A 56687-nucleotide genomic window follows, 5' to 3' on the forward strand; every position below is an offset into this window, starting at 1 on the left:
GGGGCTGGACCGACGAGTTCGCGCCCGTGTACCAGGCGCTGGCCGCGATCGCCCTGGTGCTGCTGGTCGTCCCACTGATGTCGCTCGGCGGAGCGGCGGCGCGTCTCTCCGCCCGTCGCCGCGACGAACGGCTCTCCACCCTGCGCCTCCTCGGCGTCTCCCCCGCCGGCGTCACCGTCGCGACGGTCGCCGAATCCGTCCTCGTGGCCGGAGCGGGCGCTCTCGTCGGCGTCGTCGGGCACCTCGCGATCAGCCCGCTGATCGGCCTGATCCCGTTCCGAGGGGAGCCGCTCGGCTTCGCGGCCGTGGTCCTGTCGCCCCTGCACATCGTCGCGGTGTTCGGCGGCGTGCTCCTCCTCGCCGCAGCCAGCGCCGTCATCGGGCTGCGCCGCGTCGTGATCTCCCCCCTCGGCGTACGGACGCGCACGTCCGTCTCGAACGTGCACGGGATACGGGCGGTCATCGCCGCGGGTGTCATCGCGATCGCGTTCGTCGTCATCAAGGTGTTCCCCTCGGTCGGCGGTCTCGTCGGCACGATCGTGGTGCTCGCGGGACTGTTCGCCGGAGTGCTCGCCATCCTGAACGTCGTCGGCCCCTGGGTGCTCAAGGTGTCGGCATCGCGTCAGCTGCGACGGGCCGACAAGCCCGAGCGACTCCTCGCGGCCCGGATCGTGCTGGACTCCCCCAAGTCGGCATGGCGACAGGTGGGTGGCATCGCCATTGCCAGCTTCATGGCGGTCTTCGCCGGCACCGGTGTCGCGCTCCTGGACGTCATGAGCACGGAAGACGCCGCCGCGTCGGATCTCGCCCTGGCGGCCGACATCCGCACAGGGCTCATCATCACCCTCGTCGGATCGTTCCTGATGGTGGCGGCATCCGTCGGCGTCAATCAGGCGTCCGACGTTCTCGATCAACGGGAGCTGCATCGCAGTCTTCATCATCTGGGGATGCCGCTGGAGACCGTCGATCGTGCCCGACGACGCGCCATCATGTCGCCGCTGCTCATCACGGCCATCGGTTCGGCCCTCTGCGGCGGCATCCTCGTGTTCCCCCTGGTCGGGATCGCGCTGATCACCGCGCCCGTCTCCCTGCTCACGATCGCCGCCGTGGTCGCCGTCGGGATCGGCATCGTGTGGGCGAGCACGTGGGCCACCCGCCCGCTGCTCACCGGCGCGTTCCGGGCGGCATGACCTGCCGCCCGGTCAGCGGCGGCGCTGGCAGCGGGGGCAGTAGTGCGAGGAGCGGTTCATGAACGACTCGCGGCGGATCGGTGTCCCGCACCGCGGGCACGGCCGGCCTCCGCGACCGTAGACGTTCAGAGAGTGCGCGAAGTAGCCGGCCTGGCCGTTCACATTCACGTACTGGGCGTCGAAACTGGTCCCGCCCTCGGCGAGGGCCTTGGCGAGGACGGCGCGAACTTCGGCGAGGAGGCGCTGCACCGCGGCGGTGGAGAGGCGGTTCGCGGGTGTCTCGGGGTGGATCTTCGCGGCCCAGAGCGCCTCGTCGGCGTAGATGTTGCCGATGCCGCTCACGACGCTCTGATCGAGGAGCACCCTCTTGATCGCGCTGTTCTTCCGCCCGAGGGCCTGCCCGAACCGGATGTCGTCGAACGCCCCGTCGACGGGATCGCGGGCGATGTGGCCCACCTGGGTGGGGATGAGTGTCGGCCCGTCGTGGATCAGGCTGTCGACGGCGAGAGAGCCGAACGTCCGCTGATCGGCGAACACGATGGCGAGTTCGCCGTGCGTCGGGTGCTCCAGATTGATCCGCACGCGTTCGTGGCGTTCGGCCGCGGCGTCCGGGGACCGCAGCAGCATCTGGCCGCTCATGCCGAGGTGCGCGATCAGCGCAGTCTCGGCGTCGTCGAGCGGAAGCCACAGGAACTTGCCCCGGCGGGAGGCGGCCGTGAAGCGGCGGCCTTCGAGCCGGGCGACGAAATCCACGACGCCCGCCGGATGCCGAGTGAGCGCCCGTTCGTCGAAGACGCTCACCGCGGTGATCAGCGATCCGATGGCCGCCGGGGCGAGACCTGCGCGGACGACCTCGACCTCGGGAAGCTCAGGCACGCTCGTTCAGGGTGCGCCAGGCGCTCAACGCGGCCGCCATCTCCGCGGTCTTCTTGCTGCTTCCGGTGCCGGTCATGCGGATATCTCCCACGGCCACGGTCGCAGTGAAGCGCCGGTCGTGGTCCGGTCCGCTGGCCTCCACCGAGTACTGCGGCGGGGTGGCGCCGGACCGCGCAGCGAGCTCCTGGAGACTGGTCTTCGGATCCATCGCCGCGCCGTACCGCTCCGGGTCGGCGAGCAGCGGCTCGGTGAGCCGCAGCACGAGCTCCGTCGCTGCTTCGGGGCCGGCCGACAGATACGTGGCGCCGATGACGGCCTCCATCGTGTCGGCGAGGATCGAGTCCTTGTCGCGTCCACCGGTCTGCTCTTCGCCACGACCGAGCAGCAGATGCCTGCCCAGGTCGATGCCCCGAGCGACCTCTGCGAGGGCGACGGTCGAGACGACGCTCGCGCGCCGCTTCGCCAGCTCACCCTCGTCGAGATCGGGGTGGGTGGTGAACAGCATCACCGTGACGGCCTGACCGAGCACCGAGTCGCCCAGGAACTCCAGGCGCTCATTGTGCGGGATGCCGCCGTGCTCGTACGCGTACGACCGGTGAGTCAGGGCCAACTCCAGAAGCTCCGCGTCGATGTCGACGCGGAGCTTGGCTGGGAGAGGTCTCGTCCCCCCGGGGACCTCCGTCACGATGGGTTCGCGACTCAGACGTCTGCGACCTTGCGGCCCTTGTACTCGAGGAAGAGCTCGGTGCCCTGCGAGTCGGTGACGACCTTCGCCTGGTGAGGGCGGCTGTAGACGACCTGACCGTTCTCGACGGTCTTCACGAGGGCGACGGGAGCCGCCTTCCACTGCGCACGGCGCGAGCGGGTGTTCGAACGGGAAACCTTGCGCTTCGGGGGGTTACCAGCCATGACTAGCTCTCTTCTTTCTCGGCGGCGCGGCTCGATGCCTTGCCGTCTTGGTCTGTGATCTGTTGGAGCGCACTCCATCGAGGATCGATGGGAGCGGCCTGCTCCGTTCCGGTGCTCACGGTCAGCCGCTCACCCGTTTTCGGGTCGAGACCCGGGCAATCCGGCTGACACACCGGCTGAAATGGAAGCGACAATACGGCCGCATCCCTGACGAGAGTTTCAAGATCCACGTGGTCGTCTTGAACCTCGAAGTCAGTTTCTTCCTCACCAGGATACGCGAAAAGCTCCTGGAACTCGACTTCGACGGGCTGGGCGATGTCGATGAGGCATCTTCCGCACACGCCGGCGTACTCGGCATCCGCTGTTCCGGACACGAGAATGCCCTCGTGAACCGACTCCAGGCGCACGTCGAGGTCCATCTCCGAGCCTGCTTCGAAGGAGACGATTCCCTCACCCCAGGATTCGGCGAGAGTCACCGTGAACTCGTGTTCACGCATCTCCCCCGGTCGTCGGACGATGTCGCGGACGGGAAGGACGAAAGGGCCGTTCAGTCGAGATCGCACCACGCCATGTTACCCGCCTCCGTCTGCGAGCGGGCCGGGCGTCGCCTCGGGAGAGGGCTCAGATACCGCGCGCGCCGGTGTCGAGGAACGCGGCCACGGCGGGCGGCACGAAGGGGGTGACGTCGCCGCCGAGCGACGCGACCTGGCGCACCAGCGAACTCGAGACGAGGGCGTGCGACGGGTCGGGCAGCAGGAAGACTGTCTCGATGTCGGCCAGATGCCGGTTGACGATCGCCATCGGGGATTCGTAGGCCACGTCGATCTGGGAGCGGATGCCCTTCACGAGCACCCCGGCGCCCACATCGCGCGCGTAGTCGACGAGGAGGCCCATGCTCCAGGAGCCGATGACGATGGTGCCCTCCATGCCGTCCTCGGCGATGGATCGCTCGAGCAGCGTCAGACGCTGAGCGATCGGCAGCATGGCCTCTTTGCCCGGGTTGTGCACGACGAGAACATGCAGCTCGTCGTACAGCTTCGCGGCACGGCGGATCACATCGAGGTGACCCAGTGTCGGCGGATCGAAGGACCCCGGGACGACGGCGATCCGACTGCTCACTGGGACTCCAACCGTCGCTCCGTGGCTCGCATGGCTCCAGCCTAGGGCACGAGCGAAACCATCAGTTCTTCGCGAGCGCTGCGCGATCCTCGTCGCTCACGCGCCGGCCGATGACCTCGCGCAGGCCCTCGTGCCGCTCCAGGTCGGGGTCTGCCGACAGGATCTCCTCCGCGACTTCGCGGGCCCGCGTGATGAGCCCCGCATCCTTGACCACGCGCAGGAGCTTCAGCGACGACCGGACACCGGCCTGCGCAGCGCCGAGCACATCCCCTTCGCCGCGGAGCTCGAGATCGACCTCGGCCAGCGCGAAGCCGTCGAGGGTCGCGGCGACCGCTTCGACGCGCTCCCGTGCGACGGATCCTGCTTCCGCCTCGGTGACGAGCAGACAGAGACCCGGCACCCCACCTCGGCCCACCCGGCCACGAAGCTGGTGCAGCTGCGATACGCCGAAGCGATCCGCATCGAGCACGATCATCGTGGACGCGTTGGGCACGTCGACGCCGACTTCGATGACCGTGGTGGCCACCAGCAGATCGATCTCGCCGCGCGCGAAGGCCTGCATCACGGCATCCTTCTCGTCAGACGGCATCTTGCCGTGCAGCACGGCACGCCGGACAGCACCGAGCTTCGGATGCGTCGCGAGCGCCTCGTCGAGCTGCACGACGCCCCATCGCGGACCCGCTGCACCCTCCGGAGCGATCGCGAGCTGCTCCCCCGGCTCGGCCGTCTTCTTCGCGGTGTCGATCGCCGCACAGACCGCGAAGACCTGACGACCCTGGCTGATCTCCTCGGCAGCACGGTCCCACACGCGGTTGAACCACGCCGGGTGCTCCGCGAGCGGCGCCACGAACGACTCGATACCGGCACGTCCCGCGGGCATCGTGCGGATCACCGACGTGTCGAGGTCGCCGAAGACGGTCATCGCCACTGTTCTCGGGATCGGGGTCGCCGTCAGGACGAGTGCGTGCGGACTAGAGCCCTTTGCGCGCAGCGCCTCACGCTGCTCGACCCCGAAGCGATGCTGCTCGTCGACGACGACGAGGCCGAGATCGGCGAAGGTCGTCTTCTCTCCCAGCAGGGCGTGCGTGCCGACGACGATGAGCGCCTGCCCGGAGGCGACGCGCAGCGCAGCCTTCCGGCGCTCCGCCGCGGGCATCTGCCCGGTGAGCAGCGTGGGCATGACGAGGGGAGCCAAGGCCGGACCGAGCATCTTCGCGATGGATCGCAGATGCTGGCCGGCGAGCACCTCGGTCGGGGCGATCAGCGCCGCCTGCCCACCGCTCTCCGCGACCTGCAACATCGCCCGCAGCGCGACCAGCGTCTTTCCCGACCCGACCTCGCCCTGCACCAGGCGGTTCATCGGCCACGCGCCGACGAGGTCCTGAGCCACTTGATCGCCGACCGTCTGCTGGTCGGGGGTCAGCTCGTACGGCAGCGCGGCATCGAAACGCTCGAGCAGACCACCGGCCTGGGCGGGGCGAGCCGTCGCCGAGAGCGCCCTGACCGCATCGCGCTGCTGGAGGAGTGCTGTCTGCAGCGTGAGAGCCTCGTGCATGCGGAGTGTGCGCACGGCCGGATCGATGTCGCTGCGCGTGCGAGGCCGATGGATGAGTTCGAGTGCCTCGCGTGCCGTCAGGAGCTCGTCACCCGTGCGCACGGCATCCGGGAGCGGATCGGGCACGATGGGCAGGTCGTCGAGGACGCGCCCGACGAACTTCGCGATCTGCCAGGTCTGCAGCGTCGAGGTCGCGGGATAGATCGGGATGAGCACGGCCGCACGCGCGTCGGCCCGGCGCCGGGCCGCGTCTTCGTCGTCGAAGAGCTCGTACTCGGGGTGCGCGAACTGCGTGACGTCGTTGAACATGCCGACCTTGCCGGAGAACACGCCGCGCCGACCGACCGCGAGGTCTTTCGAGCGCCACTCCGCCGCGCCGAGGTTCTTGGCGAAGAAGGTGAGCGACATGCGGCCGATCCCGTCGCCGATCACGACATCGACCATCGCCCCCTGACGATTGCGCATGCGGCGGAAGCTCGAGGACAGGACCTCGGCCACGATGGTGACGGTCTCGCCGATCGGAAGGTCGCGGATCGGGGTGAGCTCCCCCGGATCGGCGTACCGCCGCGGGTAGTGCGACACCAGGTCGCCGACCGTGAGCATGCCGAACGCCCGGTTCAGGGTCTTCGCGGGGACGGCGCCGAGCGCGTCTTCCAGCGACGAATCGAGCGTGAGCGGCATGCTCCGAGTCTAGGGAACGCCACGGACGCACCGGACGCCGCGACTGTCGTATCGTGAACGGGTGACGAGGATCATCGCCGGACGCGCGCGCGGAGCACGGCTCGACGTTCCGGGCACGGGGACGCGTCCGACCAGCGACCGGGTGCGCGAGTCGCTCTTCGGAGCTCTGGAAGCCGCGGATGCCCTCGAGGGCGCCCGCGTGCTCGACCTGTATGCGGGATCCGGGGCTCTCGGCCTCGAGGCGCTCAGTCGGGGCGCGGCCAGTGCCGACCTGGTCGAGCGCGGACGCCAGGCGGCGGCGCTCATCCGTCGAAACGCCGCGACGGTGGTGAAGGCGGGCGGATCGTCGACGGCACGGGTGCACGAGGCCGCCGTGCACAGCTATCTGCTGCGAGCGGCAGGGCCCTTCGACCTCGTGTTCTCCGATCCGCCCTACGACCTCGACGACGACGCCATGACGGCCGACCTCATCGCGCTCGCGCCGCTCCTGGCGCCGGATGCCCTCGTCATCGTCGAGCGGGCGCGCCGCTCCACTCCGCCCGATTTCGCCTCGGCAGGTCTCGACCTCTTCCGTGAGAAGTCCTACGGCGACACCGCGCTCTGGTGGGCGGAGCCGGCAGCACCCGACACGACGGCTGAGGGCGGCTCTCAGCCCGAGACCGAGTCCCAGTCTCGATAGGGATCCCAGCCGGAGATGTCCACGGGCGCGTCATCGCAGAGCAGCTCCTCCTCACTCCGTTCGCGCACCTCCCCGATGATCCGGAAACCGGGAGGGAGCACGCCTTCCGGGAATGTGGCCAGCAGGCCGTGATCCTCGCCGCCGGCCAGCGCGCGGTGCGGGTTCTCGCCGAGTGACCGGCTGTCGAGGGCGATGGTCACCCCGGATGCCGCCGCCATCCGCCGTGCGTCGAGCGCGAGCCCGTCGGAGATGTCCATCATCGCCGTCGCGCCCACCGTGGCCGCGACCGGACCGAGTCCGATGGGCGGCGACGGACGCAGCTGCGCGGAGACCGCGGCGCTCTCCCCCGCGGCGAGCTGAGCCGGATCGATCGCCACGGGGATGTCGTCGTCGTCGCGGAAGCGACTGAACAGCACCGCGAGGCCGTGCGCGGCGTGTCCGAGTTCTCCGGCGACCGCGACGATGTCGCCCGGTCGGGCGCCGCTGCGCGTCACGGCTGCCCGCCCGTCGAGGTCGCCGAGCGCCGTCACCGCGACCGTCAGGACATCCGAGACGGTCAGATCGCCGCCCACCACCGCGCACCCGGGCGCGAGGGCCGCACAGGCTTCCCGGAACCCGTCGGCCAGACGTTCGACGAACGAGAGGCGGAGGTCCCGCGGCACGGCCAGCGCGACGAGCAGGGCGGTCGGACGCGCGCCCATCGCCGCGATGTCCGAGAGATTCACGGCAGCGGCCTTCCACCCCAGGTCGTAACCGCTGGACCAGGCGAGTCGGAAGTCCGGACCGTGCACCAGGGAGTCTGTCGTCGCCACCACCGTTCCCGACGGAGCAGCGATCACCGCGGCATCGTCGCCCGGGCCGAGAAGCGTGTAGCTCCCCTGTGCGGTGCGGGCGAGGATCGCACGGAGGATCGATCCCTCCGAGAGGTCGCCGAGGGCGGGGTCGTCGGCTTCGGGTGGGGAAGGCATGCTGTCAAAGGTAGCCTGGAAGCATGCTTCGTTCCCGTCGCCTCGCAGCCGTCGCAGGCGCGGTGCTCCTGGCCGGTGTCCTCGCCGGCTGCTCCACGACCGTGCACCTCGAACCGGCCGACGACGCGAACAATCCGGGCTGCGCCGCCATCTCGGTGCTGCTGCCGGAGACGGTCGGCGGATTCGACCGCGTGTGGACCGATGCCCAGGCCACAGGAGCATGGGGTGACCCCACGGTCGTGCTCCGCTGCGGCGTCGAGCCGCCCGCGCCGTCCGAGCTGATCTGCACCACGATCGGCAACGTCGACTGGCTGGTCCTGGATCAGGAGGAGGAGAGGCAGCGGCTCGTCACCTACGGCAGGGAGCCCGCCGTCGAGGTGAACATCCGTCGCGGGGAGCAGATCGACTTCCAGGCGGTCGTCGACACCATCTCGTCCAGCATCCAGCCGGGCCTCGCCCCGGCCACAGCGGAATGCACCGAGCGCGTCGAGTTCCCCGCCGGCTGAACGACGGGCACCTAGACTCGCGGCATGAACCGCAACGCAGCAGGCCGAACGTCCGTCGTCGCAGCGATCATGGTGGGAGTGGGGGCGCTGGCAAGCGGGTTCATCAACTTCCTGTTCCTGCTGGCGGGCGTCGAGAGCCTTCCGCGGCTGCTGATCCTGCAGGATCCGATCGGGTTCGCGCTCCGGCCCCGTGTGCAGCCCATGGCCGTCGTGGCGATGCTCGTCGCCCTCGTGATCCTCGTGGGGCTGACGTGGCTCTTCGTCCGGATGATCGTGCGCTCGGCACTGCCCGGCCGCGCTGCCGCCGTGTTCTTCGGCACCTGGGGCGCCGTCATCCTCGCGTCGTGGATCGCGGGAGTCCTGCGGGCGCCGCTCGTGCTCATGGGGCTGCAGATCCCCGCGGAGCAGTCCGAGATCCTGATGACCCAGTTCTCCCAGATCAGCCTCGCCGGTGCCACCTGGGGTCTGATGTGGGGCTGGCTCACCGCGATCGTGGTCGCGCTCGTCCACCGCGCCGCCGCACCCGCCGCCAGCGAGCCGGCGGCCGTGCCGCCGCACGCCGCCTACCCGCCGGTGCAGACATATCCTCCGGCACCGACCTCTTCGCCGGCGCCACCCACCGCCGGCTGAGTCAGCGGCGGAGGCCTGCCTCGACGAGCTCCGTGATCAGGTCGCCGTAGCTCAGACCGGAGGCGACCCAGCACTTCGGGAACATCGAGATCGGCGTGAAGCCGGGCATCGTGTTCAGCTCGTTGACCACCAGGTCGCCCTCGGGCGTGAGGAACATGTCGACCCGGGCGAGGCCGCGACCGTCGACGGCCTCGAACGCCCGGATGCCGATGTCCTGGATCGCCCGCGCCTCATCGCCTGTGAGCTCCGCGGGGCACACGACATCCACGCCGTCGCCGCCGAGGTACTTGCCCTCGAAGTCGTAGAACCCGCGGGAGGTCAGCACGATCTCGCCGGGGAGTGATGCGCGCACGCCGTCGCCGCTCTCGAGGATGGCGACCTCGATCTCCCGCCCGCCGACACCGGTCTCGATGAGCACCTTGTCGTCTTCCGCGAACGCGATCGCCAGCGCGGCATCCAGTTCGTCGAGGCCCTCGACCTTCGAGACGCCGACGCTGGAACCGGCGCGAGCCGGCTTCACGAACAGCGGCAGGCCGAGTTCGGCTGCCCGCGCACGCGCCGGAGCGGCATCCTCGTCCCACTCCCGACGGCGCACCGTCACCCAGGGAGCCACGGCGATGCCGGCAGCCTGCAGCGCGATCTTCATGAAGTGCTTGTCCATGCAGAGGGCCGAATCCAGGACGCCGCCTCCGGCGTACGGGACCTCCAGGGTGTCGAAGAACCCCTGGATCGTCCCGTCCTCGCCGTGGGTGCCGTGCAGGATGGGCAGGACCACGTCGATCTCGCCGAGCCCCTCGGTCGCGCCGCCCGGGTGCACGACGCGCAGCGTGCGGTCGCCGCCCGGCTCCGGCCAGAGAATACGCGTGCCGTTGTCGACGACCTCGGGGAGGTGCGCCGCATCGAGCGGGAACTTCGCGGGGTCGTCGTCCTCGAGCACGAAGGCGCCTTCACGCGTGATGCCGACCGGGATCACGACGTAGCGGTCGCGATCAATCGCGCCCAGCACGCCCCCCGCCGTTGCGGAACTGATCGAATGCTCGCTGGAGCGCCCGCCGAAGAGCACCACCACCGTCTGCTTGTCCATGGTTGGTCCTCTCACCCTGGGGGGTGTCGTCGTCCGTCGTCAGGTGGGGCGCGATGTCACGGGGATCCATCTTCCCGTCCAGCACCATCTTCACCTGCTCGACGATGGGCATGTGCACCTCGGATTCGCGAGCGAGCTGCAGGATGGGCGCGACGGACGCGAGGCCCTCCGCGGTCTGCTGCATCTGCTTCACGACGTCCTGGAAGCTGTACCCCTGGCCGAGCAGGCGCCCGGCCGTGTTGTTGCGGCTCAGCGGAGACTGGCAGGTCGCGATCAGGTCGCCGAGCCCGGCGAGCCCCTGAAGGGTCTCCGGATGCGCGCCGTTCGCGACCGCGAAATCGGTCATCTCCACGAGTCCGCGGGTGATGATCGACGCCTTCGTGTTCTCGCCGTAGCCGACGCCGTCGACGATGCCGATCGCGACGGCGATGAGGTTCTTGAGAACCCCGCCGAACTCGGTGCCGATGACGTCGGTGTTCACGAAGGTGCGGAAGTAGCTGTTGCGGGCGGCCCGGGCGACGACCTCCGCCGTCTCCTGGCTGCGCGAAGAGATCACGGCGGCGGTCGGCTGCTCGCGAGCGATCTCCAGCGCCAGGTTCGGGCCGGATGCCACGGCGATGCGGTCGGGGTCGCACCGCAGCTCCTGCTGGATCACCTGGCTCATGCGCAGGCCGGTGCCGCGCTCGACGCCCTTCATCAGGCTGACGATCTTGGCGTCGCTGTCGGCGAGCAGTGGTCGCAGGGCCTTCAGGTTCTCGCGCAGCGACTGGCTCGGCACCGAGAGATAGACCTGTTCCGCGCCCTCGAGCGATGTGGAGAGGTCATGCGTGGCGGCCATCGTGCGCGGCAGGTTGATTCCGGGCAGATAGCGCGAGTTGCGCTTGGCCTCGTCGATCTCATGCGCGAGCTCGGCACGGCGCGCCCACATCGTCACGCGTGCCCCGCCGTCGGCGAGGATCTTGCCGAAAGTCGTGCCCCAGCTGCCCGAGCCGATGACGGTCGCGCGCGGGCCGACCGGAGCGGCAGGTCTCTTAGGAGTCAAGGCGACCCGTCTCCTTCTGGCCGTGGCTCGCGGGATTCCAGCGCTCCGCAGGGGCCTTCTCGTCGCGCAGCTGCTCGAGCAGCGCGGTGATCGCGTTCATCAGGCGGGTGGTCGCCTCGTTCAGGGCCGCCGGTTCACCCGCTCGTCCACGGAGGTCCGACACGTCGACCGGGTCGCCGATGAGGACCCGCACCGGCTTGCGCAGCGGCCACAGGCTGAGGCCCTTCTGGTAGCGCCCCATGATCGCCTGCGTGCCCCACTGAGCCATGGGGATGAGGGGGATGCCGTCGGCGAGAGCCAGTCGCACGGCCCCGGACTTCCCGCGCATCGGCCACAGATCGGGGTCGCGGGTGAGCGTGCCCTCCGGATAGACGATGACGCCGCGACCGTGCTCCACGAGCTCGGCCGACTGCCGCAGCGTCTGCTTCGCCGAGGCCGCCGATGAGCTTCGCGCCACCGGCACCATGCCGGTGCGACGCAGCACCCAGCCGAGAACGGGCACCCGGAACAGGCTCTCCTTCGCCATGAAGCGCGGAGCGAGCCCGGCACGCCACACGGCGACCGCCACGATCAGCGGATCGAACTCCGAGTAGTGGTTGGGCGCGAGCACGAACGCCCGGTCGCGCGGCAGCTTCTCCGCACCCACGACGCGGATCTTGGCCAGCAACGCGACGAGCGGCACCACGATGCCCGCAAGCGGCCAGAAGAAGAGCGGCCGAGCGCGCTCCGATGACCCGGAAGTCATCGGCGTCACCGGATGACGTCGAAGTCAGCGCCGAGAGCGTCGAGCTTGGCCAGGAACTTCTCGTAGCCGCGGCTGAGGATGTCGACACCCGAGACCTGCGACTCGCCGGTCGCGGTGAGCGCCGCGATGACGTGGCTGTATCCGCCGCGCAGATCCGGGACGACGATGTCGGCGCCGTGCAGCGGCGTCGGACCGGTGATGACGGCCGCCTGCTCCAGCTCGCGACGCGGCACGCGACGGGGACCGGCCTGCAACCCGTGCGGGTGCACGACGATGTCCGCGCCCATCTTGACGAGCGCATCGGTGAAGCCCATGCGGTTCTCGTAGACGGTCTCGTGCACGACGGAGCGACCGTGCGCCTGCGTCAGAGCCACGACGAGCGGCTGCTGCCAGTCGGTCATGAACCCGGGGTGCACGTCGGTCTCGACGACCACGGGCTGGATGTCGCCGTCGCGACGGAAGAGGATGCCGTCCTCCTTGACGTCGAACCAGCCGCCCGCCTTGCGGAAGACGTTGAGGAAGGTGAGCATCTCCTGCTGCTTCGCTCCGCCGACGAAGATCTCCCCGTCGGTCGCGAGCGCAGCGGACGCCCAGGATGCTGCCTCGTTGCGGTCGAAGATCGACCGGTGGTCGTAGCCGCGCAGCTTCTCGACGCCCTCGATGACGATGACCCGGTTGGGCTCGTAGGAGATGATCGCGCCCATCTTCTGCAGGACGGCGATCAGGTCCATGATCTCGGGCTCGATCGCCGCGTTGCGGAGCTCGGTCGTTCCCTCGGCACGGACCGCGGTCAGAAGCACCTGCTCGGTGGCGCCGACGCTCGGGTACGGGAGGTGGATGTTCGCCCCGTGGAGTCGTCCGTGCGGCGTGGAGAGGCGGATGCCGCTCGGCAGCTTCTCGACGACGGCGCCGAACTTGCGCAGCGCGTCCAGGTGGAAGTCGATGGGGCGGTCGCCGATGCGGCATCCGCCGAGGTCGGGGATGAACGCCTGTCCGAGACGGTGGAGCAGGGGGCCGCAGAACAGGATCGGGATCCTCGAGGCGCCGGCGTGGGCGTCGATCTCCTCGAAGTGCGCGGATTCCACATCGCTCGGGTCGAACACCAGCGCGCCGGGCTCGTCGCCGTCGGACACGCGCACACCGTGCACCTCGAGCAGCGAGCGGACGACGGCCACGTCGCTGATCGCCGGAACGTCGCGCAGCACGCTGACGGTCTCGCCGAGCAGCGAGGCCACCATCGCCTTCGTCGCGAGGTTCTTCGCGCCCTTGACGTCGACACGGCCGCGAAGCGGACGACCCCCTCGAATCGCGAGGACGTCTCCGGTGAGAGCGGGGACTCCGTCCGGGAGAGCGTCGCGCACAGGTGTCGTCATTCGGAGCCTCACTTCATTCCACGGATTTCGGGGGCGGGTTGCCCCTGGCTCCCCCGCCCCCACCGTCTCACTGCACGGGGAGGGTTCGGGGCCGCCACGACTCGCGACGGGCCTCGAACTGCGCGATCTTGTCTTCGTTGCGCAGCGTGAGCCCGATGTCATCGAGCCCTTCAAGGAGCCGCCATCTAGTGTAATCGTCGATCCCGATGTCGGCCTGGACGTCGCCGATCGAGGCCGTGCGCGCCTCGAGATCGACGGTGATCTGCACCCCCGGATCCCGGTCGATCTCGGCCCAGATCCGCTCGAGATCGTCTTCGGAGATCGTGGCGGCGAGGAGTCCCTGCTTGCCGGAGTTCCCGCGGAAGATGTCAGCGAAACGCGGGCTGAGCACGACTTTGAAGCCGAAGTCGCGCAGCGCCCAGACGGCGTGCTCGCGGCTGGAACCCGTGCCGAAATCGGAGCCGGCGACGAGCACCGAGGCGCCCTGGAACGGTGCCTGGTTCAGGACGAACTCGGGGTCCTGTCGCCAGGCGTGGAAGAGGGCGTCCTCGAAACCCGTCTTTGTGACGCGCTTGAGGAAGACGGCGGGGATGATCTGATCGGTGTCGACGTTCGAGCGCTTCAGCGGCGCGGCGATCCCGGTGTGGGTGATGAACTTCTCCATGATCAGGCCTCTTCTCCGACGGTCACGAGCAGATCTGCGGGGCTGGACAGCGTGCCGCGGATCGCGGTCGCGGCCGCGACCAGGGGCGACACCAGGTGCGTGCGTCCGCCCTTGCCCTGACGGCCCTCGAAGTTGCGGTTGGAGGTCGACGCGCAGCGCTCCCCTGGCGCGAGCTGATCGGGATTCATCCCGAGGCACATCGAGCAGCCGGCGAACCGCCATTCCGCTCCGAAGTCCGTGATGATCTTGTCGAGGCCCTCCGCCTCGGCCTCGATCCGCACCCGGGCGGAACCGGGAACGACCATGACCCGCACGCCGTCGGCCTTCTTCTTGCCCTCGATGATCGACGCGAAGGCGCGCAGGTCCTCGATGCGGCTGTTGGTGCAGGAGCCCATGAACACCGCGTCGACCGGAACCTCCTTGAGCGGCGTCCCCGGTGTGAGGTCCATGTACTCGAGCGCGCGTTCTGCGGCCGCCCGCTCGTTCGGGTCGGCGATCTCGGCCGGGTTCGGCACGGATGCCGAGAGCGAGCTGCCCTGGCCGGGGTTCGTGCCCCACGTGACGAAGGGCTCGAGCTCATCGGCGTCGATGAAGACCTCGGCGTCGAACGCCGCGCCCTCGTCGGTCGGGAGCGTGCGCCAGTAGGCGACGGCATCGTCCCAGTCCTGCCCCTTGGGGGCGTGCTGACGCCCTTCCAGGTAGGCGAAGGTCGTCTCGTCGGGGGCGACCATGCCGGCGCGGGCTCCGGCTTCGATCGACATGTTGCAGATCGTCATCCGGCCCTCCATGGAGAGCGCACGGATCGCACTGCCGCGGAACTCCAGGACGTAGCCCTGTCCCCCGCCGGTGCCGATCTTCGCGATGACGGCCAGGATGATGTCCTTCGCGGTCACGCCTGGACGGAGCTCGCCGTCGACCGTGATCGCCATGGTCTTGAACGGCTTCAGCGGCAGCGTCTGCGTCGCCATCACGTGCTCGACCTCGCTGGTGCCGATGCCGAACGCCATGGCGCCGAACGCGCCGTGCGTCGACGTGTGCGAGTCGCCGCAGACGACCGTGATCCCCGGCATCGTCAGGCCGAGCTGCGGTCCGACGACATGCACGATGCCCTGCTCGGCATCGCCGAGCGAGTGCAGACGGACCCCGAACTCGGCGGCGTTGCGCCGGAGGGTCTCGATCTGCGTGCGGCTGGTCAGATCGGCGATGGGCTTGTCGATCTCCCACGTCGGGGTGTTGTGGTCCTCGGTGGCGATCGTGAGGTCGAGCCGGCGCAGCGGGCGTCCTTCACTGCGCAGGCCGTCGAAGGCCTGGGGGCTGGTGACCTCGTGCACGAGGTGCAGGTCGATGTAGATGAGGTCGGGTTCGCCGTTCTCGCCCTTGACGACGAGGTGGTCGTCCCAGACCTTCTCGGCGAGGGTTCGGGGACGTGCGGAATCGGCTGCAGATGCGGGGCTGTTCATGGCTTTTCTCCTGAAGCTGGCGGTCCGGCCCACGATGGACTCCGCGACGAGGAGGGGCTCAGAACGAGGTCTCGTCGCGGCCGCTAAGAAGAAGGAGCACGGTCCGCATGACGTCAGATTACCACCGCTCGGGCGCGCTCCGATCCGCCGTGACACTGTAGTTCCTCACCCGTGAGACCGAGAGGCATCGCATGACCGAAGAGACCGCCCGCTTCGCCACCCGCGCAGTGCACGCGGCGAGGAGTCGCGAGACGGCGGCCCCGCGCGCCACTCCGATCTATCTCACCGCGGGGTTCGAGTTCGACGACTTCGACCACGCGGCCGACCACTTCGGCACCGGCACCGGCTTCGGCTACACCCGCACCGGGAACCCCACGGTGCGCGCCGCGGAGCGTCAACTGGCCGCTCTCGAGTCCGGTGCGGACGCGGTTCTCGTCGCCAGCGGCCAGGCCGCAGTCGTCACCGCCTTGCTCACCGTCGCCGGCGCGGGGGACCACATCGTCACGTCGACGCACATCTACGAGGGAACGCGCGGTCTCCTCCTCGACAACCTCGCCCGGCTCGGCATCGAGACGACGTTCATCGACGACATCCAGGATCCGCAGGCGTGGCGCGCGGCGATCCGGCCCAATACCCGCGCGCTGTTCGCCGAATCGCTCGCGAACGCCCGCAACGACGTGCTCGACATCGCCGCCATCAGCGCCGTCGCCGACGAGGCGGCGATCCCGCTCATCGTCGATAACACGCTGGCGACGCCGTTCCTGCTGCGCCCCATCGAGCACGGCGCCGCGATCGTCGTGCACTCCGCGTCGAAGTTCCTCGCCGGGCACGGCTCGGTCCTCGGCGGCGTGATCATCGACGACGGCCGGTTCGATCCCGAGAAGGCGGGCCACAACGCCCCGCACCTCGTCCTCCCCGGCCGCGGCGGACTGCCGAGTGTCGCCGCCCGACACGGAGGCCGCGCCCGGATCGCCTACGCGCGCGAATCGGTCGCGCCGCGGTTCGGCGCATCCCCCTCTCCCCTCAACGCGTTCCTCATCGGGCAAGGTGCCGAGACCCTCGGGCTGCGCGTCGAGCGCCAGTCCCGCAACGCCCTCGAAGTCGCGCAGTGGCTGCAGGCGCAGGACGCGGTCGAGAGCGTCGACTACGTCGGACTGCCCTCCCACCCCGACCACGCGACAGCGCTGCGCTACCTCGAGGGCGGCTTCGGCTCGATCTTCACCTTCACGCTGCGTGGCGGACTCGATGCCGCCCGTCAGTTCGTCGAGCAGGTGCAGGTGTTCACGCACATGACCCACATCGGCGACGTGCGGTCCCTGGTCCTGCATCCCGGCACCACCAGTCACGCGCAGCGCTCGGAACAGGAACGCGAACTCCTCGGCGTACGTCCCGGCACGCTGCGCCTGTCCATCGGGATCGAAGACATCGAAGACCTCATCTCCGACCTGGCCCGGGTGCTCGACGCCGCCAGGGAGGCCGTGGCATGACACGCCCACAGCACTTCGGCTGGTTCCTCGCCCGCGGATTCGGACCGCAGGGATGGGGCTACCCCGCGCTCGACTGGGACTACGACTGGACCAGGCCGGAGATCTATCAGGAGGCGGCGCGCACTCTCGAGCAGGCGGGCTTCGATCTCGTCATCATCGAGGATGCGCCGTCGATGGGTTCTCCGGAGACGCTCGACATCCGCGTACGCCACGCCTTCGGCGGTCCGAAGCACGACCCGCTGCTCCTCGCGCCCTACCTCTTCCAGGCGACGACGCACCTCGGCGTCGTGCCGACGGTGAATCCCGCCGCTTCACTCCCCTACACCTCGGCGCGGCAGTTCGCGACGCTGCAGCACCTCAGCGCGAACCGCCTCGGGCTGAACGTCGTCACCGACACGGGGAGCGCACGGCACTTCTCCGATGCGGCCCAGCTCGGGCACGACGAGGCCTACGACCGCGCCGAGGAGTGGCTCGACGGGATCCGCGCGCTGTGGCGGAGCTGGGACGAGGGCGCGCTGGTCCGGGATCGCGCCACCGACGTGTACGCGGACGGCTCGAAGATGCGTCGCGTGCAGCATCGCGGCACGCACTTCTCCTTCGACGGCCCCCTCAACGCCCTGCCCTTCAGCGAAGGCGAGCCGGCGATCATCTCCCCGGGCGGTTCGGGACGCGGGCTCGGGTTCGCCGGGGCGAACTCCGACGTGCAGCTCGCACTCGCCCCGCTCCACGAGGCGTCCGTCCGTGCCTACCGCACGAAGATCCACGATGCCGCCGTCGCCGCGGGGCGACGACCGGACGACATCAAGATCCTGTTCGCGATCCAGCCGGTTATCACGTCATCCGCTGAAGAGGCGGATCGGATCGTCGCGGCATCCGCTCACCCCGATGAGGCCGCACTGATCCAGATCGCGCGCAAGCAGTCCAGCGACCTGGAGACCGACCTCACCTCGCTCGATCTCGACAAGCCCCTCGACCTCTCGATCTTCGGGGCACATGTCTCCCGCGGGAGCATCCAGCGGCTCGTCGGCGTTCGCGGCGAGGACGCGCCGCTGCGCGCGCACCTCACGGCCCTCGTGCGCGCCGGACGGTTCTCCGACCGCACCGGCTTCGTCGGGACCGCCGAGGAATTCGCCGACGTGATCGAAGAGCTCGGCGAGTGGGGCAACGACGGCGTGCTCCTCTGGGGCGACTTCCACCCCGTCAGCCTGCACCGCACCCTCGATGAGCTCGTGCCGGTGCTCCGCCGGCGCGGCATCCTTCGTCGCGAGTACGCGGACGGCGGGTTGCAGGCGAATCTTCAGGCGTTCTGACCGGGTCGTACGACCGAAGGGCTACCAGCCCTGGGAGCCCGGAATGCCCTTGAACGGGCCGACGACCGACGACGTGACCCAGCCGCCGTAGAAACCGCCCGGCTGCGGCACGACGATCTCGCCGCCGACGGTGCACTCGTCCATCGGGCCCGCGTACACGGCGACCCGATCGATCAGCGCCTCGAACCCCGGAGACGGGTGAGGGTAGGTCCACGCCGCACCCTCGGTCACGATTCCGCCGCCCCGCACGTCGAAGTAGCGCGCAGCGCCCTTGAACTCGCAGAACGAGGCACCCGGGGCCTCGGCCAGCGCTCCGGGAACGAAGTCGGCCATCGGGAGGTAGTAGACCGGAGGATGGCTCGTCTCCAGCACCCGCAGCGCGTCGCGGGTGTCGGCGATCAGCTCGCCGCCGAGGCGGATGGTGACGCGCTCGGCGACCTGCTCGACGCGTGGCGGTCGCGGATAGTCCCACACGGACTCCTGACCGGGGCGGGGAACGACGGGGCGGGGGCGCTGCATCTGTTCACTGTACGTCCCCCGGTGTTGACTGGTGTCATGACCGCGATAGCGATGTTCCCGCTCGGCTCGGTGCTCTTCCCGTACACCCCGCTGCCGCTGCGCGTTTTCGAACCGCGCTACCTCACGATGATCGGGCAGCTCCTGGACGAGGAGGACCCGCAGTTCGGTGTCGTGCTCATCGAGCGCGGCCGTGAGGTCGGCGGCGGCGACCGGCGCAGCGGAATCGGTGCGATGGCCCGGCTGGTGAGCGTCACGGCCGGCGCCGACGTGCTGCAGATCGTGGCGGTCGGCACCGATCGCTTCACGATCGACCAGTGGCAGGATGACGCGCCCTACCCTCGCGCCGAGGTGACGCCGCTCCCCGGGCTCGCTTGGAACGATGCACTCACTCCGCTGCGGACCGAAGCCGAGGCGATCGTCCGGCGCACGCTCGCCCGCGCACCGGAGACCCGGTGGGACGCCGACACCGAGCTCTCCGACGATCCGCTCGCCGCTGTCTGGCAGCTCGCGGCGATCGCGCCGCTCGGCGAGTACGACAGATACACGCTCCTGCAGTCGACGACGGCCGGGGCGCTGCTCCGTCAGGTCATCGACCTCACGCTGGAGGCAGAGCTGCTGTGGTGACCTGCGAGAGCCGACGTTCGCGCATCGCGAGGAACAACGGGAAGGTGAAGGCCAACGCCGTCACCCCCGCCAGCACGACGTAGAGCCAGCCGAACCTCATTCCGAGCCGTCTGGCCTCCACGACGATGAACACACAGCCCGCGATCGCCACGACGAGCAGATCGACCGAGATCGACGACACCGCAGGACCGCTATTCAGCAGGTCGCCGATGAAGTCCACCGCCTGCGTGATCGCCATGAGGTTGAACGCCCACGTCCCGATGAGGCCTGCCACCGCGAGTACGAGGAAGACGACGGCCAAGGGCGTCCAGTGACGAGTCATGCCGCCATGATCTCACTCGACGGTCGGTGCGACCTTCGCCGCGCGCTTCTCCCGGGAGGAGGCGATCAGGCTGGCGATCGTGGCGACGGTCATCGACACGAGGATGACGCCCAGCGACACCATGTTGTCGATGTCGGGCACCCACTCGACGTGCTGGCCCCCGTTGATGAACGGCAGCTCGTTCTCGTGCAGCGCGTGCAGGATGAGCTTGATGCCGATGAAGCCCAGGATCACCGCGATGCCGTAGTGCAGGTAGCGCAGACGGTCGAGGAGGTCGCCGAGCAGGAAGTACAGCTGACGCAGACCCATCAGGGCGAAGATGTTGGCCGCGAAGACGAGGAAGCCGTTGGTGGTGATCTCGAAGATCGCGGGGATCGAGTCGATCGCGAAGATGAGGTCGGTCACACCGATCGTGATGAACACGATCACCATGGGCGTGAACATGCGCTTGCCGTCGACCGTGGTGCGGAGCTTCGACCCGTCGTACTCCTCGCTGATGTCGATGCGTCGGCGGAGCAGGCGCACGATGAAGTTCTCGCGCTTGACCTCGTCGTCGTGGTCTCCTTCCGGCATCGCCTGCTTGATCGCGGTGTAGATGAGGAAGGCGCCGAAGATGTAGAAGATCGGCGAGAAGTGCTCGATGATCGTGACGCCGACGAGGATGAACGCGCCGCGCAAGACGAGCGCGATGATGATGCCGACCATCAGAACCTGCTGCTGCAGCCGCCGCGGCACTGCGAACTGCGCCATGATCAGCACGAACACGAAGAGGTTGTCGATCGAGAGGCTGTACTCGAGCGCCCAGCCGGTGATGAAGTCGCCCGCGTTCTGCCATCCCCCGACGTTGCCGAGGAGCACGGCGAACAGCAGCGCGAGGGCGACGTAGAACACGACCCAGAGGGTGGATTCCTTCGTCGACGGGATGTGCGGGCGCAAGCGGATGAGCAGGAGGTCGCCGATCAGGATGATCGTGAGGACCACCATCGACGTGATCTCGAACCAGAGCGGGATTACCAAGGGCGCACGGCACCTTTCGGAAGGGTCGGAAGAAGCCGAAAGTCTCTCCCCCGCACTATGACGTGCGTCGCGCGCCCGGAGCAGCGATGACGGTGCTCGTGATGACGTTACGCGCGGATCCGGGATACTCCCTCTCGCGGGAGCAATGCTACCGGAGCGGCGGCGCCGTGGAGCACGACATTGCAGCCGATCTGAGACGATGGGGCATCCGTCGACACTTTCCCCTTGAGAGACACCGAACGGAAACAGGATGCCCGTGCAGACGAGTGATCAGAAGTGGGCCGCACAGGCCGCGGCAGGCGACGAGAGCGCCTTCCGTGAGCTGTACCGAGCCCACGTACGGCCGGTCTACTGGATCGCCAACGGCATCCTCGCGTCGTCCGCCGACGCCGAGGATGTGACACAGGAGACGTTCGTGGTCGCGTGGCGCAAGCTGCCAGGCCTCGAGCTCCAGGGCGAGTCGATCCTGCCTTGGCTGGCGACGATCTGCCGCTTCCAGGCCGCGAACCGGCTGCGTCAGCGGCGCAGGGACCAGGCGCATACGGCCGCGGCCCTCGACGACGACCTACCGGACACCGTGAGCGTCGAGGAGCGGGTCATCACCGCGGATCTCGCCGCGCGGATCGCTGCGGAGGTCGGCACGCTGAGCGAACTCGATCGCGAGATCTTCCGCCTGTGCGCCGCCGAGGGATACGCCTATCAGGCTGCCGCCGAGGAGCTCGGCGTGAGCCACGCCGTCGTCCGGAACCGTCTCTCCCGAGTGCGCACCCAGTTGCGCGGCGCCGTGAAGGAAGCGAGAGACGCATGAACGATCAGAACACCCGTGGAGAGCTTCCCGAGCTGTCCGACGAGACCATCGCGCGGATCGAGGACTCGGTCTTCTCCGCGATCGCGGAGGAGCGCTCGCCCGTGCGAGCCTCCGCCGTCCGTGCCCGCACGCGACGCCGACGCTGGCTGACCGGCGCGGGAGTCGCCGCCGCCTTCGTCGTCGGCGTGCTCGTTACTCCTCCGATCCTCGGCGCGACCGGGGGCGGAACATCGATGTCGACCGCGGACGGCGCGGGTGGGACGGTCGCCGAGTCCGACGCGGCATCGCCGGAGCGGCTGGGCGAGGTCGCCCCCGGCGTGGTCGACGGCGGCACCGACACCTCCGGCCTGGCCGCTTCGGATGTGGCGGACGCGGACCGGGAGATCATCGCCACCGCCCATGCCACCGTGCAGGTGAAGGACATCGCGGATGCCGCGGCCGACATCACCGCCCTGGCCGAGGAGCGCGGCGGGTACGTCGAGAGCACAGAGGTCGGCAAGGCGGTCGCGAACGACGGCACGACGGAACCTGCTCCTGCCGACTCCGGATACGGCTGGATCAGCATCCGCGTACCGTCGGCGGACCTGTCCGAAGTGATCGCCGCACTCGACGAGTCCGGCGAGGTGCTCTCGTCGTCGATCTCGAAGCAGGACGTCACCTCGGTCGCGATCGATCTGCGGGCCCGCGTCGACGCGACGAAGGCGTCCGTGACGCGTCTGACCGAGCTGATGGCCCAGTCGGGCAGCGTGTCGGAGCTCATCGAGGCGGAGGTCGCGCTGACGGACCGTCAGGCGCAGCTCGAGTCGTACGAGCAGCAGCTCGCGTCGATCGAGGATCAGGTGGCGATGTCGACGCTCCAGGTCGAGCTGACGCGCACGGCGGCGCCGACCACGGCCGATCCCGCCGGCTTCGGCGATGGACTGCTGGCGGGATGGAACGGCCTCGTCGTGTCGCTCAACGCCCTGGTGGTCGCCGTCGGCTTCATCCTGCCGTGGATCGCGATCGTCGGAGTCGTCGTGCTGATCGTGTGGCTGATCCGTCGGACGCGGCGCACGCGTCGCGCCGCGGCTGCGACCGCGAAGGTCGCGGGGCCGGACGCCGACTGATCTCGACCGAGAGCCGCTCCCGTCCCTGGTCGGGAGCGGCTCTTTCGCTGATTTTCCGGGGTATACAAGAAGCCTTGTGGGAATTCCGGAACGGTCGTAGCGTTCCTCGCATGGAAGACATCTCCGTGGTCACCGCCGTGCATCATCCGCTCCGCCGGCGCATCTACGACTACCTGCTGCTGTACGGCACGTCGCAGGTCACGGCACTCTCCCGAGCTCTCGACAGCCAGGTGGGCAGCATCAGCCACCATCTGCGGATGCTGGAGCGCGCGGGTGTCGTGGAGCGCGCAGCCGACCCGACAGGCGACAAACGCACCAGCTGGTGGACGGCCACCCGACGCGGTCTCACGTGGTCGGCCGATGACTACGCCGACTCTCCGGCCGATGCGCTCCTGGCTCGAGAGGCCCAGCGCCAGGGCATCCGCCTGCAGTTCGAGCGTCTGCAGCGCTGGCACCGCCGCCGCAACGACCCGGCCTACGCCCGCTACGACGGGTACAGCACCGACTCCAGCGCATGGGCCACGCCCGAGGAGCTGCAGGACCTCTCGACACGCCTCCTGCGCACGATGCGCGAGTGGGAGAGCGCGATCGACCTCGACGACGGGCAGGAGCGCACGCCCGTGTTCATCTTCTCCCACGCGTTTCCGACGGAGCCCTGATGAGCGCGGTCGTCGAACCCGTGCAGCTGATCGCCCCGCCGCCGTTCCGTCGCGATCGCCGCGTCCACGCCTGGATCGTCGTGAAGGCGCTGTCCGACGCGGGCGACGCCCTGTGGACGATCGCTCTGGCCTGGACCGCGGTCCAGATCGCCACCCCGGCGGTCGCCGGACTGATCGTCGCCGCCGGCACGGTGCCGCGCGCGGCGGTGCTGCTGTTCGGCGGCGTCATCGCGGATCGCGCGGACGCCCGCAGAGTGATGCTGCTGTTCAACACGATCCGCGTCGGAGTCCTCGTCGCGGTGGCGCTGTGGGTCCTGGCGACCCCGCCGTCGGCGGCGGTGATGCTGGCCGCCGCGATCGCGTTCGGCGTGTGCGACGCGTTCTACGAGCCGTCCGCGGGAACCATCGCTCGGCAGCTCATCCGCCCCTCCGATCTCCCGGCGTACGGCGCCGCCTCGCAGACCGCGTCGCGTCTGGGCACCATGGGCGGTGCGGCGATCGGAGGCGTGATCGTCGCCCATGCCGGACTCGCCGGCAGCGCCTCGGCGAACGCCCTCACCTTCACGCTCGTCGTGGCCTTCATCGCGATCTGGCTGCGTCCGCGGTTCCTGCTCCCCCGCGCCGAGAAGCAGAGCGCGCTCCGCGGGATCGCGAGCGGTTTCCGTCATCTCGGCGCCCACCCCACGACTCGCACGCTGGTCCTCGCGCTCTCCGGGCTCAACCTCGCCGTCGGACCGGCGGTGGGCATCGGACTCGCGCTGCGCGCGAACGATCAGGGCTGGGGCGCACCCGCCGTCGGCCTCTTCGAAGCGCTCCTCGGCCTGGGTGCCGCGATCGGCGCCGTCTCCGTCGCGAAGTGGCGACCGCGACGCGAGGCCATCGCCGGCTTCTGGGCTCTCATCGTGCAGGGTGCCAGCATCGTCGCCCTCGGCTTCGGGCCGGTCTGGACCGTGGCCGCATCGGCGTTCGTGGTCGGGATCACGGCCGGATACGCCTCGGTGCTGCTGAGCGCGACCTTCTCGGCGACCGTCGACACGGCGTACCTCGGACGCATGGGCTCGATCACGCGACTGGGCGACGACTGCCTGATGCCGGTCGCGATGGCCGGATTCGGTGCTCTCGCCTCGGCGACGTCGATCTGGCTGCCCTTCGTGCTGTTCGGTACCGCGATGATGATCCTGATGATCGTGCCGCTCCGCACCGGCCTGTTCCGCGAGATGTCGCTGAGGACAGCGGAGTAGGAGCTCTCCACCGATCGGCTCGTCCTGGCGGAGCGGCGCCTCCGCCGACGCTAGAGTCATCGCCATGAGCAGCGCCGCCATCGATACGACGCCCCGCACCGCACCGGCGGGCCGCGACCTCACACTCGACCTCGCCCGGGTCGTCTGCGTGCTGCTCGTGGTGTTCGTGCACATCCTCTTCACCGGGGTCGGTCGCAACCCCGACGGATCTCTGCTGATCGAGAAGACCGTGGAGGCGCAGTCGTGGTTCACGGCCGCGTCGTGGATCGCGAACATCATGCCGCTGTTCTTCGTCGTCGGAGGCTACGCGGCGAGAGCCGGATGGCGATCGGCCCTCGCCCGCGGCGACACGGCCGACACCTTCGTGCGCGTGCGGCTGGCCCGTCTGGCACGCCCGGCGCTCCCCCTCCTCCTGTTCCTGACGATCGCTCTCGGTGCGACGCGTATGCTCGGGGTCGACCGGGCTCTCGTCGACACGGTCGCGATCGGCGTGGGCTCTCCGCTCTGGTTCCTCGCGGCGTACATGATCGCCCAGGCGTTCGCGCCGTGGATGATGCGGCTGCACGAGCGTCACGGCGCGTGGGTGCTGCTGGTGCTCTTCGCGGCTGCCCTCGCCGTCGACGCCCTGCGATTCCTCTTCTTCGGAGGGGTCCTCGGAATAGAGCCGGTGCGCCAGGGCGGCGGCTACGGTCTCGGGCAGGAGCTCTTCGGCATCCCGAACATTGTGTTCGTCTGGCTGTTCGCGCAGCAGGTCGGCTTCTTCCTCTACGACGGATGGTTCGCGCGGAGGTCCTGGTGGCAGCTGGTGCTCCTCATGGCGGGCGGCTACGCGCTCCTCGGCGGCCTCGTGTCGCTCGGCGGGTACACGCAGAGCATGCTCGGCAACCAGTGGCCGCCGACGGCGACGATGGCCGTGCTCGCGGTCATCCAGGCCGCCGCTCTCACGCTCCTGCATGTGCCTCTGACCGCGCTGATGCGGACTCGCGCGGCGCAGGGGGTGGTGTTCCTGATCGGCTCCCGGCTCATGACGATCTACCTGTGGCATCTGCCCGTGATCATGGTGCTCATCGGCATCGAGCTCCTGCTGCCCGTTCCGCTCCCCGCGCCGGGGAGCCCGGTGTGGTGGTGGACGCGGCCGGTCTTCCTCGTGGTGGTGCTCGCCGTCGTCTGGCTGCTCTCGCTGTGGCTGATCCGCTTCGAGAAGGCGCCGGCTCCCGGCATCCCCCGCGTTCCGTCACGGGCGGCCACCGTGGGCGCGGTATCGCTCTTCGTGGTTCCCGTCATCGCGATCACGGCATACGGTCTCGACTTCCCGCTCGCCGCAGCGGCGGTCGTCAGCGCAGCCGCGGCGCTGTGGCTGACGAGGAGCACGCGCGGCTGAATCGCGGCCGGGAACGAAGAAAGCCCCCGGTGAACCGGGGGCTTTCTCGTGTCGTGTGACCCCAGCGGGATTCGAACCCGCGTTACCGCCGTGAGAGGGCAGCGTACTAGGCCGCTATACGATGGGGCCGTCTGGCGGGGCGTTTCCGTCCCGCGACAACCGTTCAAGTATGCCATGCAGATTCTTCCTCCGCAAAATCGGCCCCGCCGTGACGGACGCTCGGGCGTGGCGCGCGAAGAATGCGTTTGCCGCCGGGCCTCGGAAGGAGTTGACTCGTCTCATGCGCGTCACGAAGTTCGAACATGCCACTCTCCGCATCGACCAGAGCGATGAGACGCTCCTGATCGACCCTGGTTCCTTCACCGCTCCCCTGAACGACCTCGGGAAGCTCGTCGGCGTGGTGATCACGCACGAGCATCCTGACCACTGGACCTCGGATCACCTCGATCGCATCCTCCGCGACGCGCCGGGAACGCCGATCTACGCACCGTCGGGAGTGGCGAACGCCGCCGAGGGATACGAGATCACCGTCGTCGCCCCGGGAGACACGATCGAGGTCGGTGGATTCCGCCTGCAGTTCTTCGGCGGCACGCACGAGGTCATCCACTCGTCCCTGCCGACCGTCGAGAACGTCGGGGTCCTCGTGAACGACGAGCTCTACTACCCGGGCGATTCCTACGCCGTTCCCGAAGGCATCGAGGTCGACACTCTCGCGGCGCCGCTCGGCGCTCCGTGGCTCAAGATCGGCGAGGCCATGGACTACGTGCTCGCGGTGAAGCCGCGCCGCGCCTTCGGCACCCACGACATGACTCTCTCGGTCATCGGCAGGAACATGCACCGTCAGCGCCTGCAGTGGGCGACCGAGCAAGGCGGCGGCGAGTTCTTCGCGCTCGAGCCCGGCGAGTCCCTCGACCTCTGACGTGCCCGACTCTCCCGCCGCGGAGCGGACCCTCGATGAGTCCGGCGTTCGCGCATTGGTGCGTGCCGTCGCGCCGGAGTGGGCGGATCTCCCTCTGACCCGTGTCGCAGAAGGGTGGGACAACGTCACCTGGCGTCTCGGCGACGACGTCGCGGTCCGCGTGCCGCGCCGGGCGCTCGCGGTCCCGCTGATCGAGCACGAACAGCATGCGCTGCCCCTGCTCTCGCCGGCGCTGAGCGCAGTCGGTGTGCGCACCCCCGTGCCGCTCGTCGCCGGAGCACCCACCGCGGAGTTCCCCTGGTCGTGGTCGCTCGTTCCGTGGCTGCCGGGACGCCAGGCGCTCGGACTCCCGAGGGGGGACAACACCGCGTGGGCCGTGGACCTCGCCGCGGCGCTCCGCTCCCTCCATGTTCCGGCTCCGCACGATGCCCCGCACAATCCGATGCGCGGCGTACCGCTTTCTCACCGCGACGACAGCGTGCGCTCGCGGCTCGCCGATCTGCCCTCCTCGCTCGCCGGCCCCCTGGAGCGGATCTGGCGGAGCGGGCTCGCGGCGGCACCGGCGACGGAGTCCGTCTGGCTGCACGGCGACCTGCATCCGGGAAACATCCTCGTCGACGGCGGCCGACTCTCCGCCCTCATCGACTTCGGTGACGTCACCGCGGGCGACCCCGCATACGATCTGGCCGCAGGGTGGCTGGCGTTCGACACCGACGGACGGCGGCGATTCCGCCGCGCAGCAGGTGACCGCTACGACGAGCAGACCTGGGTTCGCGCCCGCGCGTGGGCCGCAGCCCTCGCCGTCATCCTCGCGCATGCGAGCGACGACCGCGACGACCTCCGCGCCCTCGGATTCGAGACTGCGGAGGAGCTGATCAGGGGCGAGTGATCGCGCGCACCCGGAGCGACCGCTCCAGGTGGTCGCGCTGCTCGATCACGAGCCGACGCAGGGCGGCCGGAGCCTCCGTGTTCTCCGCGAGCCAGGAGTCCACCAGGTCGAGGGAGTCGCTCGAAGGGAAGAGACCGAGCACGAGGCGCTTCGCCAACTCGATGCTGCGCGTGCTCCAGACGTCGCCGATCCGCGTGAAGTACTCCGCATCGAACTCCGCGATGAGATCACGGCGCCCACCGGCACGGAACCCCGCGATCTCGGCATCCAGGTGATCGTTGCTCAGCGACGTATCGCTCCATGCGTTCTCCCACGCTGCACGGCGCACGGCGGCGTCCGGTCTCGATGCGAGTGCTCGACGGGCTGCCGTGCGGCCCGAACCCGTGTCGTCGCGGGTCTGCTCGGCCGCGACGTCGTCCGCGCCCGCGCGACCCGTCGTGACGAGTGCGGTGAGGAGCTGCCAGCGCAGATCCGGATCGACGACGAGCCCGTCCGGAACCTGCCCGTCGAGCATCGCCCGCACGTCGGCGTGGCGCACGTCGTCATAGGCGGATGCCGTGGCGAAGGCCCGCGCCCAGGACAGCTGCGCATCGCTCCCCGCGTCCGCCTCCTGCAGCGCACGCCATGCGGACTCGATCCACTGCCGCTGCTCTTCGGCGCTCCGTGCATCGTCGACGAAGTGGCGCAGCGTGTACGCCACGTTGAGAAGGACGCCGGAGAGCAGCCCGATGTTCGCCTCTCCGGGCGCATGCGCGCGGACGATCGCGACGTAGCGCACCGCATCGAGCTCGCCGTCACGGGTGGCGTTCCAGAGCGCCGACCAGACGACCGCTCGTGCCAGGGGGTCCTCGATCGCCGAGAGCGAGTCCTCGACGGTCGCGAGAGACCGCCCGTCGAGACGTGTCTTCGCGTAGGTGAGGTCGTCGTCGTTGACGATGACGAGATCGGCGTCCGCGAGTTCGACCTCCGTCCGCTCGTCTGCGATGTCCAGCTCGACCTGCTCCCGCAGCACGACGCGGCCGTCGACGCGGTCGTAGAGACCGATGCGCAGCCGGTGGGGACGAGGCTCGGTCTGGATCAGCGTGCGCCTGCCCTCGGCATCCGTCTCCAGCCAGAGCGCCGAGACGCCGGAGGTCTGCAGCCAGGCACGCGACCAGTCGCTCATGTCGCGGCCGGAGACGGCGCTCAACTGCACGAGGAAGTCGTCCAGCGTCGTGTTGCCGAACGCGTTCGCGGCGAAGTACCGCCGCGCGCCCTCGAAGAACGCGTCGTCGCCGACGAAGGCGACGAGCTGCTTGAGCACCGCCGCGCCCTTGGCGTAGGTGATGCCGTCGAAGTTCAGCTTCGCGGCCTCGAGGTCGGTGATGTCGGCGACGATCGGATGCGTGGTCGGCAGCTGGTCCTGCTGATAGGCCCACGCCTTGCGCTTGGCGGCGAAGGTGACCCACGCGTCGTGGAACCTCGTGGCCACGGCGGAGGCGTGCGCGCCCATGTAATCGGCGAAGGACTCCTTGAGCCAGAGGTCGTCCCACCACTTCATCGTGACGAGGTCGCCGAACCACATGTGCGCCATCTCGTGCAGGATCGTGTTCGCCCGGCCCGCGCGCTGCGCGTCGGTCGCCGCACCACGCGAGATGTAGCTCTCCGTGAACGTCACAAGACCGGGGTTCTCCATCGCGCCGAGGTTGTACTCCGGGACGAAGATCTGGTCGTATTTGCCCCATGGGTACGGGTAGGCGAAGGCGTCGGTGAAGAAGTCCAGGCCCTGACGCGTGACCTCGAGGATCTCGTCGGACTCGAGGTGCTCCGCGAGCGAGCGGCGCACGAAGACGCCGAGCGGGATGTGCTGCTCACCGCGCTCCCATGCGCCGTCGACCCGCGCATAGGGACCGGCCGCGACGGCCGTGATGTAGCTCGAGATCGGCAGCGTCGGTGCGAACTCGACGCGCTGGATGCCGAGCCCTCGATCCGTGCGCGCCGGGGACTGATTCGAGAGGATCTCCCAGCCGGAGGGCGCGTCCACGACGAAGGTGTACGCCGCCTTCATGTCGGGCTGCTCGAAGCAGGCCATCACGCGCCGCGAGTCGGCCGGCTCATACTGCGTGTAGAGGTAGGTCGCGTCGTCCACGGGATCATGGAAGCGATGCAGTCCCTCACCCGACCGGCTGTACGCACCCACCGCCTCGACGCGCACCACGTTCGACGGGGCCAGACCGGTCAGCACGATCCGTGATCCGTCGAAGTCGACGGCACGATCCTCGCCGTTCACGACGACGCGGCGCACCTCCTCGCCGATGAAGTCGAGCCATGTCGACTCCGCCGTCGCGTCGAACTCGAGGCTCGTCGTCGTCGGGAACCCCGTCCTGGCGCGTTCCGGCGCACCCGTCAGGTCGAGTTCCACACGGATGCTGCGCAGAGTGACCGCCGCGGATCGCGCCGCGGTCTCCTGTCGGCTGAGGTTGGCGGTGTCCATCCCTCCATCCTTCCATTCACGCCACGCGCGGCCGGACAGTGCTCCGCAGCTCAGCGCCGACGCCCGCTCTTCTCGCGACGCTCGGCCTTCCGCGACTTCTCCGGCCCGCCGAGGAGCCGCCGGATGGCGGTCTCGGGCGTCACTGTCAGATCGAGAGTCTTCCCGCGGGCGTAGAGCCGGAAGACACGGGGGTCGATGTAGCTTCCCCGCGCGACGGCCGTCGTGTTGCCGAGCGCCGTCGCCGTCGCCTGGACCGCGAGGCGCTCGGCCCTCGACCGATCTCCGCGGCGGTCCAGCTCGCCGATCCGCGCGAGCGCGTCGGCGGCCGTGATGGTGCCGTGGAGGGTGCGGAAGTCCTTCGCGGAGAACGTGGCCCCCGTGATCTCACGGATGTAGGCGTTGACCTCCGCCGGAGTGATGCGCACGCGCCGGCGCCCCTTCCGATAGGCCAGGAGGAACTCCCGCGGACCTCCGGCGGCGAACTCCGTGAGCGCCTCGGCGAGCGAATCGTCGGTGATCTCGATCGATGCCGTCCGCCCGCTCTTCGCTGGGAACGATAGGGCGACCGCGCTGCCGTCCAGCTTCACATCGCGCCGGCGCAGAGTCGTCAGCCCACGACTGCCGTGCCGCGCGAGATACCGCTCGGACCCGATGCGGAGAGCGGCGTCGTCGAGAAGACGGAACGAGATGGCGAGAGCCTTGTCCTTGGTCTGACCGTCGTCGCCGAGTGCCCGGGTCACCTGTGCCCGCGCGCCCGGCAGCGCGGCGGCGAGCTCGAGCGCACGGATGAACTTGCGCCGATCGCGCGAGACCCGCCAGAGCGGGTGGTAGAGGTACTGCTTGCGTCCGGCCTCGTCGACGCCCACGGCCTGGATGTGGGCCAGCGGATCGGCGGCGATCCAGACGTCGGTCCACGCCGGCGGGATCACCAGATCGTGGACCCTCTCCCGATCTGCCTCCGGAGCGGTCTCACCCGCCGGATCCACATAGCGGAACCCGGACCCCGATCGCACCCGCCGGAATCCGGGGTCCTCCCCCGGAACGACGCGATTCAGTCTCGCCATCCGCTCTTCCTCCCTCGACTCGTTCTCGAATCGAGGATGTCGCGCTTTCCCCGCCCGGTGAAAGGGAGTGGCGCCGCATGCTCCGCCGTGCTATCCACCCCCGGGGCGGGGTGCCGAGAAAGTGCTCCGCATGTGATCGCTCGTGAGGAAGTCGGCGATACCGATCATGATCAGGCTGAAGACGATCTGCTCGGACACCATCCAGAGCGGATAGAGGCCGGGGATCGCCGCCATCACGAGCGTGATGACGGGGAAGATCTGCGCGAACAAGCGCAGTCGGCGATAAGCCCAGCGCCAGCCGCGCTGCGCCCGCCACGCGAAGTAGAACAGTGTGGCCGTCATGGCGAGCACGACGAGGGTCCGCATCCAGACGGCGAACGACACCGCCTCGCCGTCGATGGCCAGCAGCAGTGCGACGACGACCGCCCCGACGCCGATCACGAGCTCGACGACGAGAAGCCAGAGGATCCAGGTGAAGGCTCGCACGGTCTTGGGGTGCGTGCGATCGGCCTCGCTGATGGCGACGCCGGCCTGCCGCCCGCCCGCGATCCGGTCGAGACGGAGGAAGAGCGATTCCAGGGCCATAGCGCGAGCCTATGGGTTTCGACCCCCGACATCCTCGTCCGTTCGATGGATATCGGATACCCCGGCGCCGTCGACCTCCGGTGCGTCGTCGGCTCCGAGGGAAGACACCCCGTTGGCCTCGGGCGAGACCACCCGTTCGAGCACCAGTGCCAGCACGCCGACGGCGAGGGTCCCGGCGATCATCACACCGATGAACCAGCCGCGCCATCCCGCGCCGAGCATCAGACCGGCCACGAGCGGGCCCGTGATCGCGCCTCCTTGAAAGGCCGCGGAATTGATCGCGTTGTACCGCCCCCGCGTGCGGTCCGAGGCGAGGTCGTTGTAGATGGCGGGAACCGTCGGCTGCAGCATCGTCTCGCCGAACGCGAAGACGCCCATGAAGGCGATCACCCCGATCGCGGCCGTCAACGAGCCGGGAAGGAACCCCGTTGCCCCGAGCACCACCCAGGACAGCGCCCAGATGACCGCCATCACCTGCATGACCCTGGTGCGTCGCCTGCCCGAGATGAGTCGGAGGACGGTGAACTGCAGGAGCACGATCACGACCGTGTTCGCCGCGAAGGAGAAGCCGACCACCTGCGTCGACACCTCGGAGACCTGTCGCGCGAAAGCGGGGAACCCCGCCTCCATCTGCCCGTATCCGATGAAGACCACCAGGAAGGTCAGCAGGGTGAGCCACAAGACGGCGGGCCTGCGCAGGATCTCGCGGTAGCCTCCGACCGGCGGCTCGTCGGCCTCGGCCTCGTGCTGCGTGCGCACGCGTCGGAGCGGTCCGAGCAGCAGTGCCAGAGGGATCAGGCTGGTCGCCGCGTCGATGAGGAAGATCACCGTGAACGTGGCGGGGTCGTTCACGTCGACGAAGAATCCACCGATCACGCCGCCGACGCCGATACCCAGGTTGACCAGGGCGAAGTTCACGCCGAAGTACTGCTGACGCACCTCGCCGTCGACGACGGTGGCGATGAGCGCGTTGAATCCCGGCCAGGAGACGCCGAAGTTCACGCCGATGAGGACGACGGCGACCGCCGCGACGGCAGGATGTGTGGCGAAGGCGAGCAGCGTGCAGCCCGCGATCATCGACAACAGTCCGGCGATGAGCACCCGACGCGCGCCGAAGCGGTCGATGAGCGTCCCGCCGGGGCCGGTGACGATCAGTCCGGTGATCGCGATGAGACTCATCAGCGCGCCGGAGACGCCGAGATCGAAGCCTCGCACCTCGTGGAAGTAGATGATCGTGAACGGCAGCGTCATACCGCGCCCGAGGGTCTGAATCGCCACCGTGGACAGCAGCCATCGCCCCTCGACGGGCAGCGCCCTCCAGAACGTCTTCATGCCGGTCACCCGTGCATTCTTCCGGACGCCTCCGACATCGCTCCCCGGCACGTGCCGAATCGCCCTGATCCGGCATGCGGATTGTCCCCGTCGGACCAGTTCTGAGATGATCCTGACCATGGCACTGTCATTCGAGGAGTTCCGCACCGCCCTGCTTCACACGGACGGGCGAGCGTTCCTCGGCATCCAGCTGACGGATGCCGAAGCCCAGCAGGTCCACGACGACCCTGCGTCCGCGCAGAGCTGGTACTCGTACTGGCTGACGACGCCTGCCGCGCAGGCGCCTCCCGCGACGCCGTACGCGACCGCCCCGATCGCTCCGCTCGGCGACCATGACCTGACCCGGATCGCCCCGTCCGCTGCGGGCGCGTACGCCGGCGTCTACCCCTCGGCGCCCGCCCCGACCGACACGGTTCCGCGGAAGAAGAACGTCGGACTATGGGTCACGCTGTCGATCGTCGGGGCACTCGTGCTGATCGCGATCATCGTCGTGGTCGTCGCGTTCACCACCGCGCGGCATTGGACCAAGGTCGATGTGCCGGAGAAGCCGGAGACGTTCCACAGCGAGGAGTACGAGACCGGCCTGTACCTCGTGTCGGATGACGGCGTGAGCCCGTGCGTCGTCGACCAGGACTGGACCGACTGCATCGCCGCCATGGAAGCGCAGTACGCGGGGGCGTGCGCCGGCGTGGAACTGGTCCCGGACGCCATGACCCTCTGTGCGCAGCACCGAGCCGAGATCGATCGCATGATCTCGGAGGACACCGACGGCACGGTCGTCGCCTCCCTCGGTGACTTCGGCCACCTCACGCGCACCCCCGAGATGGCGACACGACAGGTCTCGAACGACGACTACGAGCCCGCGGTCACCCACGAGGCCGTGTGCTACCTCGGCTTCATCGGAGAGTGCGAGTAGTCGCGCTCAGCTCCGCGGCAGGGCGAGGATGCGCTCGTACGCGGCATCCGCCTCGGCATCGACGATCTGGCGCTCCGGATGCGCGTCGTACCAGGCGAGGATCTCGCGCGCCCCCTCGTCGAAGGTGACAGTGGTCCGGAACTCCGGCACGAGAGCCTTCACCTTGCTGTTGTCGAACACCATCGAATGGGACTTGTCGCCGATCAGGCCCGGCCCCCACGCGGGGTGCACGGCCGCGATCGTGTCCGACGCCACGTGCACGAGTTCCGGTTCGACACCGGCCGCGTCGCCGAGCCACCGGTAGATCTGGTCCCAGGTCGGCGAGTGATCTCCGGTGATGTGGAAGACGTCGCCCACCGCCGCGGGATTCCCGAGGAGGCCGACGAAGGCGACCGCGAAATCCCGCGAGTGGGTGATCGTCCACACGCTCGACCCGTCTCCGTGGACGACGACCGGCTTCCCCGCCCGCATCCGCGCGATGTCCGTCCACCCGCCGAGGGTGGGCAGCAGGGTCCTGTCGTACGTGTGCGACGGACGCACGATCGTCGCGGGGAATCCCCGCTCCCGGTATGCGGCCAGGAGCAGGTCCTCGCCGGCGATCTTGTCGCGTGAGTACTGCCAGAACGGGTTGCGCAGAGGCGTGGACTCGACAACGGGGAGGCGCGACGGCGGCGTCTGATACGCCGAGGCCGAGCTGATGAACACATATTGTCCGACACGGCCGTCGAAGCGATCGACGCCCGCCTGGACGTGCTCCGGGGTGAAGGAGAGGAAGTCGGCGACGACGTCGTAGTCGCTGCCGGCGGCGTCCAATGCGGCGCGGGTCGCTTCCGCGTCCCGGACGTCGGCGACGATCGATCGTGCCCCGTTCGGGAGCGGGCGGATGCCCGTCGTCCCCCGGTTCAGCACGCTGACGTCGTGGCCGGCGTCGAGGGCGCGAGACACGCTCTCCGAGCTGATGATGCCGGTACCGCCGATGAACAGGATCCGCTTCGCAGTCATGTCGCCATTCTGACAGCAACACCGGGGAGAAGGGCCGCCGACAACGACAAAACCCCCGCTCACGCGAGGGTTTTCATCGTGCTGGGGTACCTGGACTCGAACCAAGAATAACGGAACCAGAAACCGTCGTGTTGCCAATTACACCATACCCCAAGGGCGAAACCGGAGCCTCGCACCGAGAATCAAGCCTACCCGAGCGGCGGCGGAACACCAAAATGGCCCGTCCCGCTCGGGCGCGTCGAAGCAGGCCTCAGCGAGCGAGGAACTCGGCGAGCCCGCGCAGGCGACGCAGTGACTCGTCCTTGCCGAGCAGCTCCATCGACTCGAACAGCGGCGGCGAGACGCGACGTCCGCTGATCGCGACCCGCGGAGGGCCGTATGCGACACGCGGCTTGAGCTCGAGCGTCTCGACGAGGGCATGCGCGAGCGCCTCCTGGATCCTGTCCGGGGTGAACTCGCTGACCGGCTCGAGGGCGACCACGCACGCCTCGAGCACCTCGGCCGCGTTCGCCGGCAGCCCCTTGAGCGCGTCCGCCTCGTACGAGACCTCGTCGGTGAACAGGAACCCGACCATGCCGGGCACCTCGCCCAGCAGCTGCACGCGCTCCTGCACCAGCGGCGCGACGCGGAACGCGGTCACGAGCTGCTCGCGCGTCGGCTCGTCGAAGAGACCGGCGGCGGCGAGATACGGAACGGTGCGCTCGGCGAAGTCCTTCTCCTCCAGCATCCGGATGTGGTCGCCGTTGATCGACTCCGCCTTCTTCTGATCGAAGCGGGCGGGGTTCGGGTTCACGTTCTCGATGTCGAAGGCGGCGGTGAACTCCTCGAGCGAGAAGACGTCGCGATCGGGACCGATCCCCCACCCGAGCAGCGCCAGGTAGTTGAGCAGCCCCTCGGGGATGAACCCGCGGTCGCGGTGCAGGAACAGGTCGGCCTGCGGGTCGCGCTTCGAGAGCTTCTTGTTGCCGGTCTCCCCCAGCACGAGCGGCATGTGCGCGAAACGCGGCACGAACGACGTGACACCTGCGTCGATCAGCGCGGCGTACAGCGACAGCTGGCGCGCGGTCGACGGCATGAGGTCTTCTCCACGCAGCACGTGGGTGATGCCCATCAGCGCGTCGTCGACCGGGTTCACGAACGTGTACAGCGGGATGCCGTTCGGCCGCACGACCACGAAGTCGGGGAACGATCCGGCGGGGAAGGTGACCTCGCCGCGGATGAGGTCGACGTAGGTGAGGTCCTCGTCGGGCACGCGCAGGCGCAGCGCGGGCTGGCGGCCCTCGGCGCGGAACGCCGCCTTCTGCTCGTCGGTCAGGTCGCGATCGAAGTTGTCGTAGCCGAGCTGCTTGGCACGGCCGTTCGCCTCGTTGCGGGCATCGATCTCGTCCGCGTTCGAGAAGCTCTCGTACAGGGCCCCCGTCGCGAGGAGCGTGTCGATCACGCCACGGTAGATGTCGTGCCGCTCGGACTGCCGGTAGGGCGCGTGGGGTCCGCCGACTTCCACACCCTCATCCCAGTCGATGGTGAGCCAGGTCAGAGCATCCAGCAGCTGCCGGTAGCTCTCCTCGCTGTCGCGGGCCGCATCGGTGTCTTCGATGCGGAACACCATCTTGCCGCCGTTGTGCCGCGCGTACGCCCAGTTGAACAGGGCGGTGCGCACCAGGCCGACGTGCGGCAGGCCGGTCGGTGAGGGGCAGAAGCGGACGCGGACGTCGGCACCACGTGCAGTCGTGGTGAGGGGGTGAGGGGTAGCCATAGCCCTTCGATTCTAGTTGCCGAACCTCGGCCGCCTGTCGGTGATCAGCGAGTCGTCCGGCGACGTCCCGGGTCACTCCGGGTAACACGCGCTCACCTCGGGTAACCCGCCGGTGCCGCCGACCCGCGCCCTCCTATCGTTGCCGCACACGACCACGACCGGAAGGCACATCATGAGCATCACAGACCCCGTTACGACAGGACTCGGCAACCGCTGGGATGACGCTCCCGCACCCCGCGACAGCGAGGAGTGGCTCGACCGAGCGCAGGAGGTGGCCGACATCCTCGCCGTCGACGCCGTCGAACGAGACCGCGCGAATGCGACCCCGCATGCCGAGGTGCAGCTGCTCAAGGACTCGGGGCTCGTCACCCTGCTCGGTCCGCGCGAGCACGGCGGCGCCGGCGAGAGCTGGGAGACCGCGTACAAGGTCATCCGGACCGTCGCCCGCGGCGACGGATCGATCGGACAGGTGCTCGGCTACCACTACCTCTGGGCATGGGCGGCGCGACTGGTGGCGACCGAGGAGCAGATCGCCGCGGTCGAAGAGCTCTACACCGCGAACGCCTTCGTGTTCGGCGGCGCCGTCAACCCGCGCGATTCGGACCTCGTCATCCGCGAGGACGGCGACGAGCTCGTGTTCTCCGGTCGCAAGTCGTTCTCCACCGGGGGCCGGATCTCCGATCTGACGGTTCTCGAGGGCGTCCTGGAGGGCACGGACACCCACATCTTCGCGATCGTCCCGACAGCGCAGGACGGGATCGTCTTCGCCGACGACTGGGACAACCTGGGACAGCGGCTCACCGAGTCGGGGTCCGTCGAGATCCGCGATGTGCGGGTGCCCTGGGCATCCGCCGCCGGTTTCGTGGACAAGGTCTTCCACCCGCTCACGTACAACACCCTCAACGTTCCGACGATCCAGCTCGTGTTCGCGAACTTCTACCTCGGCATCGCCCAGGGGGCACTCGAGACGGCATCCGCCTACACGCGCACCACCACCCGTGCCTGGCCGTACGGCGGAGACGACAAGCAGCGCGCGACGGACGAGTGGTACGTGCTCGAGGGGTACGGAGACCTCGCATCCAAGCTCTGGGCCGACGAGGCACTGCTGGACTCCGTCGGCGCCGAGATCAGCGACGTCCTCCACGCTCCGCGCGAGGAGCTCACGGCGCGGCGGCGCGGCGAGATCGCCGCGCGCATCGCGGCGGGGAAGCTGCGGATCGTCGACGACGGGCTGGAGGTCGCCACCAGGGTCTACGAGCTCACCGGCGCTCGTGCCACGTCGAACTCCGTCGGGCTCGACATCTTCTGGCGGAATCTCCGCACGCACAGCCTGCACGACCCCATCGCCTACAAGAAGCGGGAGGTCGGCCGGTTCGTGCTGCTGGGCGAAGTGCCGGAACCGACCTGGTACACCTGACCCGCTGATGCCCCGCGGTGTCGTGCGCAGGCGATACGCCCGGGCATGGCACCGCGGGGTCACCGAGTGGTGAAGCGTCCGAGCGGGGACAGTACGACGATCGCGAGCACGAGGACGGATGCCGCGACACCCAGCCCCGCGTACTGGAAGTTCGACAGGACCACCCCCGCGAGGATGGACCCGGCCGCCGCAGAGAGGCTCATGAGCGAGTCGCTCCGGCCCTGCCGACGCGTGCGGACATCGGGGGCCGACGCCTCGGTGAGCAGGGCCGCACCGGCGACGGTGGCCGCGCTCCAGCCGAGACCGAGAAGGATGAGCGCCGCGATCACGCCCCATTGCTCGGTCCCGGTGAAGATCGCGAAGGCCAGCGCACCGGCGAGCAGCACCTGGCCGAGCAACACGACGCGGAGCCTCCCCCAGCGGTCGGCCAGCACGCCGAAGACGGGCGACAGCGCGTACATCCCGCCGACATGGAGGGCGATGGTGATGCCGACGAGCGCGGAGACGTCGGCGGGAGTGGGCGCCATGCCATGCGCGCCGTGGGCCATGTGCGACAGGTGCACCGGCGTCATGGCCATGACCGACGCCATCACGACGTGCGATCCGGCGACGGCGAAGATCGCGTACCGCGCGACCACCGGTCGATCGGCGATGAGGGTGCCGGTGGCTGCGGCCGCCGCCTTCGCCAGACGCTGCGCGGCGAGCAGCGGGTCAGGACGCAGAGCGACGAGGTACAGCGCGAGCGCCGCGCACTGCGCGACGAACGAGAAGAGGTACGAACCCGTCTGCGGCGGCATCCCGACCGCCTGTCCGACGATCTCGCCCGGGCCGAGCAGCAGCGGACCCGCGACGCCGCCGATCGTCGTCGACCAGACGACGATCGAGAGATCCCGGCCGCGATGCTGCGGAGCGGCGAGATCGGTCGCCGCGAACCGGGACTGCAGGTTGCCGGCATTGCCGGCGCCGATCATCAGGATGCCGGCGAGCAGCAGCGGGAACACGCGGAGGGAGGCGGCCAGGATCACGACCGCGATGCCCACGAGCGCGAAGAGGTTGCCGAGCGTGAGCGCCCGACGGCGACCGACGCGCGCCGCCAGCCGAGCGAGCGGGATCGCGCAGACCGCTGCACCGAGAGTGACCGACGCCGTGGCGAGGCCGGAGAGCGCGTCGCTGCCGGAGATGTCCGCGGCGAGAAGTGCCCCCAGCGAGACCGTGGCTCCGAAGGCGATGCCGCCGAGGACCTGTCCGAACGACAGCACCAGCACCGTGCGCCGCTGAACCGCAGCCTGCTCAGCCGCCGTCAGGGCGACGACGCTCATGACGCGGGAGCGGCGTTGCGCGCGGGGTTGCGCAGGATCCCCAGTCCGGAGATCTCGACCTCGACGACGTCGCCGGCGCCGAACTCGCCGACGCCCGCCGGAGTGCCCGTCATGATGACGTCGCCGGGAAGCAGCGTGAACACGGCGGAGGCGTACTCGATGATCGCGGGGACCGAGTGGATCATGTCGGTGAGCGGCGCCTTCTGCCGTACCTCGCCGTTGACCCGGGTCTCGATCGTGGCGGATGCCGGATCGAAGTCGGTCTCGATGACCGGTCCCAGCGGGCAGAACGTGTCGAAGCCCTTCGCCCGCGCCCACTGGCCGTCCTTGCGCTGGAGGTCGCGTGCGGTCACGTCGTTGCCGATCGTGTAGCCGAGCACGTAGTCGAGCGCGTTCTCCGCTCTGACGTTCTTCGCGATCTTCCCGATCACGACGACGAGCTCGCCCTCGTACTCCGTCTGCTCCGAGAGCGTCGGACGCACGATCGCATCGCCGGGCCCGATCACCGAGGTGTTCGGCTTGAGGAAGAGCAGCGGCTCCTCGGGAGCCACTCCCCCCATCTCGGCGGCGTGATCGTGATAGTTCTTGCCCACGCAGACGACCTTCGACCGCGGGATCACGGGTGCGAGCAGCGCAGCATCCGCCAGGGGCACGCGTGCGCCGGTCGTCTCGTATCCCGTGAACATCGGGTCTCCGGCGAGCACGACGAGGTCGGTCCCGTCGATGATCCCGTACATGATGGCGTCGTCGTGGCTGAACCGGGCGATCTTCATGGTTCCAGCCTAGCGAGGCCGTCCTTCTTGCCGAGACCCCCGACTATCGCCGAAACCCCGGTGGGTTTGCGCCCATAGAGCAAGGTTTCGATGCGAAGGCGGGGTCTCAGAAGCCTCAACCAGGCGGGCGAATACCGAACGCCGCCAATCGGGAACCCAGGAGCTCCGGGGTGCGGATGTGAGGGCTCCCCCACCGCACGAGGCGCCAACCTGTCATGCCTCGAACATCGTCCTCTCTGCGCTTCTCTTCGAGGACAGCGTCCGATGTCGTCGGCGCTGTGCGCAGCCCGGATTCGAGGTACTTTCCCTCTCCGTCGAATTCTCCGAAAGCGCGGGAGCGACGGAAGCCGCAGATCGACGTCTCGGAACCCGAGTCTGTCGAGCTGGAGTCGGCTCACGCTCTCGCCTGGAAGCTGCGCGCGCCCGTCGGCGAACTCCGAAACCCAGCGAGCACGTCGTACGCCCCGCAATCCCGGCGAGCACAGCGAACGCAGCTCTTCCCTCCATGTCGAATCGGCGTCGGCATCGATTCGGCGCCCTCGCACCGCGACAGTCCGTGCCGAGGCGTCGGCAGCGGAGACCGCTGCCTCGGCGCTGAGTGTGCGCGCGAGATCGAAGACGGTGCGCACCATGGACGTGCAGCGAAGCCCGTGCCGCCACACGATGTCCTTCTCGGCGATCTCCATATCGTGCCTTCTCACGCCGGCTTCCGTACGAGTGTGTCTTCGGCCTTGAGTGACGACGTGGACGAGGTCCGCCGTCCTGCCGAAGAGAGGCAGGTCCCAGAGCACCGCCGCCGAGGTGTGCGAGAACACCGGTCCATCATCGGCGGCCGCCCGGTTCACTGCGAGCAACCGCAGCATCTGCCGGCCCTCCGGCCAGAGATCATCCCACACTGCGCCGTCGACGTAGAAGCCGCGATGGACTCGCCGGAGAGAACCGGAGAGGACACGGGTCCGCAGCTCACGGTCGGTGGCTCCCGAGTACAGCAACTCGTCCCGTGAACGGACGAGGTCGCGAGCTTGTTCGATGGAGATCCGTCGGGGCATCCACCATCATGTGCTCGGCGAGTCTCCCGTGACGACCTTTCCACAGCCCAAGCCACGGCGGACTCGCCCGTGCAGGAGAGGTCATAGCGCCGAAACCCCGGGCTAGCGCCGAAACCCCGCCCTACGTGCGTCTGCAGGACGGGGTTTCGGCGCGAACGCGGGGTCTCGGCGGAAACGAACCCCGGGCTCAGGCGTCGAGGCGCAACAGCCAGCCGTGCCGGTCCTCGCGGCGGCCGTACTGGATGTCGGTGAGCTCCTCGCGCAGCGACAGCGCCAGCTCGCCCAGCGGCTGCGGCTCGTCGAAGCCCTCGCCGACCAGGGCGCCGATCGGGGTCACGACGGCGGCCGTGCCGCACGCGAACACCTCCACGATGTCGCCGGAAGCCACGCCCTCGCGCCACTCGTCGATCGAGATCGGCCGCTTCTCGACCGTGTAGCCGCGGTCTTCTGCGAGCTGCAGCAGCGAGTCGCGCGTGATGCCCTCGAGGATGCTGTCGGACTCCGGCGTGACGACGCGTCCGTCCTTGAAGACGAAGACGATGTTCATGCCGCCGAGCTCCTCGACGTTGCGCTCCTCGTTGAGGAACACGACCTGGTCGCAGCCCTTCGCGCTGGCCTCGCTCTGCGCAAGCAGGCTCGACGCGTAGTTGCCGCCGGTCTTGGCCTTGCCCGTGCCGCCGCGACCCGCGCGTGCGTAGTACTCGGAGAGCCAGATGCGCACCGGCTTCACACCCCCGGAGAAGTACGCGCCGGCCGGGCTCGCGATCACGTAGTAGGCGACCTTCTGCGCCGCACGGACGCCGAGGAAGGCCTCCTTGGCGAACATGAACGGCCGCAGGTAGAGGCTCTGGTCGGCGCCGGACGGCACCCAGTGCCCGTCGACGGCGACGAGCTCGCGCAGCGACTGGATGAAGTACTCGGTGGGCAACTCCGGCAGCGCGAGGCGCCGGGCGCTGGCCTGCATCCGCGCCGCGTTGCGGTCGGGACGGAAGGTGTGGATCGAGCCGTCCTCGTGACGGTAGGCCTTGATGCCCTCGAAGATCTCCTGCGCGTAGTGCAGGACGGATGCCGCGGGGTCGAGGGCGATCGGACCGTAGGGCTGCACGCGCGGGCGGTGCCAGCCGCCCTTGGCGGACCAGCAGATGTCGACCATGTGGTCGGTGAAGGCGACGCCGAACCCGGGGTTCTCGTGCACCTCCGCGACCTGCGCGCGTGTCGCTGCCGCGAGGTTCTTCATCACCGTGAACGTCAGCGGAGTCACAGTCGCGGTCTCGTCGATGGTCGTCATCTCATCATCCATTCCTCGTGGGGTGGGCGCATCGTCGCGCCCTCTCAGCCTACGCCCGCAGGTCAGAGGCGGGCAGTGATCGCGGAGCCGATCTCCGCGGTGGTGCGTGCCGCGCTGCGGGCGGCGATGTCGGCCTCGACCGCGGCGCTGACGCGGGCGGACTCCTCGGCGAGACCGAGGTGGTCGAGCAGCAGCGCGATCGACAGGATCGCCGCGGTCGGATCGGCCTTCTGCTGCCCGGCGATGTCGGGAGCAGAGCCGTGCACCGGCTCGAACATCGAGGGGAACGCGCCGTCGGGGTTGATGTTCCCGGACGCCGCCAGGCCGATGCCGCCGGTGACGGCCCCCGCCAGGTCGGTGAGGATGTCGCCGAAGAGGTTGTCGGTGACGATCACGTCGAAGCGCGAGGGATCGGTCACCAGGAAGATCGTGGCGGCGTCGACGTGCAGGTAGTCGACCGCGACGTCGGGGTGGCTCGCGGCGACCTCGTTCACGATGCGCTGCCAGATCGCGCCGGCGTGGACGAGCACGTTGGTCTTGTGCACGAGGGTGACCTTCTTGCCACGGCGCTCGGCGAGATCGAAGGCGTAGCGCACGACGCGCTCGACGCCGAAGGCCGTGTTGACGGACGTCTCGTTGGCGACCTCCTGCGGGGTGCCCTTGCGGATCGCTCCCCCGTTGCCGACGTACGGTCCCTCGGTCCCCTCCCGGACCACGACGAAGTCGATCTCGCCGGGTGCGGCGAGCGGGCCCGGAGCGCCGGCGAAGAGCTTCGAGGGACGCAGGTTGACGTAGTGGTCCAGAGTGAAGCGGAGCTTGAGGAGGAGGCCGCGCTCGATGTTCGCGTCCTTGAGGCGGGGGTCACCCGGCGTTCCGCCGACCGCACCGAGGAGGATGGCGTCGTGCGCCGCGATCGCGGCGAGATCGTCATCGGTGAGGGTGTCGCCCGTCTCGAGGTAGCGGGCCGCTCCCAGTGAGAAGCGCGTCTTCTCGAAGACGACGCCGCTGTCGGCGGTGACCGCCTCGAGGACCTTCTCGGCCTCGGCGATGACCTCGGGACCGATGCCGTCACCGGGGATGACGGCCAGCTTCACGACACGCGACATGACACTCCTTGCACGGGATGAACCGGCCGTGCTCGTTCGCTCATCGAGCGGGCCGGTCCATCCAGCGTACTGGTCAGTGCGAGGGTGCCTTGCGCAGTGTGACGGCGGCGATCAGGCCCGCCGCGACGACGAGTCCGGCGCCGATGAGCGACGTCACCATCACACCCGACCCGAACGCCGAGGATGCGGCATCCCAGAGCGCGTCGCCCAGCTTCGCGGGCAGCTCCCGCGCCGCCGTATACGCGCCGGCGAGCGTCTCCCGTGCGGCGTGCGCCGCATCGGCGGGCAGACCCTCGGGAAGCGCGAGCGCTCCGCGGTAGAAGGCGGTGATGATGCCGCCGAGGACAGCCGTGCCGAGCACCGCGCCGAGCTCGTACGCCGTCTCCGACACGGCGCTCGCGGCTCCGGCCTTCTCCGCCGGCGCGCTCGACAGGATCAGCTCGTTCGAGATCGTCTCCGCGGCGCCGATGCCGATGCCGAGCACCACGAACGCGATGATCAGCGGTGCGACCCCGTGCTCGTGCGTGGTGAACGCGACGATCAGGTAACCGGCCACCGAGAACACCAGGGCGCTCGGCACGAGCACGTGCGGAGGAACCCGACGGGAGATCGGCACGACCGTGAGCCCGGCGACGATCATCGCCGCCATACCCGGGACCAGCGCCACGCCGGCGAGCATCGGCGACAGTCCGAGCACGAGCTGCAGGTGCTGCGAGACGAAGTAGAGGAATCCGACCAGGGCCACCACGCTGAGCAGGTTGACGAGGATCGCCCCGGAGAACGACCCGCGCCGGAACAGCGCCATGTCGAGCATGGGGATCGCCGAACGGTTCTGCCTGCGGACGAACAGCACGCCCATCACGATGCCGACGAGCGCCCAACCGCCTGCCATCAGCGACGGACCGTCGACGGCGAGCGACTTGATCGCATAGACGACCGGGATCATCGCGGCCATGGAGAGCACGATGCTGACCGGGTCGATCCGGCCCGGGTTCGGGTCGCGGCTCTCCGGCACCAGGAGCGGGGCGCACACCAGCAGCGGGATGAGCACGGGCACCGCGATCAGGAAGACCGATCCCCACGCGAAGTGCTCGAGGAGGAAGCCGCCGACGATCGGCCCGAGCGCAGACCCTGCCGAGAATGCCGAGGCCCAGACCGCGATCGCCATCCGACGCTGGTCGCGGTTCTGGAAGATGGAGCGCAGGAGCGACAACGTCGACGGCATCAGCATCGCGCCGAAGAAGCCGAGCAGCGCACGCGCGGCGATCAGCAGACCCGCGGTCGGTGCGAAGGCCGCCAGAGCGGAGACCGCGGCGAACCCGATGGCGCCGATCAACAGCATGCGACGGCGACCGAAACGGTCGCCGAGGGTGCCCATCGTGACCAGGAGGCCGGCGAGCACGAGAGGGTACACATCGATGATCCACAGCTGTTCTGCGCCCGTGGGCGCGAGCGCGATGGAGATCTCGGGGAGCGCGAAGCTCAGCACCGTGTTGTCCACCGAGACGAGCAGCACCGGCAGCATGAGGACGACGAGCGCCGCCCAGCCTCGGGCCCCGACACGGGGAGCATCCGTCTCTGTCGTCGGGATCGACGCAGTACGAATCATGGAACACCTCTCAGGATCACGACGGCATCGTTACTGAACCGTCCAGATGGTATAGTAACAGACATGCCCCGTCCTCCCCTCGCCCGTGAGAAGGTGCTCGACGCCTTCGAGTCGATCGTCATCGCCGACGGCGAACGAGCCGCGACACTCGACGCGACCGCCAAGGCCGCCGGCGTCTCCAAAGGCGGACTGCTCTACCACTTCGGCTCGAAGGAAGAGCTCGCCGCCGGACTGCTCGAGCGCCTGGACACCCTCACGACGGCTGATCTCGCGGTCATGGCCGCCGCCGACGAAGGTCCGGTCGCGTACTACATCCGCACCTCGGTGATGGAAGACGAGGCGCTCGACCGCGCACTGATCGCCGCCACGCGGCTCGCGCAGGGCGGCTCGATCGCCGCGGCCGAAGGCCTCCGCAACAACCGCCGGCGCTGGGAGGACGCGATCCGTCCGCATGTGCGCGATCGGACGAGCCTCGATCTCGTGATGCTGCTCAGCGACGGCCTCTACTTCAACAACTCGCTCGACGTGCACGGGCCCGAACGGCTCGTCCCCCATGACGAGGAGCTCTCCGCTCTCATCGCCCTCGTCCTGAAGTCGACCACCTGACCGGGCATCACGCAACGGGAAGAGGGCGGGGAGGCCTGCGCCTCCCCGCCCTCTTCACGTTCTCCGTCAGATCTCGGTGATCTCGATCTGGCGGAACAGGTCGGCGTCGATGGCGGAGCTGACTTCCTCCAGCAGCGCCTCCGACACGGGCGAGTCGAGGGTCAGCACGCTGAGCGCCTGTGCGCCCGCGGCCTGACGGGCGATCTGCATGCCCGCGATGTTGACTCCCGCGTCGCCGAACTTCTGACCGTAGACCGCGACGATGCCGGGGCGGTCGGTGTAGAGCATCACGACGTGGTTCTTCTCGATCGGCAGTTCGAGCGCGTGGTCGTTGATGCCGACGAGCTTCTCGGACTGCTTCGGGCCGGTGAGCGTGCCCGACACCGAGAGCTGAGAGCCATCGGACAGCGCACCGGTGAGGGTGATCACGTTGCGGTACTCGTCGCTCACGTCATCCTTCAGAAGGCGGACGGCGATGCCCCGCTGCTCGGCCAGCAGCGGCGCGTTCACGTATGACACGGTCTCGCTGACGATGTTGGTGAAGACGCCCTTGAGGGCCGCGAGCTTGAGCACGCTGACGTCGTAGTCGTTCAGCTCGCCGTGCACCTCGACGTCGAGGCTGGTGAGCGGCGACGTCGCGAGGGCCGCGAAGATCTGGCCGAGCTTCTCGACCAGCGAGATCCCAGGGCGCACGTACGGGTCGATGACGCCGCCGGCGACGTTGACGGCATCGGGGACGAGGTCGCCACCGAGAGCCAGACGCACGGACCGCGCGACCGAGACGCCGGCCTTCTCCTGTGCCTCTTCCGTGCTCGCACCGAGGTGCGGCGTGACGACGACGTTCGGCAGATCGAGCAGAGGGCGCGCGGTGCCGCCTTCGGCCGGGGGCTCGGAGGTGAACACGTCGAGACCTGCACCGGCGATCTCCCCGGCGACGAGGGCTGCGTGCAGCGCCTCTTCGTCGATCAGTCCGCCGCGCGCGACGTTGACGACGAAAGCGGTCGGCTTCATCGCCTTGAACTGCTCTGCGCCGATCATGCCGGTCGTCTCCGGCGTCTTCGGCATGTGGATCGTGAGGAAGTCGGCCTCGGCGACGAGCTCGTCGAGAGACAGCAGCTGCACGCCGAGCTGCTGTGCGCGGGCGGAGGTGACGTAGGGGTCGTAGGCGACGACGCGCATGTCGAAGGCGGCGAGGCGGGCGGCCACGAGGGCGCCGATGCGCCCGAGCCCCACGATGCCGACGGTCTTCTCGAACAGCTCGGCTCCGGTGAAGGAGCTGCGCTTCCACTGTCCGGCGGAGAGCGATGCATGGGCGGCGGGAATGCGACGGGCGAGGCTGAGGATGTGTCCGACCGTGAGCTCGGCCGCGGAGACGATGTTCGAGGTCGGCGCGTTGACGACCATGACACCCGCCGAGGTCGCCGCCTTGATGTCGACGTTGTCGAGTCCGACGCCCGCGCGGGCGACGACCTTGAGCTTCGGGGCGTGCGCCAGGGCCTCCTCGTCGATGCGGGTCGCCGAGCGGATCAGCACCGCGTCGGCCTCAGCCAGCGAAGCGAACAGCGCTTCCCGGTCGGTGCCGTCGACGTCACGGACGTCGAAGTCGGGGCCCAGGGCCTCGATCGTGGCGGGAGAGAGCACTTCGGCGATGAGCACAACGGGCTTCGGCACAGAGAATCCTTCGGGGCAGCGCGGCAGGCGGGAGGGGCCGATGCGCCGCACACCATGGGGGGGCGCGATCACCTCAACTGTACCCGAGCGGTGGTGGCGCTCCGTGCGTGTGACGGCTCGCGTCAGGCGCTGCAGGGAGTCAGGAGCTGGGCAGCGTCAGACTCAGCGCGATGAGGCTCATCCAGAACACCGCGACGATGCCGAGGCCGGCCAGCAGCGCGAGCGCCAGCTCCCCCACGCGTCGCCGTCGACCGATGAGGAAGGCGAACACGAAGACGATGATCGGGAACACCACCCCGAACAGCAGAGTGATCCAGCCAGTCCCGGTCAGCCCGGTCCGCGCCATGTTGATCAGATGCGCCACGGCGTTCCACACCGCGTAGGCGTAGAGCAGACCGGCGAGTCCGATGACGAGTCCCACGAGCCAGCGCGGAGAGCCGGGCGCGACAGGAGTGCTCTGCGTCTCGCTCATGATCCGATCACCCCCACGGTGACGAACGGCCAGGGAACGAGGAGCACCACACCGGCGATCAGCACAGCGATGCGGACCCACGCCGCCCTCCCCTTCGTCAGCACCCAGCTCGCGAGGAACCAGAGCGCGGGCGCGGCGATCGCGAGCACGAACCAGGGCAGGAACATGGTGTCGTCGACGAGGAAGGATGCCAGCGGTCGCAGTCGCAGTCCCGCGACGATCCATCCGATCGTGTAGAGCAGATAGACACCCCCGACGATGCCGAGGATCAGCAGCATCGCCGTGCTGAGTCCCGGACTCTCGACGTCTCCGGCCGCCGTGACCGTTCCATCGTCCTCGACGGTGCCGACCTCGTCGCTGCCCTTGCCGACGGCGTTCCACCCTCGCGGCAATGCCGGATCCTTCGGCGCGGACGCCTCGTCTCCGTCCCAGCTGAGGGCGTCGTCGGAATCGGAAGTCATGTCCCCAGAGTAGGACACGCCGTCCACTATGCTCGGGGTGCATCGGGCCGCGGAGGCCCTCGGCAGGGGGAAAGGACAGCTGTGGCTGAGAACAAGAAGGCCGATCGCGTGGAGCAGGACGGGTCGAACGCCGGCACCGCCGAGCCGCCCGCAGGCTGGACCCCGACGGCCACAGCGAAGAAGAAGGCGACGACGTTCCGCTGGATCGCCGCGGTGCTGTGGGCCCTCGCGATCATCGGCGAGGCGGTCGGCATCTTCTGGCTGCTCCGTCAGCGCGTCTTCGTCGACGAGGACGGCACGCTCGTGCGCGATCCCGACACGGGTCTCCTGCAGGAGCAGGGCGTCACGGCGCAGTTCCCGCAATGGGCCTTCATCTCCCTTCTCGTGCTTCTCGTCGTCATCGCGGCGCTGTCGATCACCGGTTCGGTGCTGTGGAAGAAGGCAAACCGGCTGGACCCCGCGCGCAGATCCGACACCGTGCGGTTCTTCGTGCAGAACCAGCTCGGCGCGATCATCGCGGTCGTCGCCTTCCTGCCGCTCATCATCCTCATCTTCCTCAACAAGGACATGGACAAGGGGCAGAAGACGACCGCCGGCATCGTCGGCATCGCTCTCGCTGCCCTCGCCGTGGTGCTCGGCATCGACTTCGACCCGCCGTCCGTCGAGCAGTACACCGCCGACCAGTCGGCCGTGATCCAGCTGCTCGGCCAGGACGAGGTCGTCTGGGTCGACGGCGGCGCGGTCTATCACGTGTGCGATCAGGTCTCCGCGATCCAGACCGGCAGCGAGATCCGCACGGGCACCACCGCCGAGGCCGTCGAGGCCGGGAAGATCCGTCTCACGCTGCAGTTCGCCTCCGAACTGCGCGCGTGCGACCTGGCGGTGCCCGAGAACGCCGACGAGATCACCGAGGCGCTCCGCGCGATCCAGGCAGGGCAGGTCGACACCCTCCTCCCCGCTCCGGTGTGGGCGGATCCCTCCGACGCGCCGATCCAGGTCGAGGAGGCTCCGGCCGAGTGACGGTCGGCTGAGCGGACTCAGTCCGCTCGGAGCGCGTCGATCAGCCTCTCCTCGGCCGAGGAGAGGTGGACAGCGAGGAGATCGGCTGCCCCCTCCCCCTCTCCCGCGGCCACCGCTTCGAGCATGTGCGCATGCTGCGCGGCGATGACGGCGGCATCCAGCAGACGTCGCCCCTGCACCTGCGCCATGCAGAGCCGTGCCTCGTCGAGGACGCTGCGGTACATCCGCGTCGTCCGTTCGCTCTCGAGCGCATCGATGAGGGCGGTGTGGAACCGGAGGTCGGGATCGACGGTGGCCGGGTCGGGTCCCGCCGGCATCGCGAGGATCTCGGCGTTCGCCTCGACGGCCGACGCGGGCACGGTGCGGGTGAGCGCGAGTTCCCGCAGAGCCGCGCTCTCAAGGCGCGACCGGGTGCGATACACGTCGCGCACGGTCTCGGGTTCGATCCCCACGACTCGCGCGGAACGGTGCGCCGTGCGGACCAGGAGACCGGATGCGACGAGCTGCTCGATCGCGGCCTTCGCGCTCGGCCGGGCGACGCCGAACGTCTGAGACACGGCCGCCTCGGTGAGGGGCGATCCGGAGCGGATGTCGCCGCTGAGGATGCGTTCGCGGAGCCGAGCGGTGACGGCATCCACGACGCCCACGATCCCGAGTGCCGCGTCTGTCGTCATGGGGACAGTCTATCGAGACGCCGCGATTTCAGTACACTTGTCAGACAATCTCTCGAGCGGAGCAGAGGAGCACCGTGCCGACCACACTCGCAGAACCGCTGGACCCCGTGCTGCTCGGGTCGACGACCGAGGTGCATTCCCGCTCGATCGACCGTTTCGCCCGCGCGCACGACGCCTCCCATTACCTCCTGATCCCGGATGCGGTGCTCTCCCCCGCGGATGCCGAGGGCGTCGCCCGTGCGTTCGGCGCGGTGCGTGCCGCAGGCCGGACGATGACGTTCCGCTCCGGAGGCACGAGTCTCTCCGGACAGGGTGTGAGCGGCGACATCCTCGTCGACACACGCAGCCACTTCCGGGGCATCGCGGTGGAGGACGACGGGGCGTCGGTGCGCGTCGGCCCCGGCGCCACGGTTCGGCAGGTCAACACGCGCCTCGCGCGGTATCGGCGCAAGCTCGGTCCCGATCCCGCCAGCGAGATCGCCTGCACGATCGGGGGCGTCGTCGCGAACAACTCCAGCGGCATGGCCTGCGGGATCACCGAGAACTCGTACCAGACGGTCGAGTCGATGCGGATCGTCCTGCCCAGCGGCACGATCCTCGACACCGGGCGCGCCGACGCGAACGACGTGCTGCAGACCGCCGAACCCGCCATCGCCGAGGGACTGCTCGCGCTCCGCGATCGACTGCTCGCCTCGCCGGCACACGTGGCGTTCCTCCGCCAGCAGTTCTCGATGAAGAACACGATGGGCTACGGCCTGAACGCGCTCCTCGACTTCGACGATCCCGTGCGGATCCTCGAGCACCTCATCATCGGCTCCGAGGGAACGCTCGCCTTCGTCGCCGAGGCGCGCTTCCGCACCATCGAGGTGCGCCCGGCCATCGCGACCGGCCTGCTCGTGTTCGAGACGCTCACGGCCGCCATGACCGCACTGCCTGCGCTCGCCGACCTCGGTCTCGCCACGATCGAGCTCCTCGATGCCGCTTCCCTCCGCGTCGCGCAGGGTCTGAGCGATGTGCCGGCGACGATCGCCGAGATCGAGGTGCAGGGCCATGCCGCCCTGCTCGTCGAGGTGCACTCCGACAGCGCCGACACGCTCGTCCAGGCGAGCGCCGTGGCTCAGGCGCACTTCGAGTCGCTGCCGCTGGCCATCGCACCGCGCCTGACGACGGATGCCGCCGAGCGTGCCGCTCTCTGGCACGTGCGGAAGGGCCTCTACACCGCCATCGCGGGCGCCCGCCCCTCGGGCACGACCGCACTGCTGGAAGACATCGTCGTGCCCGTGCCGCGCCTTCTCGCCACGTGCGAGCGCCTGATCGAGCTCTTCGACGAGCACGGCTACGAGGGATCGGTGATCTTCGGACACGCCAAGGACGGCAACGTGCACTTCCTGCTGAACGAACGGTTCGACGACCCGGAGAGCGTCGCCCGCTATCGTCGCTTCACCGAGGACCTCGTGACGCTCGTGCTCGCCCAGCAGGGCTCGCTGAAGGCCGAGCACGGCACCGGTCGCATCATGGCGCCGTTCGTGCGACGACAGTACGGCGATGAGCTCACGGACATGATGTGGGAGATCAAGCGGCTGTTCGACCCGGACCTCATCCTCAACCCGGGAGTCGTCCTGTCCGACGACCCCGACTCCTACCTCGACGACCTCAAGCGCGTGCCCACGGTCGAGAGCGAGGTGGACCGCTGCGTGGAATGCGGATACTGCGAGCCGACGTGTCCGAGCAAGAGCATCACCCTCACGCCGCGACAGCGCATCGTGATCCGTCGCGACATGGCGTGGGCCGAGGAGCAGGGCGACACCGACCTGCTGCGCGATCTGCGGTCCGACTACGACTACGACGGCCTGCAGACTTGCGCGGTCGACGGGATGTGCGGCGTCGCCTGCCCGGTCGACATCAACACGGGCGATCTCGTGCGCCGGCTGCGCGCCGAGGAGTCCTCGACGGTCGAGGGCGTCGTGTGGGATGCCGCGGCGAAGAACTGGGACGCCGTCACGCGTGTCGGCGGCACGGCGCTCACGCTCGCCTCCGCCATGCCCGCGCCTCTGGTGACCGGCGTCACGAAGGTCGGACGCGCCGTCCTCGGCGCCGACACCGTGCCGCTCTACGACGGCGGACTCCCCCGCGGCGGCACGAAGCCTCCGACTTCCCAGAACCCCGCCAACGCCGAAGCGGTCTTCTTCGGCGCATGCATCGGCACGATGTTCGGCGCGGAGGGTCACGGCGAAGGATCACGCGACGCCGTGCGCGCCCTGCTGGACCGCGCAGGGATCGCCGTCGTCATCCCCGAGGATGCCGGCGGCATGTGCTGCGGAACGCCATGGAAGTCGAAGGGGCACGTCGCCGGGTACGACCGGATGACGAAGCGTGTGCTCGCAGGGCTCTGGGAGGCGAGTCGTTCCGGCGCGCTCCCGGTGGTCTGCGACGCGGCATCCTGCACCGAGGGTCTGCACACGATGCTCGCGAAGTCGGTCGCGGAGTACCCGGAGTATGCCCGCCTCGTCATCGAGGACGCGACGACCTACATCGCCCGGGAGGTGCTCCCCCGCGTGACCGTCTCGGCCAAGCTCGACAGCGTCGCCGTGCATCCGACCTGCTCGACCACGGCTCTCGGCGCGACCGGAGCGCTCACCGCGATCGCGGCCGCCGTCGCCGATGACGTGTTCGTCCCTGAGGGGTGGGGATGCTGCGCCTTCGCGGGAGACCGCGGCATGCTGCACCCAGAGCTGACGGCCAGCGCGACGGAGGTCGAATCGGCCGAGGTCCGGGCCGCGGATGCCGACCGCGGAGGCTTCGACGCGTTCGTGTCGGCGAACCGCACGTGCGAGATCGGGATGACCCGCGCCACCGGCCAGCCGTACCGTCACGTCGTCGAGGTTCTCGAGGAGCTCACCCGCGCCTGACGCCAGGCGATAACGAGAGAACGGGCGCCCCTGTCGGGACGCCCGTTCTTCGTGGATGGGATGGGATCAGCGCGCAGCGCTGCCGTCGACGTAGTCCTCGTCCGTCTGCTTCCAGGCGAAGAGCGACCGCAGCTCCTTGCCGGTCACCTCGATCGGGTGCTGCTCCTCCTTGGCGCGCAGCGCCAGGAACTCCTCGGCGCCGTTGTCCTGGTCGTCGATGAAGCGCTTCGCGAAGGCACCGGACTGGATGTCGGCGAGGACGCCCTGCATGCTCTCCTTGACGCGGGCGTCGATGACGCGCGGGCCCGAGACGTAGTCGCCGAACTCGGCGGTGTCGGAGATCGACCAGCGCTGCTTGGCGATGCCGCCCTCCCACATCAGGTCGACGATGAGCTTCAGCTCGTGCAGCACCTCGAAGTAGGCGATCTGCGGCTGGTAGCCCGCCTCGGTGAGGGTCTCGAAGCCGGCCTGCACGAGGTGGCTGACGCCACCGCAGAGCACGGCCTGCTCGCCGAAGAGGTCGGTCTCGGTCTCTTCGGTGAAGGTCGTCTTGATGACGCCGGCACGGGTGCCGCCGATGGCCTTCGCGTACGACAGCGCGGTGTCCCACGCGTGACCCGATGCGTCGCGCTCGACGGCGATGATGTCGGGGATGCCGCGGCCGGCGACGAATTCGCGACGCACCGTGTGGCCCGGGGCCTTTGGCGCGACGAGGATCACGTCGACACCCTCGGGAGCGTCGATGTAGCCGAAGCGGATGTTGAAGCCGTGCGCGAAGGCGAGGGTCTTGCCCGCGGTCAGGTGCGGCGCGATGGACTCGCTGTAGATGATGCGCTGGTGCTGGTCCGGCGCGAGGATCATGATGAGGTCGGCCCACTCGGTCGCCTCGGCGACGGTCTTGACCGGGAACCCGGCCTCCTCGGCCTTCGGGGCGGACTTGGAGCCCTCCTTGAGCGCGATGGCGACCTCGACACCCGAGTCGCGCAGGTTCTGCGCGTGGGCGTGACCCTGCGATCCGTAACCGACGATCGCGACCTTCTTGCCCTGGATGAGGGACAGGTCGGCGTCGGCGTCGTAGTAGATCTCGGTGCTCACGTGTGTTTCTCCTTGTTCGTTGTTCGTGTAAGTGTGCGAAAGTGTCAGCCGCGCAGGACGCGCTCGGTGATGCTCTTGCCGCCGCGGCCGATCGCGAGGAGACCGGACTGGGCGATCTCCTTGATGCCGAACGGCTCGAAGGCCTTGAGCAGCGCTTCGACCTTGCCCTTGTCACCCGTGACCTCGACCACGAGCGCATCCGGCGCGTAGTCGACGACCGAGGCGCGGAACAGGTTCACGACCTCGATCACGTTCGAGCGGGTGGTGTTGTCGGTGCGCACCTTGACGAGCATGTGCTCGCGCTGCACCGACGAGGACGGGTCGAGCTCGACGATCTTGATGACGTTGATGAGCTTGTTCAGCTGCTTCGTCACCTGCTCGAGGGGAAGCTGCTCCTCCACATCGACGACGACCGTGATCCGGGAGATGCCTGGAACCTCGGTCACGCCCACGGCGAGGGACTCGATGTTGAAGCTGCGACGGGCGAAGAGCCCGGCGACACGGGTGAGAAGACCGGGGCGGTCCTCCACCAGCAGGCTCAGCACATGGGTCGACATGGATCAGTCCTCCTCGTCGAAGCTGGGCGCGTGGTCGCGCGCGTACTGGACATAGCTGTTGCTGACTCCCTGCGGAACCATCGGCCACACCATGGAGTCGGCGCTCACCACGAAGTCGATCACGACCGGGCGGTCGTTGGTCTCGAGGGCGAGCTTGATCGCGGCGTCGACCTCTTCCTCCTTCTCGACCCGGATAGCGAGGCAGCCGTACGCCTCGCCGAGCTTGACGAAGTCGGGGATGCGCACGGTGCCGTGCCCGGTGTTGAGGTCGGTGTTGGAGTGACGGCCGTCGTAGAACAGCGTCTGCCACTGCCGCACCATGCCCAGCGACGAGTTGTTGATGATCGCGACCTTGATCGGGATGTTGTTGATCGCGCAGGTGGCGAGCTCCTGGTTGGTCATCTGGAAGCATCCGTCGCCGTCGATCGCCCACACGTGGCGGTCGGGCTCAGCGACCTTCGCACCCATCGCGGCAGGGACCGAGTAGCCCATCGTGCCGGCGCCGCCGGAGTTCAGCCAGGCGTTCGGGCGCTCGTACTTGATGAACTGCGCCGCCCACATCTGGTGCTGCCCGACGCCGGCGACGTAGACGCCCTCCGGCCCGGTCAGCTCGCCGATGCGCTGGATCACGTACTGCGGAGCGAGCAGACCGTCGTCCGTCGGCGTGTAGCCGAGCGGGAACTCTCCGCGCAGGCCGTCGAGGTACGACCACCACTCGGAGATGTCGGGCTGGGTGCCGCCGACGACACCGCGGAATGCGGCATCCAGATCGATCAGCACATCGCGCACGTCTCCCACGATCGGCACGTCGGCGTTGCGGATCTTCGAGATCTCCGCGGGGTCGATGTCGACGTGCACGACCTTCGCGTTGGGGGCGAAGTCCGCGGCCTTGCCGGTGACGCGGTCGTCGAACCGCGCGCCGAGGGCGACGATGAGGTCGGACTCCTGGAGGGCGAGCACGGCCGGAACGGTCCCGTGCATGCCCGGCATGCCGAGGTGCTGCTGGTGGGAGTCGGGGAACACACCCCGTGCCATCAGCGTCGTCACCACGGGCGCGTTCGTCGACTCGGCGAGGGCCAGCAGCTCGGCCGCTGCGCGACCGCGGACCACGCCGCCGCCGACGTACAGCACCGGCTTCTTCGCCTCGGCGAGCAGGGCCGCTGCGGCCTGGATCTGCTTGCCGTGGGCTTTCGTCACCGGGCGGTATCCCGGCAGGTCGACCTTCGGCGGCCAGACGAACGGCGCGGACTTCTGCTGCGCGTCCTTGGTGATGTCGACCAGCACGGGGCCGGGGCGCCCCGTCGAGGCGATCTCGAATGCCGCCGCGAGGGCGCCGGGGATCTCCTCGGGCTCCTTCACCAGGAAGGAGTGCTTCGTGATCGGCATGGTGATGCCGACGATGTCGGCCTCCTGGAACGCGTCGGTTCCCATCAGGTGGCTGAACACCTGTCCGGTGATCGCGACGATCGGCACGGAGTCCATATAGGCGTCGGCGATCGCCGTCACGAGGTTGGTCGCGCCGGGACCCGAGGTGGCGATGGCCACGCCCGTGCGGCCGCTGGCGGAGGCGTATCCCTCCGCCGCGTGACCCGCGCCCTGTTCGTGGCGCACGAGGATGTGCCGGACGGTGTCGTCGTCGAGCAGGGGGTCGTACACGGGCATGATCGTGCCGCCGGGGATGCCGAAGACATCGGTCACCCCGAGAAGCCCGAGGGAACGGACGACGGCCTCGGCGCCCGTGAGCTCGGGAGAAGCGGCCTTCTGGGACGG

At 69.0% G+C, this 56687-nt stretch carries 53 protein-coding genes and 2 tRNA genes (2 of these 55 cut by a window edge); 19 read left to right on the plus strand and 36 right to left on the minus strand.

Annotated elements, in window-relative coordinates:
- Positions 1–1190, plus strand: partial view of an FtsX-like permease family protein gene (locus DW306_RS16085; protein ID WP_136056595.1) — the 3' portion only. The gene continues 133 nt to the left of window position 1, outside the view; only the last 1190 of its 1323 coding nucleotides appear in the window; the start codon falls outside the window, past its left edge; it ends in the stop codon at positions 1188–1190.
- A 12-nt stretch (positions 1191–1202) separates the two neighbouring features.
- On the opposite strand, the gene mutM is transcribed toward DW306_RS16085, so the two are convergent.
- The 6 genes from mutM to DW306_RS16115 form a co-directional block, all read right to left on the minus strand.
- The gene (gene mutM / locus DW306_RS16090; RefSeq protein ID WP_136056596.1) at positions 1203–2066 is read right to left on the minus strand and encodes a bifunctional DNA-formamidopyrimidine glycosylase/DNA-(apurinic or apyrimidinic site) lyase; all 864 of its coding nucleotides are present in this window, start codon (positions 2064–2066) and stop codon (positions 1203–1205) included.
- A complete protein-coding gene (gene rnc, locus DW306_RS16095; RefSeq protein WP_136056597.1) occupies positions 2059–2751 on the minus strand; it encodes a ribonuclease III in 693 nt (230 codons plus the stop codon). Before rnc ends, mutM begins: the two co-directional genes overlap by 8 nt.
- Before the next feature lie 14 nt (positions 2752–2765).
- On the minus strand, positions 2766–2975 hold the full coding sequence (gene rpmF / locus DW306_RS16100) for a 50S ribosomal protein L32 (RefSeq protein ID WP_029263535.1): 210 nt from the start codon (positions 2973–2975) through the stop codon (positions 2766–2768).
- A 2-nt stretch (positions 2976–2977) separates the two neighbouring features.
- A complete protein-coding gene (locus DW306_RS16105; protein WP_136056711.1) occupies positions 2978–3526 on the minus strand; it encodes a DUF177 domain-containing protein in 549 nt (182 codons plus the stop codon).
- Positions 3527–3596: 70 nt separating this feature from the next.
- The gene (coaD, locus tag DW306_RS16110; protein WP_136056598.1) at positions 3597–4094 is read right to left on the minus strand and encodes a pantetheine-phosphate adenylyltransferase; all 498 of its coding nucleotides are present in this window, start codon (positions 4092–4094) and stop codon (positions 3597–3599) included.
- A gap of 61 nt (positions 4095–4155) precedes the next feature.
- Positions 4156–6330 (minus strand): ATP-dependent DNA helicase RecG, encoded by a 2175-nt coding sequence (locus DW306_RS16115; RefSeq protein WP_136056599.1) that lies wholly within the window; start codon positions 6328–6330, stop codon positions 4156–4158.
- A gap of 61 nt (positions 6331–6391) precedes the next feature.
- On the opposite strand from DW306_RS16115, the gene rsmD reads away from it, so the two are divergent.
- Entirely contained in the window at positions 6392–7009 is a 618-nt protein-coding gene (gene rsmD, locus DW306_RS16120; protein ID WP_136056600.1) for a 16S rRNA (guanine(966)-N(2))-methyltransferase RsmD, read from the plus strand.
- Here the strand turns inward: rsmD and thiL are convergent.
- Complete coding sequence (thiL, locus tag DW306_RS16125) at positions 6979–7977, minus strand: thiamine-phosphate kinase (RefSeq protein WP_136056601.1); 999 nt, start codon at positions 7975–7977, stop codon at positions 6979–6981. The two genes, rsmD and thiL, sit on opposite strands and share 31 nt — an antisense overlap.
- Before the next feature lie 23 nt (positions 7978–8000).
- Between thiL and DW306_RS16130 the strand changes: the two genes are divergently transcribed.
- Positions 8001–8483, plus strand: a complete 483-nt coding sequence (locus DW306_RS16130) for a DUF3515 domain-containing protein (RefSeq protein WP_136056602.1) — start codon at positions 8001–8003, stop codon at positions 8481–8483.
- A gap of 24 nt (positions 8484–8507) precedes the next feature.
- The gene (locus DW306_RS16135; protein ID WP_136056603.1) at positions 8508–9113 is read left to right on the plus strand and encodes a hypothetical protein; all 606 of its coding nucleotides are present in this window, start codon (positions 8508–8510) and stop codon (positions 9111–9113) included.
- A gap of 1 nt (position 9114) precedes the next feature.
- Here DW306_RS16135 and DW306_RS16140 read toward each other — a convergent pair whose 3' ends face one another.
- The 6 genes from DW306_RS16140 to leuC all read right to left on the minus strand — a co-directional run bounded on the left by DW306_RS16140 (position 9115) and on the right by leuC (position 15481).
- On the minus strand, positions 9115–10197 hold the full coding sequence (locus DW306_RS16140) for a D-alanine--D-alanine ligase family protein (RefSeq protein WP_136056604.1): 1083 nt from the start codon (positions 10195–10197) through the stop codon (positions 9115–9117).
- Positions 10103–11239: an NAD(P)H-dependent glycerol-3-phosphate dehydrogenase gene (locus DW306_RS16145; protein ID WP_136056605.1), complete on the minus strand. Its 1137-nt coding sequence runs from the start codon at positions 11237–11239 to the stop codon at positions 10103–10105. Before DW306_RS16145 ends, DW306_RS16140 begins: the two co-directional genes overlap by 95 nt.
- Entirely contained in the window at positions 11229–11984 is a 756-nt protein-coding gene (locus tag DW306_RS16150) for a lysophospholipid acyltransferase family protein (protein WP_136056606.1), read from the minus strand. Before DW306_RS16150 ends, DW306_RS16145 begins: the two co-directional genes overlap by 11 nt.
- Positions 11985–11989: 5 nt before the next feature.
- On the minus strand, positions 11990–13357 hold the full coding sequence (murA, locus tag DW306_RS16155; RefSeq protein ID WP_136056607.1) for a UDP-N-acetylglucosamine 1-carboxyvinyltransferase: 1368 nt from the start codon (positions 13355–13357) through the stop codon (positions 11990–11992).
- A gap of 67 nt (positions 13358–13424) precedes the next feature.
- Positions 13425–14021, minus strand: coding sequence for a 3-isopropylmalate dehydratase small subunit (leuD, locus tag DW306_RS16160; RefSeq protein WP_136056608.1), 597 nt, complete (start codon positions 14019–14021; stop codon positions 13425–13427).
- Positions 14022–14023: 2 nt separating this feature from the next.
- The gene (gene leuC, locus DW306_RS16165) at positions 14024–15481 is read right to left on the minus strand and encodes a 3-isopropylmalate dehydratase large subunit (protein ID WP_136056609.1); all 1458 of its coding nucleotides are present in this window, start codon (positions 15479–15481) and stop codon (positions 14024–14026) included.
- Positions 15482–15672: 191 nt separating this feature from the next.
- Here leuC and DW306_RS16170 point away from each other — a divergent pair, with 191 nt between their 5' ends.
- Together DW306_RS16170 and DW306_RS16175 are read left to right on the plus strand one after the other, a co-directional pair.
- Entirely contained in the window at positions 15673–16968 is a 1296-nt protein-coding gene (locus DW306_RS16170) for a PLP-dependent transferase (protein WP_136056610.1), read from the plus strand.
- On the plus strand, positions 16965–18278 hold the full coding sequence (locus tag DW306_RS16175; RefSeq protein WP_136056611.1) for an LLM class flavin-dependent oxidoreductase: 1314 nt from the start codon (positions 16965–16967) through the stop codon (positions 18276–18278). The genes DW306_RS16170 and DW306_RS16175 overlap by 4 nt, the downstream gene beginning before the upstream one ends.
- A gap of 21 nt (positions 18279–18299) precedes the next feature.
- Here DW306_RS16175 and DW306_RS16180 read toward each other — a convergent pair whose 3' ends face one another.
- The gene (locus tag DW306_RS16180; RefSeq protein WP_136056612.1) at positions 18300–18797 is read right to left on the minus strand and encodes a DUF427 domain-containing protein; all 498 of its coding nucleotides are present in this window, start codon (positions 18795–18797) and stop codon (positions 18300–18302) included.
- Positions 18798–18833: 36 nt separating this feature from the next.
- On the opposite strand from DW306_RS16180, the gene DW306_RS16185 reads away from it, so the two are divergent.
- A complete protein-coding gene (locus DW306_RS16185) occupies positions 18834–19421 on the plus strand; it encodes an LON peptidase substrate-binding domain-containing protein (protein ID WP_136056613.1) in 588 nt (195 codons plus the stop codon).
- Here the strand turns inward: DW306_RS16185 and DW306_RS16190 are convergent.
- A complete protein-coding gene (locus DW306_RS16190) occupies positions 19393–19743 on the minus strand; it encodes a DUF2834 domain-containing protein (protein ID WP_136056614.1) in 351 nt (116 codons plus the stop codon). The genes DW306_RS16185 and DW306_RS16190 overlap by 29 nt on opposite strands.
- Before the next feature lie 12 nt (positions 19744–19755).
- A complete protein-coding gene (locus tag DW306_RS16195; RefSeq protein ID WP_136056615.1) occupies positions 19756–20760 on the minus strand; it encodes a TerC/Alx family metal homeostasis membrane protein in 1005 nt (334 codons plus the stop codon).
- 250 nt (positions 20761–21010) lie between these two features.
- Here DW306_RS16195 and DW306_RS16200 point away from each other — a divergent pair, with 250 nt between their 5' ends.
- The 5 genes from DW306_RS16200 (at position 21011) to DW306_RS16220 (ending at position 25955) form a co-directional block, all read left to right on the plus strand.
- Positions 21011–21568: an RNA polymerase sigma factor gene (locus DW306_RS16200; protein ID WP_136056616.1), complete on the plus strand. Its 558-nt coding sequence runs from the start codon at positions 21011–21013 to the stop codon at positions 21566–21568.
- Positions 21565–22674, plus strand: a complete 1110-nt coding sequence (locus tag DW306_RS16205; protein ID WP_136056617.1) for a DUF4349 domain-containing protein — start codon at positions 21565–21567, stop codon at positions 22672–22674. The genes DW306_RS16200 and DW306_RS16205 overlap by 4 nt, the downstream gene beginning before the upstream one ends.
- A gap of 110 nt (positions 22675–22784) precedes the next feature.
- Positions 22785–23333, plus strand: a complete 549-nt coding sequence (locus tag DW306_RS16210) for a helix-turn-helix domain-containing protein (RefSeq protein WP_136056618.1) — start codon at positions 22785–22787, stop codon at positions 23331–23333.
- The gene (locus DW306_RS16215) at positions 23333–24574 is read left to right on the plus strand and encodes an MFS transporter (RefSeq protein ID WP_136056619.1); all 1242 of its coding nucleotides are present in this window, start codon (positions 23333–23335) and stop codon (positions 24572–24574) included. The genes DW306_RS16210 and DW306_RS16215 overlap by 1 nt, the downstream gene beginning before the upstream one ends.
- Positions 24575–24638: 64 nt before the next feature.
- Positions 24639–25955, plus strand: coding sequence for an acyltransferase family protein (locus tag DW306_RS16220; protein WP_136056620.1), 1317 nt, complete (start codon positions 24639–24641; stop codon positions 25953–25955).
- Positions 25956–26011: 56 nt separating this feature from the next.
- Here the strand turns inward: DW306_RS16220 and DW306_RS16225 are convergent.
- Positions 26012–26084, minus strand: a tRNA-Glu gene (locus DW306_RS16225).
- Between the two features lie 151 nt (positions 26085–26235).
- On the opposite strand from DW306_RS16225, the gene DW306_RS16230 reads away from it, so the two are divergent.
- The gene (locus tag DW306_RS16230; protein ID WP_136056621.1) at positions 26236–26874 is read left to right on the plus strand and encodes an MBL fold metallo-hydrolase; all 639 of its coding nucleotides are present in this window, start codon (positions 26236–26238) and stop codon (positions 26872–26874) included.
- 1 nt (position 26875) lies between these two features.
- A complete protein-coding gene (locus DW306_RS16235; protein WP_136056622.1) occupies positions 26876–27763 on the plus strand; it encodes an aminoglycoside phosphotransferase family protein in 888 nt (295 codons plus the stop codon).
- Here DW306_RS16235 and pepN read toward each other — a convergent pair.
- The 4 genes from pepN to DW306_RS16255 all read right to left on the minus strand — a co-directional run bounded on the left by pepN (position 27750) and on the right by DW306_RS16255 (position 33217).
- The gene (gene pepN / locus DW306_RS16240; protein WP_136056623.1) at positions 27750–30236 is read right to left on the minus strand and encodes an aminopeptidase N; all 2487 of its coding nucleotides are present in this window, start codon (positions 30234–30236) and stop codon (positions 27750–27752) included. The genes DW306_RS16235 and pepN overlap by 14 nt on opposite strands.
- A gap of 50 nt (positions 30237–30286) precedes the next feature.
- Positions 30287–31300 carry a DNA topoisomerase IB gene (locus DW306_RS16245; protein WP_136056624.1) on the minus strand — a complete coding sequence of 338 codons (1014 nt, stop codon included), beginning with the start codon at positions 31298–31300 and terminating at the stop codon, positions 30287–30289.
- 90 nt (positions 31301–31390) lie between these two features.
- Positions 31391–31885 (minus strand): hypothetical protein, encoded by a 495-nt coding sequence (locus tag DW306_RS16250; RefSeq protein ID WP_136056625.1) that lies wholly within the window; start codon positions 31883–31885, stop codon positions 31391–31393.
- Positions 31886–31894: 9 nt separating this feature from the next.
- Positions 31895–33217: an MFS transporter gene (locus DW306_RS16255; RefSeq protein WP_240747239.1), complete on the minus strand. Its 1323-nt coding sequence runs from the start codon at positions 33215–33217 to the stop codon at positions 31895–31897.
- Positions 33218–33335: 118 nt separating this feature from the next.
- On the opposite strand from DW306_RS16255, the gene DW306_RS16260 reads away from it, so the two are divergent.
- Complete coding sequence (locus tag DW306_RS16260) at positions 33336–34133, plus strand: hypothetical protein (protein ID WP_136056627.1); 798 nt, start codon at positions 33336–33338, stop codon at positions 34131–34133.
- Between the two features lie 6 nt (positions 34134–34139).
- On the opposite strand, the gene DW306_RS16265 is transcribed toward DW306_RS16260, so the two are convergent.
- From DW306_RS16265 to gltX, 3 genes are all read right to left on the minus strand, one after another.
- Positions 34140–35135: an NAD-dependent epimerase/dehydratase family protein gene (locus tag DW306_RS16265; protein WP_136056628.1), complete on the minus strand. Its 996-nt coding sequence runs from the start codon at positions 35133–35135 to the stop codon at positions 34140–34142.
- 81 nt (positions 35136–35216) lie between these two features.
- Positions 35217–35288: transfer RNA gene (locus tag DW306_RS16270), tRNA-Gln, on the minus strand.
- A 97-nt stretch (positions 35289–35385) separates the two neighbouring features.
- Positions 35386–36891 (minus strand): glutamate--tRNA ligase, encoded by a 1506-nt coding sequence (gltX, locus tag DW306_RS16275; RefSeq protein ID WP_136056629.1) that lies wholly within the window; start codon positions 36889–36891, stop codon positions 35386–35388.
- A gap of 172 nt (positions 36892–37063) precedes the next feature.
- Between gltX and DW306_RS16280 the strand changes: the two genes are divergently transcribed.
- Positions 37064–38308: an acyl-CoA dehydrogenase family protein gene (locus DW306_RS16280; RefSeq protein WP_136056630.1), complete on the plus strand. Its 1245-nt coding sequence runs from the start codon at positions 37064–37066 to the stop codon at positions 38306–38308.
- Positions 38309–38367: 59 nt separating this feature from the next.
- Here DW306_RS16280 and DW306_RS16285 read toward each other — a convergent pair whose 3' ends face one another.
- The 5 genes from DW306_RS16285 to DW306_RS16305 all read right to left on the minus strand — a co-directional run bounded on the left by DW306_RS16285 (position 38368) and on the right by DW306_RS16305 (position 45452).
- On the minus strand, positions 38368–39627 hold the full coding sequence (locus DW306_RS16285; RefSeq protein WP_136056631.1) for an MFS transporter: 1260 nt from the start codon (positions 39625–39627) through the stop codon (positions 38368–38370).
- Positions 39624–40400 carry a fumarylacetoacetate hydrolase family protein gene (locus DW306_RS16290; protein WP_136056632.1) on the minus strand — a complete coding sequence of 259 codons (777 nt, stop codon included), beginning with the start codon at positions 40398–40400 and terminating at the stop codon, positions 39624–39626. The genes DW306_RS16285 and DW306_RS16290 overlap by 4 nt, the downstream gene beginning before the upstream one ends.
- 1236 nt (positions 40401–41636) lie before the next feature.
- A complete protein-coding gene (locus DW306_RS16295; protein ID WP_136056633.1) occupies positions 41637–42737 on the minus strand; it encodes a branched-chain amino acid aminotransferase in 1101 nt (366 codons plus the stop codon).
- A 62-nt stretch (positions 42738–42799) separates the two neighbouring features.
- On the minus strand, positions 42800–43843 hold the full coding sequence (locus DW306_RS16300) for a 3-isopropylmalate dehydrogenase (protein ID WP_136056634.1): 1044 nt from the start codon (positions 43841–43843) through the stop codon (positions 42800–42802).
- Between the two features lie 73 nt (positions 43844–43916).
- On the minus strand, positions 43917–45452 hold the full coding sequence (locus DW306_RS16305; RefSeq protein WP_136056635.1) for an MFS transporter: 1536 nt from the start codon (positions 45450–45452) through the stop codon (positions 43917–43919).
- Between the two features lie 63 nt (positions 45453–45515).
- Between DW306_RS16305 and DW306_RS16310 the strand changes: the two genes are divergently transcribed.
- Positions 45516–46058, plus strand: coding sequence for a TetR/AcrR family transcriptional regulator (locus DW306_RS16310; protein WP_136056636.1), 543 nt, complete (start codon positions 45516–45518; stop codon positions 46056–46058).
- A 66-nt stretch (positions 46059–46124) separates the two neighbouring features.
- On the opposite strand, the gene serA is transcribed toward DW306_RS16310, so the two are convergent.
- From serA to DW306_RS16325, 3 genes are all read right to left on the minus strand, one after another.
- The gene (serA, locus tag DW306_RS16315) at positions 46125–47729 is read right to left on the minus strand and encodes a phosphoglycerate dehydrogenase (protein WP_136056637.1); all 1605 of its coding nucleotides are present in this window, start codon (positions 47727–47729) and stop codon (positions 46125–46127) included.
- A gap of 139 nt (positions 47730–47868) precedes the next feature.
- Positions 47869–48201, minus strand: a complete 333-nt coding sequence (locus DW306_RS16320) for a hypothetical protein (RefSeq protein ID WP_136056638.1) — start codon at positions 48199–48201, stop codon at positions 47869–47871.
- The gene (locus tag DW306_RS16325; RefSeq protein WP_136056639.1) at positions 48198–48662 is read right to left on the minus strand and encodes a hypothetical protein; all 465 of its coding nucleotides are present in this window, start codon (positions 48660–48662) and stop codon (positions 48198–48200) included. Before DW306_RS16325 ends, DW306_RS16320 begins: the two co-directional genes overlap by 4 nt.
- 81 nt (positions 48663–48743) lie before the next feature.
- On the opposite strand from DW306_RS16325, the gene DW306_RS16330 reads away from it, so the two are divergent.
- Positions 48744–49682: a hypothetical protein gene (locus tag DW306_RS16330; protein ID WP_136056640.1), complete on the plus strand. Its 939-nt coding sequence runs from the start codon at positions 48744–48746 to the stop codon at positions 49680–49682.
- Positions 49683–49699: 17 nt separating this feature from the next.
- On the opposite strand, the gene DW306_RS16335 is transcribed toward DW306_RS16330, so the two are convergent.
- A complete protein-coding gene (locus DW306_RS16335) occupies positions 49700–50356 on the minus strand; it encodes a GntR family transcriptional regulator (RefSeq protein WP_136056641.1) in 657 nt (218 codons plus the stop codon).
- A 74-nt stretch (positions 50357–50430) separates the two neighbouring features.
- Here DW306_RS16335 and DW306_RS16340 point away from each other — a divergent pair, with 74 nt between their 5' ends.
- On the plus strand, positions 50431–53265 hold the full coding sequence (locus DW306_RS16340) for an FAD-binding and (Fe-S)-binding domain-containing protein (RefSeq protein ID WP_136056642.1): 2835 nt from the start codon (positions 50431–50433) through the stop codon (positions 53263–53265).
- 66 nt (positions 53266–53331) lie between these two features.
- On the opposite strand, the gene ilvC is transcribed toward DW306_RS16340, so the two are convergent.
- The 3 genes in view from ilvC to DW306_RS16355 are tightly spaced (at most 44 nt apart) and all read right to left on the minus strand, a layout consistent with a single transcriptional unit that may run on beyond the window.
- Positions 53332–54360, minus strand: coding sequence for a ketol-acid reductoisomerase (ilvC, locus tag DW306_RS16345; protein ID WP_136056643.1), 1029 nt, complete (start codon positions 54358–54360; stop codon positions 53332–53334).
- 44 nt (positions 54361–54404) lie between these two features.
- Positions 54405–54917, minus strand: coding sequence for an acetolactate synthase small subunit (ilvN, locus tag DW306_RS16350; RefSeq protein WP_136056644.1), 513 nt, complete (start codon positions 54915–54917; stop codon positions 54405–54407).
- Positions 54918–54920: 3 nt separating this feature from the next.
- On the minus strand, positions 54921–56687 hold the 3' portion of the coding sequence (locus DW306_RS16355; protein WP_136056645.1) for an acetolactate synthase large subunit. 36 nt of this gene lie beyond the right edge of the window; only the last 1767 of its 1803 coding nucleotides appear in the window; the start codon falls outside the window, past its right edge; it ends in the stop codon at positions 54921–54923.

Origin of the sequence: Microbacterium sp. K24 (genome assembly GCF_004794465.1) — a bacterium.
Lineage (GTDB): Bacteria > Actinomycetota > Actinomycetes > Actinomycetales > Microbacteriaceae > Microbacterium.

Bases quoted from the DNA above. Each gene is read 5' to 3' on its own strand.
- rpmF (WP_029263535.1), bottom strand. From the start codon at position 2,975: ATGGCTGGTAACCCCCCGAAGCGCAAGGTTTCCCGTTCGAACACCCGC.
- DW306_RS16115 (WP_136056599.1), bottom strand. From the start codon at position 6,330: ATGCCGCTCACGCTCGATTCGTCGCTGGAAGACGCGCTCGGCGCCGTC.
- thiL (WP_136056601.1), bottom strand. From the start codon at position 7,977: ATGCCTTCCCCACCCGAAGCCGACGACCCCGCCCTCGGCGACCTCTCG.
- DW306_RS16130 (WP_136056602.1), top strand. From the start codon at position 8,001: ATGCTTCGTTCCCGTCGCCTCGCAGCCGTCGCAGGCGCGGTGCTCCTG.
- DW306_RS16135 (WP_136056603.1), top strand. From the start codon at position 8,508: ATGAACCGCAACGCAGCAGGCCGAACGTCCGTCGTCGCAGCGATCATG.
- DW306_RS16140 (WP_136056604.1), bottom strand. From the start codon at position 10,197: ATGGACAAGCAGACGGTGGTGGTGCTCTTCGGCGGGCGCTCCAGCGAG.
- DW306_RS16150 (WP_136056606.1), bottom strand. From the start codon at position 11,984: ATGACTTCCGGGTCATCGGAGCGCGCTCGGCCGCTCTTCTTCTGGCCG.
- murA (WP_136056607.1), bottom strand. From the start codon at position 13,357: ATGACGACACCTGTGCGCGACGCTCTCCCGGACGGAGTCCCCGCTCTC.
- leuD (WP_136056608.1), bottom strand. From the start codon at position 14,021: ATGGAGAAGTTCATCACCCACACCGGGATCGCCGCGCCGCTGAAGCGC.
- leuC (WP_136056609.1), bottom strand. From the start codon at position 15,481: ATGAACAGCCCCGCATCTGCAGCCGATTCCGCACGTCCCCGAACCCTC.
- DW306_RS16170 (WP_136056610.1), top strand. From the start codon at position 15,673: ATGACCGAAGAGACCGCCCGCTTCGCCACCCGCGCAGTGCACGCGGCG.
- DW306_RS16175 (WP_136056611.1), top strand. From the start codon at position 16,965: ATGACACGCCCACAGCACTTCGGCTGGTTCCTCGCCCGCGGATTCGGA.
- DW306_RS16180 (WP_136056612.1), bottom strand. From the start codon at position 18,797: ATGCAGCGCCCCCGCCCCGTCGTTCCCCGCCCCGGTCAGGAGTCCGTG.
- DW306_RS16185 (WP_136056613.1), top strand. From the start codon at position 18,834: ATGACCGCGATAGCGATGTTCCCGCTCGGCTCGGTGCTCTTCCCGTAC.
- DW306_RS16190 (WP_136056614.1), bottom strand. From the start codon at position 19,743: ATGACTCGTCACTGGACGCCCTTGGCCGTCGTCTTCCTCGTACTCGCG.
- DW306_RS16200 (WP_136056616.1), top strand. From the start codon at position 21,011: ATGCCCGTGCAGACGAGTGATCAGAAGTGGGCCGCACAGGCCGCGGCA.
- DW306_RS16205 (WP_136056617.1), top strand. From the start codon at position 21,565: ATGAACGATCAGAACACCCGTGGAGAGCTTCCCGAGCTGTCCGACGAG.
- DW306_RS16210 (WP_136056618.1), top strand. From the start codon at position 22,785: ATGGAAGACATCTCCGTGGTCACCGCCGTGCATCATCCGCTCCGCCGG.
- DW306_RS16215 (WP_136056619.1), top strand. From the start codon at position 23,333: ATGAGCGCGGTCGTCGAACCCGTGCAGCTGATCGCCCCGCCGCCGTTC.
- DW306_RS16220 (WP_136056620.1), top strand. From the start codon at position 24,639: ATGAGCAGCGCCGCCATCGATACGACGCCCCGCACCGCACCGGCGGGC.
- DW306_RS16230 (WP_136056621.1), top strand. From the start codon at position 26,236: ATGCGCGTCACGAAGTTCGAACATGCCACTCTCCGCATCGACCAGAGC.
- pepN (WP_136056623.1), bottom strand. From the start codon at position 30,236: ATGGACACCGCCAACCTCAGCCGACAGGAGACCGCGGCGCGATCCGCG.
- DW306_RS16245 (WP_136056624.1), bottom strand. From the start codon at position 31,300: ATGGCGAGACTGAATCGCGTCGTTCCGGGGGAGGACCCCGGATTCCGG.
- DW306_RS16250 (WP_136056625.1), bottom strand. From the start codon at position 31,885: ATGGCCCTGGAATCGCTCTTCCTCCGTCTCGACCGGATCGCGGGCGGG.
- DW306_RS16255 (WP_240747239.1), bottom strand. From the start codon at position 33,217: ATGAAGACGTTCTGGAGGGCGCTGCCCGTCGAGGGGCGATGGCTGCTG.
- DW306_RS16260 (WP_136056627.1), top strand. From the start codon at position 33,336: ATGGCACTGTCATTCGAGGAGTTCCGCACCGCCCTGCTTCACACGGAC.
- DW306_RS16265 (WP_136056628.1), bottom strand. From the start codon at position 35,135: ATGACTGCGAAGCGGATCCTGTTCATCGGCGGTACCGGCATCATCAGC.
- gltX (WP_136056629.1), bottom strand. From the start codon at position 36,891: ATGGCTACCCCTCACCCCCTCACCACGACTGCACGTGGTGCCGACGTC.
- DW306_RS16280 (WP_136056630.1), top strand. From the start codon at position 37,064: ATGAGCATCACAGACCCCGTTACGACAGGACTCGGCAACCGCTGGGAT.
- DW306_RS16285 (WP_136056631.1), bottom strand. From the start codon at position 39,627: ATGAGCGTCGTCGCCCTGACGGCGGCTGAGCAGGCTGCGGTTCAGCGG.
- DW306_RS16290 (WP_136056632.1), bottom strand. From the start codon at position 40,400: ATGAAGATCGCCCGGTTCAGCCACGACGACGCCATCATGTACGGGATC.
- DW306_RS16295 (WP_136056633.1), bottom strand. From the start codon at position 42,737: ATGACGACCATCGACGAGACCGCGACTGTGACTCCGCTGACGTTCACG.
- DW306_RS16300 (WP_136056634.1), bottom strand. From the start codon at position 43,843: ATGTCGCGTGTCGTGAAGCTGGCCGTCATCCCCGGTGACGGCATCGGT.
- DW306_RS16305 (WP_136056635.1), bottom strand. From the start codon at position 45,452: ATGATTCGTACTGCGTCGATCCCGACGACAGAGACGGATGCTCCCCGT.
- DW306_RS16310 (WP_136056636.1), top strand. From the start codon at position 45,516: ATGCCCCGTCCTCCCCTCGCCCGTGAGAAGGTGCTCGACGCCTTCGAG.
- DW306_RS16320 (WP_136056638.1), bottom strand. From the start codon at position 48,201: ATGAGCGAGACGCAGAGCACTCCTGTCGCGCCCGGCTCTCCGCGCTGG.
- DW306_RS16325 (WP_136056639.1), bottom strand. From the start codon at position 48,662: ATGACTTCCGATTCCGACGACGCCCTCAGCTGGGACGGAGACGAGGCG.
- DW306_RS16335 (WP_136056641.1), bottom strand. From the start codon at position 50,356: ATGACGACAGACGCGGCACTCGGGATCGTGGGCGTCGTGGATGCCGTC.
- ilvN (WP_136056644.1), bottom strand. From the start codon at position 54,917: ATGTCGACCCATGTGCTGAGCCTGCTGGTGGAGGACCGCCCCGGTCTT.